48 protein-coding genes, 2 pseudogenes and 1 riboswitch are annotated in these 44,037 nt (G+C 62.7%); of the genes and pseudogenes, 11 read left to right on the forward strand and 39 right to left on the reverse strand.

The annotated features are described in order from the left end of the window. A pseudogene (locus EN943_RS06465) lies at positions 1-411 on the reverse strand (carbohydrate ABC transporter permease); the annotation flags it as partial. A gap of 81 nt (positions 412-492) precedes the next feature. Beyond that, positions 493-2,106 (reverse strand): extracellular solute-binding protein, encoded by a 1,614-nt coding sequence (locus EN943_RS06470; protein WP_127411966.1) that lies wholly within the window; start codon positions 2,104-2,106, stop codon positions 493-495. 335 nt (positions 2,107-2,441) lie between these two features. On the opposite strand from EN943_RS06470, the gene EN943_RS06475 reads away from it, so the two are divergent. Beyond that, the gene (locus tag EN943_RS06475) at positions 2,442-3,470 is read left to right on the forward strand and encodes a LacI family DNA-binding transcriptional regulator (RefSeq protein WP_127411967.1); all 1,029 of its coding nucleotides are present in this window, start codon (positions 2,442-2,444) and stop codon (positions 3,468-3,470) included. Between the two features lie 57 nt (positions 3,471-3,527). Here the strand turns inward: EN943_RS06475 and EN943_RS06480 are convergent, their stop codons facing one another. The 7 genes from EN943_RS06480 to EN943_RS06510 form a co-directional block, all read right to left on the reverse strand. Next, on the reverse strand, positions 3,528-4,547 hold the full coding sequence (locus EN943_RS06480) for an aliphatic sulfonate ABC transporter substrate-binding protein (protein ID WP_127411968.1): 1,020 nt from the start codon (positions 4,545-4,547) through the stop codon (positions 3,528-3,530). Positions 4,548-4,583: 36 nt separating this feature from the next. Then, positions 4,584-5,483, reverse strand: a complete 900-nt coding sequence (locus EN943_RS06485) for an ABC transporter permease (RefSeq protein WP_127411969.1) — start codon at positions 5,481-5,483, stop codon at positions 4,584-4,586. A gap of 12 nt (positions 5,484-5,495) precedes the next feature. Further along, the gene (locus EN943_RS06490; protein ID WP_127411970.1) at positions 5,496-6,332 is read right to left on the reverse strand and encodes an ABC transporter ATP-binding protein; all 837 of its coding nucleotides are present in this window, start codon (positions 6,330-6,332) and stop codon (positions 5,496-5,498) included. Between the two features lie 17 nt (positions 6,333-6,349). Beyond that, positions 6,350-6,676: a ferredoxin family protein gene (locus tag EN943_RS06495; protein WP_127255510.1), complete on the reverse strand. Its 327-nt coding sequence runs from the start codon at positions 6,674-6,676 to the stop codon at positions 6,350-6,352. Next, positions 6,673-8,298: an FAD-binding protein gene (locus tag EN943_RS06500; RefSeq protein ID WP_127411971.1), complete on the reverse strand. Its 1,626-nt coding sequence runs from the start codon at positions 8,296-8,298 to the stop codon at positions 6,673-6,675. Before EN943_RS06500 ends, EN943_RS06495 begins: the two co-directional genes overlap by 4 nt. Before the next feature lie 31 nt (positions 8,299-8,329). Then, positions 8,330-8,926 (reverse strand): thioredoxin family protein, encoded by a 597-nt coding sequence (locus tag EN943_RS06505; protein ID WP_127411972.1) that lies wholly within the window; start codon positions 8,924-8,926, stop codon positions 8,330-8,332. 282 nt (positions 8,927-9,208) lie between these two features. Beyond that, the gene (locus tag EN943_RS06510) at positions 9,209-10,150 is read right to left on the reverse strand and encodes an ABC transporter substrate-binding protein (RefSeq protein ID WP_127411973.1); all 942 of its coding nucleotides are present in this window, start codon (positions 10,148-10,150) and stop codon (positions 9,209-9,211) included. Positions 10,151-10,330: 180 nt separating this feature from the next. On the opposite strand from EN943_RS06510, the gene EN943_RS06515 reads away from it, so the two are divergent. Continuing rightward, positions 10,331-12,457: a TonB-dependent hemoglobin/transferrin/lactoferrin family receptor gene (locus EN943_RS06515; RefSeq protein WP_127411974.1), complete on the forward strand. Its 2,127-nt coding sequence runs from the start codon at positions 10,331-10,333 to the stop codon at positions 12,455-12,457. A gap of 2 nt (positions 12,458-12,459) precedes the next feature. Then, a complete protein-coding gene (locus EN943_RS06520) occupies positions 12,460-13,545 on the forward strand; it encodes a siderophore-interacting protein (protein WP_127411975.1) in 1,086 nt (361 codons plus the stop codon). Here EN943_RS06520 and EN943_RS06525 read toward each other — a convergent pair. From EN943_RS06525 to EN943_RS06570, 10 genes are all read right to left on the reverse strand, one after another. Continuing rightward, complete coding sequence (locus EN943_RS06525; RefSeq protein WP_127411976.1) at positions 13,506-13,964, reverse strand: DUF126 domain-containing protein; 459 nt, start codon at positions 13,962-13,964, stop codon at positions 13,506-13,508. The genes EN943_RS06520 and EN943_RS06525 overlap by 40 nt on opposite strands. After that, positions 13,961-15,211 carry an aconitase X gene (locus tag EN943_RS06530; protein ID WP_127411977.1) on the reverse strand — a complete coding sequence of 417 codons (1,251 nt, stop codon included), beginning with the start codon at positions 15,209-15,211 and terminating at the stop codon, positions 13,961-13,963. The genes EN943_RS06525 and EN943_RS06530 overlap by 4 nt, the downstream gene beginning before the upstream one ends. Positions 15,212-15,281: 70 nt before the next feature. Beyond that, complete coding sequence (locus EN943_RS06535) at positions 15,282-16,346, reverse strand: ABC transporter ATP-binding protein (RefSeq protein WP_127411978.1); 1,065 nt, start codon at positions 16,344-16,346, stop codon at positions 15,282-15,284. Continuing rightward, positions 16,346-17,134 carry an ABC transporter permease gene (locus tag EN943_RS06540; protein WP_127412003.1) on the reverse strand — a complete coding sequence of 263 codons (789 nt, stop codon included), beginning with the start codon at positions 17,132-17,134 and terminating at the stop codon, positions 16,346-16,348. Before EN943_RS06540 ends, EN943_RS06535 begins: the two co-directional genes overlap by 1 nt. Continuing rightward, entirely contained in the window at positions 17,134-17,997 is an 864-nt protein-coding gene (locus EN943_RS06545) for an ABC transporter permease (RefSeq protein ID WP_127411979.1), read from the reverse strand. The genes EN943_RS06540 and EN943_RS06545 overlap by 1 nt, the downstream gene beginning before the upstream one ends. Before the next feature lie 66 nt (positions 17,998-18,063). Continuing rightward, positions 18,064-19,125, reverse strand: a complete 1,062-nt coding sequence (locus tag EN943_RS06550; protein WP_127411980.1) for an ABC transporter substrate-binding protein — start codon at positions 19,123-19,125, stop codon at positions 18,064-18,066. Between the two features lie 41 nt (positions 19,126-19,166). Further along, entirely contained in the window at positions 19,167-20,153 is a 987-nt protein-coding gene (locus EN943_RS06555; RefSeq protein WP_127411981.1) for a PfkB family carbohydrate kinase, read from the reverse strand. After that, a complete protein-coding gene (locus EN943_RS06560; protein WP_127411982.1) occupies positions 20,150-21,190 on the reverse strand; it encodes an ADP-ribosylglycohydrolase family protein in 1,041 nt (346 codons plus the stop codon). Before EN943_RS06560 ends, EN943_RS06555 begins: the two co-directional genes overlap by 4 nt. 3 nt (positions 21,191-21,193) lie before the next feature. Continuing rightward, positions 21,194-21,919: a GntR family transcriptional regulator gene (locus EN943_RS06565; RefSeq protein WP_127412004.1), complete on the reverse strand. Its 726-nt coding sequence runs from the start codon at positions 21,917-21,919 to the stop codon at positions 21,194-21,196. Positions 21,920-22,129: 210 nt separating this feature from the next. Next, positions 22,130-22,399 (reverse strand): DUF982 domain-containing protein, encoded by a 270-nt coding sequence (locus EN943_RS06570; RefSeq protein WP_013530801.1) that lies wholly within the window; start codon positions 22,397-22,399, stop codon positions 22,130-22,132. Between the two features lie 84 nt (positions 22,400-22,483). On the opposite strand from EN943_RS06570, the gene EN943_RS06575 reads away from it, so the two are divergent. Together EN943_RS06575 and EN943_RS06580 are read left to right on the forward strand one after the other, a co-directional pair. Continuing rightward, entirely contained in the window at positions 22,484-22,741 is a 258-nt protein-coding gene (locus EN943_RS06575; RefSeq protein WP_023814060.1) for a hypothetical protein, read from the forward strand. 253 nt (positions 22,742-22,994) lie between these two features. Continuing rightward, positions 22,995-24,065 (forward strand): PAS domain-containing sensor histidine kinase, encoded by a 1,071-nt coding sequence (locus EN943_RS06580; RefSeq protein ID WP_127411983.1) that lies wholly within the window; start codon positions 22,995-22,997, stop codon positions 24,063-24,065. A 14-nt stretch (positions 24,066-24,079) separates the two neighbouring features. Here EN943_RS06580 and EN943_RS06585 read toward each other — a convergent pair whose 3' ends face one another. The 7 genes from EN943_RS06585 to EN943_RS06620 form a co-directional block, all read right to left on the reverse strand. Continuing rightward, positions 24,080-24,565 carry a pyridoxamine 5'-phosphate oxidase family protein gene (locus EN943_RS06585; protein ID WP_127411984.1) on the reverse strand — a complete coding sequence of 162 codons (486 nt, stop codon included), beginning with the start codon at positions 24,563-24,565 and terminating at the stop codon, positions 24,080-24,082. Positions 24,566-24,973: 408 nt separating this feature from the next. Next, the gene (locus EN943_RS06590) at positions 24,974-25,171 is read right to left on the reverse strand and encodes a DUF3309 family protein (protein WP_127411985.1); all 198 of its coding nucleotides are present in this window, start codon (positions 25,169-25,171) and stop codon (positions 24,974-24,976) included. A 669-nt stretch (positions 25,172-25,840) separates the two neighbouring features. Further along, on the reverse strand, positions 25,841-26,536 hold the full coding sequence (locus tag EN943_RS06600) for an isoprenylcysteine carboxylmethyltransferase family protein (RefSeq protein ID WP_127411986.1): 696 nt from the start codon (positions 26,534-26,536) through the stop codon (positions 25,841-25,843). A 171-nt stretch (positions 26,537-26,707) separates the two neighbouring features. Next, positions 26,708-27,730 carry an ABC transporter substrate-binding protein gene (locus EN943_RS06605; protein WP_127411987.1) on the reverse strand — a complete coding sequence of 341 codons (1,023 nt, stop codon included), beginning with the start codon at positions 27,728-27,730 and terminating at the stop codon, positions 26,708-26,710. Beyond that, entirely contained in the window at positions 27,723-28,490 is a 768-nt protein-coding gene (locus tag EN943_RS06610; RefSeq protein ID WP_127411988.1) for an ABC transporter ATP-binding protein, read from the reverse strand. The genes EN943_RS06605 and EN943_RS06610 overlap by 8 nt, the downstream gene beginning before the upstream one ends. Then, entirely contained in the window at positions 28,487-29,248 is a 762-nt protein-coding gene (locus tag EN943_RS06615) for an ABC transporter permease (RefSeq protein ID WP_245475619.1), read from the reverse strand. The genes EN943_RS06610 and EN943_RS06615 overlap by 4 nt, the downstream gene beginning before the upstream one ends. Before the next feature lie 95 nt (positions 29,249-29,343). Next, positions 29,344-29,952: a YkoF family thiamine/hydroxymethylpyrimidine-binding protein gene (locus EN943_RS06620; RefSeq protein ID WP_127411989.1), complete on the reverse strand. Its 609-nt coding sequence runs from the start codon at positions 29,950-29,952 to the stop codon at positions 29,344-29,346. After that, positions 29,943-30,056, reverse strand: a riboswitch (TPP riboswitch). It overlaps the preceding gene by 10 nt. On the opposite strand from EN943_RS06620, the gene EN943_RS06625 reads away from it, so the two are divergent. Beyond that, the gene (locus EN943_RS06625) at positions 30,051-30,284 is read left to right on the forward strand and encodes a hypothetical protein (protein WP_127411990.1); all 234 of its coding nucleotides are present in this window, start codon (positions 30,051-30,053) and stop codon (positions 30,282-30,284) included. It overlaps the preceding riboswitch by 6 nt. Before the next feature lie 46 nt (positions 30,285-30,330). Here the strand turns inward: EN943_RS06625 and EN943_RS06630 are convergent, their stop codons facing one another. From EN943_RS06630 to EN943_RS06645, 4 genes are all read right to left on the reverse strand, one after another. Then, a complete protein-coding gene (locus EN943_RS06630; RefSeq protein WP_127411991.1) occupies positions 30,331-31,362 on the reverse strand; it encodes a formyltransferase family protein in 1,032 nt (343 codons plus the stop codon). 108 nt (positions 31,363-31,470) lie between these two features. Next, on the reverse strand, positions 31,471-31,563 hold the full coding sequence (locus EN943_RS06635) for a putative RiPP precursor (RefSeq protein WP_127411992.1): 93 nt from the start codon (positions 31,561-31,563) through the stop codon (positions 31,471-31,473). Positions 31,564-31,754: 191 nt separating this feature from the next. Further along, entirely contained in the window at positions 31,755-32,273 is a 519-nt protein-coding gene (gene msrA, locus EN943_RS06640; RefSeq protein WP_127411993.1) for a peptide-methionine (S)-S-oxide reductase MsrA, read from the reverse strand. A 132-nt stretch (positions 32,274-32,405) separates the two neighbouring features. Continuing rightward, positions 32,406-33,947 (reverse strand): glycosyltransferase family 39 protein, encoded by a 1,542-nt coding sequence (locus tag EN943_RS06645; RefSeq protein ID WP_127411994.1) that lies wholly within the window; start codon positions 33,945-33,947, stop codon positions 32,406-32,408. A 298-nt stretch (positions 33,948-34,245) separates the two neighbouring features. On the opposite strand from EN943_RS06645, the pseudogene EN943_RS06650 reads away from it, so the two are divergent. Continuing rightward, positions 34,246-34,954, forward strand: a pseudogene (locus EN943_RS06650) (hypothetical protein). A gap of 86 nt (positions 34,955-35,040) precedes the next feature. Here EN943_RS06650 and EN943_RS06655 read toward each other — a convergent pair. The 6 genes from EN943_RS06655 to EN943_RS06680 form a co-directional block, all read right to left on the reverse strand. Further along, entirely contained in the window at positions 35,041-35,355 is a 315-nt protein-coding gene (locus EN943_RS06655) for a hypothetical protein (protein WP_127411995.1), read from the reverse strand. 361 nt (positions 35,356-35,716) lie between these two features. Further along, positions 35,717-36,040, reverse strand: a complete 324-nt coding sequence (locus EN943_RS06660; protein ID WP_013530789.1) for a hypothetical protein — start codon at positions 36,038-36,040, stop codon at positions 35,717-35,719. Then, on the reverse strand, positions 36,040-36,225 hold the full coding sequence (locus EN943_RS06665) for a hypothetical protein (RefSeq protein ID WP_013530788.1): 186 nt from the start codon (positions 36,223-36,225) through the stop codon (positions 36,040-36,042). The genes EN943_RS06660 and EN943_RS06665 overlap by 1 nt, the downstream gene beginning before the upstream one ends. Continuing rightward, entirely contained in the window at positions 36,210-36,443 is a 234-nt protein-coding gene (locus EN943_RS06670; protein WP_127411996.1) for a hypothetical protein, read from the reverse strand. The genes EN943_RS06665 and EN943_RS06670 overlap by 16 nt, the downstream gene beginning before the upstream one ends. A gap of 1 nt (position 36,444) precedes the next feature. Beyond that, a complete protein-coding gene (locus EN943_RS06675; protein ID WP_027035106.1) occupies positions 36,445-36,663 on the reverse strand; it encodes a hypothetical protein in 219 nt (72 codons plus the stop codon). After that, positions 36,660-37,370 carry a glycosyl hydrolase 108 family protein gene (locus tag EN943_RS06680; protein WP_127411997.1) on the reverse strand — a complete coding sequence of 237 codons (711 nt, stop codon included), beginning with the start codon at positions 37,368-37,370 and terminating at the stop codon, positions 36,660-36,662. The genes EN943_RS06675 and EN943_RS06680 overlap by 4 nt, the downstream gene beginning before the upstream one ends. Before the next feature lie 131 nt (positions 37,371-37,501). On the opposite strand from EN943_RS06680, the gene EN943_RS06685 reads away from it, so the two are divergent. Further along, positions 37,502-38,332 (forward strand): class I SAM-dependent methyltransferase, encoded by an 831-nt coding sequence (locus EN943_RS06685; protein WP_127411998.1) that lies wholly within the window; start codon positions 37,502-37,504, stop codon positions 38,330-38,332. 209 nt (positions 38,333-38,541) lie between these two features. Here the strand turns inward: EN943_RS06685 and EN943_RS06690 are convergent, their stop codons facing one another. Together EN943_RS06690 and EN943_RS37575 are read right to left on the reverse strand one after the other, a co-directional pair. After that, entirely contained in the window at positions 38,542-39,588 is a 1,047-nt protein-coding gene (locus tag EN943_RS06690; protein WP_127411999.1) for an EpsG family protein, read from the reverse strand. A 489-nt stretch (positions 39,589-40,077) separates the two neighbouring features. Continuing rightward, positions 40,078-42,063 carry a hypothetical protein gene (locus tag EN943_RS37575; RefSeq protein ID WP_164778101.1) on the reverse strand — a complete coding sequence of 662 codons (1,986 nt, stop codon included), beginning with the start codon at positions 42,061-42,063 and terminating at the stop codon, positions 40,078-40,080. 235 nt (positions 42,064-42,298) lie between these two features. Here EN943_RS37575 and EN943_RS06700 point away from each other — a divergent pair, with 235 nt between their 5' ends. After that, positions 42,299-42,568 carry a hypothetical protein gene (locus tag EN943_RS06700; RefSeq protein ID WP_127412000.1) on the forward strand — a complete coding sequence of 90 codons (270 nt, stop codon included), beginning with the start codon at positions 42,299-42,301 and terminating at the stop codon, positions 42,566-42,568. A gap of 73 nt (positions 42,569-42,641) precedes the next feature. Then, complete coding sequence (locus EN943_RS06705) at positions 42,642-42,947, forward strand: hypothetical protein (RefSeq protein ID WP_127398150.1); 306 nt, start codon at positions 42,642-42,644, stop codon at positions 42,945-42,947. Positions 42,948-42,994: 47 nt separating this feature from the next. On the opposite strand, the gene EN943_RS06710 is transcribed toward EN943_RS06705, so the two are convergent. Further along, on the reverse strand, positions 42,995-43,423 hold the full coding sequence (locus EN943_RS06710; protein WP_127412001.1) for a DoxX family protein: 429 nt from the start codon (positions 43,421-43,423) through the stop codon (positions 42,995-42,997). A 202-nt stretch (positions 43,424-43,625) separates the two neighbouring features. Here EN943_RS06710 and EN943_RS06715 point away from each other — a divergent pair, with 202 nt between their 5' ends. After that, the gene (locus tag EN943_RS06715; RefSeq protein WP_127412002.1) at positions 43,626-43,817 is read left to right on the forward strand and encodes a hypothetical protein; all 192 of its coding nucleotides are present in this window, start codon (positions 43,626-43,628) and stop codon (positions 43,815-43,817) included. The last annotated feature ends 220 nt before the right edge of the window (positions 43,818-44,037 follow it).

Consider the following 44,037-nt stretch of genomic DNA (forward strand, 5'->3'; position numbering starts at 1 on the left):
GATCATCACCGGGATCATGACCGCCATCGGCGGAAAGATCCTGAGCTGGATCAGCGCCAGCGGCAGGTTCTGGCCGGAGCCGAAACGCGACAGCCCATAAGCCGCGGCTGTGCCCGCCGACATGGCGATCACCGTGCCGAAAACCGCCGACAGCAGCGATGCGAGGATCGGCTTCAGAGCGTTACGGTCGAGCGCGACGATCAAATTGTTGGTCGACTCGCCGAAGACGAAACGGAAATTGCTGAGCGTCGGGTTCTTCGGCCACCAGGTCAGGTCGGCGCCGGTCGCCGACCATTCGGCGATCGGCTTGAAGGCCATCGACACCATCCACAGGATCGGCACCAGCGTCACCGCCATGGCCGCGAAGATCGCGGCATAGCGGAATATCAGGAAAGGAACGGAACGCTTCATCTGGCGGCTTTGCTGGTGGCGTTGTGGGCGGAGGGGAGAAGCAAGCTCCTCCCCTCCTTCGATATGATCCAGGGAGAAGGATCAGACGATTGGATCAAGAACTGTCGGCCAGGCCTCCTTGTTGGTCTTGATGGCTTCGAGCAGTTTGTCCTCGCCGGTACGCCGGGCGATTTTCTTCCACTCTGCCTCGGTGTCGGCCATCGCCTGCTCTGATGTCTTGGCTTTGGTCAGTGCCGCCATGAGGTTCTCGTCGAGCGCATTGTGGAAGGCTGTCGCGCCGGGATAGTTGATGGTCGGCACGGTGCGCGCGACCGTCTCGCGCACCACGTCCATGTGGTAGGCATGATAGGTCTGGCGCACCAGCGGATCGGAAAAATCCGAAAGCCGGAACGGATCGAGATAGCCGCCGGGGTTGGCACTCATCCAGGCGTAGATGCGGGCCGAGCCCAGCCATTGCAGCAGGAGATAGGCGACCTCCTGGTTCTTCGACTGCGACGAGACCATGCCGGTCAGCGAGAACCACAGCACGGAACGGCTGATCAGCTTGCCGTCGATCTCGCGGCCGGGCGGCAGCATCGAGCCGAGCTTGCCGGTAACGGCTGAATCCTTGTTGCCGGCATTGTCGAGGAATTTCGGCAGGTTGGAGAAGGCGCAGGTCATCGCCGCACCACCCTTGGCGAAGTTGCCGTATTGCTCCGGCCAACCCCAGGAGATCGCATCCGGCGAATGATGCGCGAGCGAAGCGACATATTCGTTGGTGGCGGCGATGCCTTGCTCGGAATTGATCATCGGCTTGCCGTCATCGCCAAACAGGAACTGGTTGGGCGAAGCCATCGAGACATAGCGCTGATACCAGTTAGTATAGCCCCAGCCCTGATTGCGCAGGTCGGTCGAGCCGAACAGGCCCTTGTCCGGGCGCTGGAAGAAGGCGGCGATGTCGCCATGCTGCTTCCAGGTCTTCGGCGGCGCCAGATCGTATCCGTATTTGTCCTTGAAGGCCTTCTTCTCGGCTTCGTCGCCGAACAGATCGGTGCGGTAGACCCAGGTCTGGAAGTCGCCATCCAGCGACACGCCATAGTTCGAGCCGCGGTATTTGTTGAGCAGCGACACGCCCTTGGCGCCGTTGACATAGCCGCTGACGGGATCGTCCCATTCGGGCTTATGCTGCGCGACAAAATCGTCGAGCTTGGCGATGCCGCCGGTTTCGGCGAGGTCGCCGAGGCGGTTCCATTCGGTCGAGTAGATGTCGTAGGCCCCACCCTTGGTGGAGATGTCCTGCATCGTCTTGGTGAATTCCTGGCCGTTCGGCAAACCGACGATTTCGATCGCGATGCCGGTTTCCTTTTCCCACAGATCCTTGATCGACGGCGCACCGGCCGGGAATGGCTGCGTGAGCTGGCCGATCGAGCCGTCGGACAGGCCGAGCACGATCTTGGCTGGCGCCTTGCCGGCGCCCTTCAGCGCCTTGGCTGCCTCGATGGCACGGCCTTCCGGCGTGTCGGCGCCATACTGGTAGCGCTCGGCTCCATCGAAGCCCGTCGGGCCGCCGATCATGCCGGGCGCCAGCGCGTCGGCCGCATAGGCGCGGCCGGGACGGATGAATTGGGGTGCGATACCAGCGGCGGCCATGATCACAGCCGCCTTTCCTCCGGATGCCAGCAGCCGGCGCCGCGAGATGCGGATCAAGTCAGACATTGAAACTCCTCCCTCAGGGCCACGTTTCCTCCACGACCCTTATGAGGGATATTGACGGCAGCAGGGCAAGGCTGTCAACATCATAAATAATCAGAACACATCATAACATTGCAATGGGCAAGGAAATGCACAAAAACGGGATCCCTCCGTCAAGCCGGATGCCTCAATTTGAGGGCACCCGACCCTTCCCGGCCCCGCGCAGCCCTGCCGGGACATTTGATTTAGCGCGGCGGCTTGCGCATCGGCCAAGGGCGGATACATCATTTCCCATCAGAATCGCCGATGACGCGGAAGTCGTCACCAGCCGATCCGACGCATGCAGGAGATGAAAGACGGTGCGTTCCACCCTGACTGACATAGCCCGGGAGGCCGGCGTCTCGGCCGCCACCGTCGACCGCGTGCTCAACAACCGGCCCGGCGTGCGGGCGCGCACGCGGGAAATCGTGCTCGAAATGGCGCAGCGCCTCGGCTACATCGCCGAAGGCCCGAACGGCGCGCCGCCACGGCCCTCGCCCGGCGAGGTCATCCGGCTCGACTTCGCCCTGCCGGCCGGCACCAATTCCTTCATCAAGATGCTGCACCGCCACATCGAGGCACAGGCTCTGGCGCGGCCCGACCTCGATGTCCATATCGCCACCATAGAGGGCTTCAATCCTGACCGGCTCGCTCGCCTGCTGCAGGATCTGCGCGGACAGACGCAAGGCGTCGGCGTCATCGCCCTCGACCATCCGACGGTGCGCGAAGCGATCCGCTCCCTGTCGGCCAACGACATCAAGGTGGTGACCATCGCTTCCGACATCCTGCATGTGCCCAGGGTCGCCTATATCGGCATCGACAACCGCGCCGCCGGGCGGCTGGCCGGCTATCTGCTCAACCGCTTCATGGGATCGGGGCATCCGGGCAAGGTGGCGCTGTTCGCCGGCTCGCTGTCCTATCGCGGCCACGAAGAACGCGAGATGGGGTTCCGCCACGTACTGACCGAGGAATCACCCAATCTGCAGATCGTCGAGATGCGCGAAATGCTCGACGACCGCGAGAAGGCCTATTCGGAGGCATCGGCCCTGCTGGAGCGGCACCCCGACCTTGCCGCGATCTACAATGTCGGCGCCGGCAACACCGGCATCGCCCGCGCGCTCAAGGAGCGCGGCCGCGCCCAGTCCATGGTCTTCCTCGGCCATGAGGTGACGGACGGCACCAAGGATCTTCTGCTCGACGGCACGCTCGACGCGGTCATCGACCAGAATCCGCGCGTCGAGGCCCGCGAAGCGCTCAACACCTTGACCCATGCGGTCCGGGGATTGCCCTACGAATTGCACCAGCCAAGGCTGCAGGTGATCTTCAAGGAGAACATCCCGGAGATTTGACGGACCAGACGAACGGGGCGGCGCGGTAAAGCGCCCGCCCCGCTCGATGCTTCTGGTCTATTGGACGGCAGCGACTTCAGCCGCGGCGCCATCGACAAAGCTCTTGTCGATCCATTTGCCATAGTCGATCGAGCCCTTCAGCAGTCCGGCGCTGGCCATGAATTTCTCCTCGCCCCGCAAGGCGGCGATCGCGTCGTCCGTGAGCTTCGGATCCTGATGGAACACCCCGTCGGCATAGGTCTTGCGGACGGATTTTTCCGACGACTTGGTCGCCTCGACAAAGGTCTTGATCGTCTCGTCTGGATGGGCGTCGGCCCAGCGCGAAATCTCGATATCGACCTTCAGCAGCCGCTTGACCAGATCGGGATATTTCGCCGCGAAGGCGCCGTTGACCGAGATGACGTTGGGCACATTCCATTCGGGATGCGTGCTGGTGTCGAACAGGACGCGCGCCTCGCCGGTGTCGACCAGCTTGGCCGCCGTCGAATCCGTCTCGACGATGGCGTCGATGTCGCCGCGCAGCAACGCCGGGCCGGATGCCTCGAACGGCAGGTTCAGACCTTCGACGTCATTGATGGTCAGGCCGACGCTGTTCAGTGCCTTGCTGAAGTTCGAATGCCGCACCGTGCCGGTGAGATAGGCGACCTTCTTGCCCCTGAGATCCTGCAGCGTCTTCAACGGCGAGTCGGTCTTGACGACGATATAGGAACCGCCGGCCTTCACATAACTCGACAGGCCGATCAGCTTGACATCGGCGCCGGACGCAGCGACGCGCAGCGCCGGGTTGTTGCCAGTATAGGCGAACTCGATCGCGCCGGTCGCCAGCGCCGTCGTCGCTTCCGAGCCGCCGTTGAAAGTCACCAGTTCAACCTTGATGCCGTCCTTGGCGAACTCCTTCTCCCACCAGCCATCCTTCTGGGCGAGGATGAATTTGAGATGCCCCGGCGCCGTGCTGCCGATGCGAATGATGTCAGGCTTGTCCTGCGCGAAGGCAGGCATGCCGCCAAGGCCGATGACGACGGCAATCGCGCCCTTCAGCAGCAGCCGGCGAAGTGCATCGAATGGAATGCTGGGCATGGGAAAAATCCTTCCTGGTTGGAATGAATGGGCGGCTCAGATGAGCGAGGTCTCGGACTGGCCTTTCCAGGCTGTCGCCCGGCGCTCGAACCAGACGAGCAGGTAGTTGACGGTCAGGCCGATGACGGTGAGCGTCAGGATGCCGGCATACATGTCGGCCGTTTCCATCATCAGCTGCGAGTTCTGGATGAGGAAACCGAGGCCAGATTTGGCCGCCAGCATCTCGGCGCCGATGACCGCGAACAGCGAGGATTTCACCGCCAGCCGGGCGCCGGCGACGATCGAGGGAATGCTGGCCGGCAGGATGACTTTCCGGAACAGGTCGAAATCGGACGTCCCCATCGAGCGCGCCGCCTTGATCAGCAGTGGATCGACTGACTTGACGCCGCTGATCGTGTTGACGAGGAGAAAGAAAACCGAGGAGTAGAAGGTGATCGCCACCTTCGATTCCTCACCGATGCCGAGCAGCAGGATGAACACCGGCAGCAGTGCGAATTGCGAGGTGTTGCGCAGCGTCTGCACCAGAAGGTCGGAAACCTTCTCGAACAGCGAATAGCGCCCCATCAACAGACCGAGCGGGATGGCCACCACCACGCCGAGTGCGAAGCCGATCGCAGCACGCTGCAGGCTGATACCAATATGCTCGATCAGCACGCCCGAAGCGAGCAGCGCCCACCAGGCGATCAGCACTTCGCTCAGCGGCGGAAAGAAGATCCGGTTCAGCCAGCCGAGCCGGGGAGCGATCTCCCACAGCAGGAAGAACAGGCCGAGCAGCGGCAGGCCGTAGACAAAGGTGCCGTGGCTCGCTTTCTTGCGGCGGGCTTTGGCACTGTGGGCCCTGATAGCGGGGACTCTCGCGGCGGCTACCGTTTCGCCAGCGCCGGCAAACAGGTGAAGCGCTCCAGCGGTGCCAAACTTCTCGGTCAGATAGACCATGGGTCCAGTTCCTCAGTGGCTGAAGGCTGGCGACAGGGTCCAGTCCTTCTGCGCCTTGTTGACCTCGTCGCGCAGCACGTCCCAGACGCGAGCGCGATATAGATTGAATTCGGCGCTGGCGCGGATGTCGCCGTCGCGCGGCCGTGGCAGGTCGATGTCGATGATCTCCTTCACCGCGCCCGGGCGCGCCGTCATCACCACCACCCGGTCGGCGAGGAAGATCGCCTCGTCGATCGAGTGGGTGACGAAAATGACAGTCGTGTTGATCTTGCCCCAGATTCGCAGCAGCTCGCCTTGCAGAAGCTCGCGCGTCTGTTGGTCGAGCGCTGCAAACGGCTCGTCCATCAGCAGCACTTCCGGGTTGCTGGCCAGCGCACGCGCGATCGCCACACGCTGCTGCATGCCGCCGGAAAGCTGGTTGGGAAAACGGTCCTCAAAACCGGCAAGGCCGAACAGCGCCAACAGATGGCGGGCCGTCGTCGTGCGCTCTGCCTTGGCCACGCCGCGCACCTCCAGCGCATATTCGATGTTGGCGAGCGCCGTGCGCCAGGGAAACAGCGCATATTGCTGGAAGACATAGCCGGTCTTTGGATCGGGCCGGGTGATGCGCCGGCCGTCGAGCTGGACATCGCCGCCGGTCGCCTGCGTCAGCCCGCCAATGATGTCGAGCAGCACCGACTTGCCCGAGCCGCTGGGTCCGACCAGCGTGATGAACTCGCCCTTGCGGATGGAAAGATCGACGCCGTCGAGCACGGTGACACGGTCGGTCGCCTCGCCGTCGACGGTGACGAACTGCCCCGGCTTGAGCTGGAAGGTCTTGCTGATGTCACTGACGACGATACGGTCCATATCTGTCTCCGATCGATTCACTGCGCCACGCGGATGCGGTGCGTCGGGTCGAATTCCGAGCCGCCGGCCTTGCCGCGCTTCCAGCCAAGCGCGCGGGCATAGGAGCCGAACAGCTGCCGGGCGTCGGCCTGAGCTTCCGTGATGCCGGTCGGCCCTTCGGCGAACTCGGCCACATAAAGCGCGTCGGTCGGGCAATAGATTTCGCAGAGGAAGCAGGTCTGGCAGTCCTCCTGGCGAGCGATCACCGGCACGCCATTGTCGGTCGCGTCGAAGACGTTGGCCGGACACACCTTGACGCAGATGTCGCATTCGACGCAGCGCGTGGCCGAGACGATCTCGATCATGACGCCAGCTCCGCCAGCCGCTCTGGCGCGCCTGCGATGCGGAACGCATCCACACCGGTGATGACCAGCCGGTGCGCGAAGGCCGGGCTCTTGCCCGGCAAATCGGTGCGGCGATGCATGCCGCGGCTCTCGGTGCGGTGCAGCGCTGCGGCCACGGACCAGCGCCCGGCCGCGGCGATCGAAGCTGCCTCTCGGGCGCGGACCCGGTCCAGCCCCTCGCCTTGCAGATGGTCGCGCACGTCGCGCCAGACACTCTCCAGCCGCTCGCTGCTCTTCTCCAGGCCCTCGCCTGTGCGGAAGAAATTCTTGTCGAGCGGCGTCACCTCGTTGCGCACCGCCTCGATGACTTCGCCTGCCGAGATGTCGGCACGCGGCGGTGATGCGGGACGCAACCCGGCTTGGCCAAGCGACTGCGCTGCACTGCGGAATGCCTTGCCGGTCCGGCGCTTGGCATGGGTCGAGGCGCCCTTGCCGGCCCACCAGCCGCTGGCCAGTGCCCAGGATGAATTAACGGCGCCGCCGCCAGACATGGCGCCGGTCATGATCTCGCGGCTGGCGGCGTCGCCGGAGACATAGAGGCCGGGCACGCCGGTGGCGCAATCGTCGGAGACGATGTCTATGCCGCCGGTGCCGCGCACCGTGCCTTCGGCACGCAGGGTGATGCGGAACAACTCGCTGAACGGGTCGATGCCGACGCGGTCATAAGGCACGAAGCAGTTCGGCTGGCCCTGGCGCAGCCAGCCTTGCAGCGCCGGTTCGGCCTGATCGAGCCGCGCATAGACCGGGCCGTCGATCAGCGCACGCGCCACCTCTTCCTCGCGGTCGCCGATGCCGTTACGCAACGGCTCGCCGGTCGGCCCGACGATCGGAGAGCCATCTTCGCGATGGAACGACGCCCAGCGGAACGGCAGCCCCTTGTTCAACGAGGAGCCGTAGGGCGCCAGCGTGTACTTGCCGGTGAACTCCATGCCAGACAGGCTGGCGCCGGCTTCCGCCGCCATCAGATAGCCGTCGCCGGTCAGCCCGGTGGCGCCGAGGATGCGTTCGCGGAAAGCGCAGCCACCGGTCGCCAGCACCACCGCGTTGGCGTCGACGCGCCAATCCTGGCCGATCTGCCTGGCGACACCGGCGGCGCCGACGATGGCATCGCCGTCCGACAAAAGTTCGAGCGCGGGATGATGGTCGAGGACGGTGACGCCGGCCAAAAGCACGCGGCGGCGCATGAAGCGCATGTAGTCCGGGCCGCGCAGATTGGCGATGTAGAGCCGGCCGTCATCCTCGCTCGGGAAGGGATAGCCCCATTCGGAGAGCCTGAGCAGGTTGCGGTAGGCGGTGTCAACGCAGCGCAGCATCCAGCGCGGGTCGGCGAGTTCGCCGGTGCGCTGCCAGCGTCGCTCGACCACGGCATGCCTGTTGTCGCCCGGCGGCACGCACCAGGTGCCGGTGTTGGAGGGCGCGGTGGCGCCACTGGTGCCGAGATAGCCTTTGTCGGCCAGCACCACCTTGGCGCCGCTCTCGGCCGCAGCGACAGCCGCCCAGGCGGCCGACGGACCGCCGCCCAGCACCAGAACGTCGGCCTGGAGGTGCAAACTGTCGGAAGCGGATCTTTGCGGCTTGGGCATGGATACCTAGCGAATGAAGTCGAGGCCGGCGCTAGGCCGCGCGCGCCGCGCTGGAAGACCAGACCGGCTCGTTGCCGGTGCTCCACTTGATGTTGCAGCCGATCGACGGCACCTGGCTTGCGACGGGCCGGCCGCCCTCCAGCACCGTGTCGACCGCAGCGCGCAGATCGGCACCTGTCACCGGCTTGCCGTTGCCTGGCCGCGCATCGTCGAACTGGCCGTGATAGGCGAGCCGCCGATCAGTGCCGAACAGGAAGAAGTCGGGCGTGCAAGCCGCGCCATAGGCTTTCGCCGTCTGCTGCGACGCATCCTTGAGATAGGGGAAGGAATAGCCGAATTTTTCGGCTTCCTCGCCGATGCGGGCGAGCGTCTCTTCCGGATGCGCCTCATGGTCATTGGCGTTGATCGCCACCACTTGCAGCCCCTTGCCCGCATAATCCCTGGCGAAAGCGGCAAGCTGCTCGCGGATCAGCACGACGAACGGACAGCGGTTGGAGATAAAGGCGACGAGCAAGGCCGGCTTGGCGTCGAAATCGGCGAGGCCGTGCAGCACGCCTTGCGCGTCGGGCAACAGGAAGTCGGCGGCCCTTGTGCCGAGGTCGATCGGATTGGACTCTGTCTTCGGCATCGATGCGCTCCCTTGTGCAACCATTTTCACAGGCCAAGGTGCGAGCGCTCGAACGTCCGCAGTTAGTCTATGAATTTAGTATAATTATAGGCTGGAGAGCGCATTCGCGGTCAATCGCGCGGCTTAGAATATCGTCCCAATGTTTCAGGCCGAATCGGCACGTTTGTTCGAGCAGGAGCCGATCCGGAGAAATCCGGACGGATGAGGTTTTATGGCAGGCAGCAGGGTCGCCCGCGAGACGATGTCATCGCGGGCGACCCTGCTGCCACCATCACGGCATGATTATCCCTTGGGATAGAGCGCCTTCGCCAGGTCGCGGATCGCATCTGATGTGCGCGGGCCGAAGCCGATCATGTAGGCGCCATCGAGCACCACCAGCACCTTGTTGGCCGCCGCCGGCGTTGCCGCCAGCGCGCGGTTGCCGAACACCTGCTCGGCCGTCGGCCCGCCCTTGCCGTCGCCCATCATCAGGATGACATCAGGTGCCATCTCGATCAGCTTTTCCTCTGACGCCGCCTTGTAGCCCTGCACGATGTCCATCGGGTTGAGGCCGCCGGCATAGCGGATGATGGCGTCGGCCGAGGTACCCGCGCCGGCAGCGCTCAGCTTCACAAGGCCATGGAAGAACACCACCTTCTTGCGCCGCTCCGGCGGGATTTTTGCCGCCAGATCGGCTGCCGTCTGAAAGGCGGTGAGCACCTCGGCGGAAACCACCTTGCCCTTGTCCTCGAGCCCAAGGCTGGCGGCGATCAGTGTGATCTTGCGCTCGATGCCTTGCGGGGTGTTGTCCTGTGGGACGAAGACGATCGGGATCGCCAGCGACTTCAGCACCTCGACCGCTTCAGGAGGCCCGCTGTCTTCGGCGGCCAGAATCAGGTCGGGGCGCAGGCTGGCCAACCCCTCGACCGAAAGCTGGCGGCGATAGCCGACATTGGGTTTTTGCGCGACTTCAGGCGGATATTTGCTGCCGCGATCGATAGCGACGATTTGCCCGCCGGCGCCCAGCGCGTGGACGATCTCGGTGACGTCAGAGCCGAGCGTCACGATCCGGGTCGCTGCGCCCGGCGCGACGGTTCGCCCCTGCGCATCGACAACGGTCTCGGCGGCCAGCACCTTGAAGCCGCAGGAAGGCGCCAGCACCGACAGTGCCAGAAGCAGCACCGCCGCGATCCTGCCCAGTTGCGACCAGTGGGTCATCTTGCCTTCGCCTAAACTGCCGACCATGCCGCTGTTCCCGTGCCAGATGCTTCTCGATGATGGTCAGCTATAAATTTAAAGTTGACTTACGTCATCATGTTTTAATATGTGACCCATGCCCTGACCTGCCTGGTCGAGGGATTTTCCATCATGCCAGCCAAGGCCGTTCAGCCACCGCCAGCAGTTTTGCTTTTGCTTGGGGGCTGCATGACAACGACAACAAACACGACATTGATGGCGAGCACCGCGCTCGCCTTCGTGCTCGGCCTCTGCGCCGTGCCTTTTGCCAGCGCGCAGGAACAGGACCCGGAGAAAAAGGCCGCCGCCAAGACCGGCCGCTTGGCGCCGGCCAGTGTCGCGCAGAACCAGCCGGCGACGATGCTCGACGTGATCACCATCTCGGCAACGATGATCAAGACGGCGGTGATCGAATCGATGGCCGCCATCAGCGCCGTCGATCAGGACGAACTCGACCGCATTCAGCCCGACACAGCCGCCGACATCTTCCGCACCACGCCGGGCGTCGCCGCATCGATGAATGGCGACGATCCCGCAACCGCCATCAACATCCGCGGCCTGGAGCAATATGGCCGCGTCGTCGTCACCCTCGATGGCGCCCGCCAGGACTACTGGCGCGTCGGTCATGGCTCTGGCTCGTTCTATGTCGAACCCGACCTGATCAAGGAAGCCACCGTCATTCGCGGTCCGGTGTCGAATGCTTATGGTTCGGGCGGCATCGGTGGCGTCGTCTCCTTCGAGACCAAGGATGCCGGCGACTTCCTCAAGAAGGATGAGCGCTGGGCGCTGAGCGAAAAGCTCGGCTATGAGGATAATGGCGACGGCTTCACCACCAGCACCACCGGCGCCTACCGCTTCAGCGACGACGCCGACATCATCGGCAACCTCATCTACCGCGACCGCGACAGCTACACCGACGGCAATGGCGACACCGTGCCATGGACCGGCGAGCGGGTGACCAGCGGCTATCTGAAGACGACGCTGCGGCCGGCCGATGGCCATGAACTGAAGCTCGGCGCCATCCTGCAGCGCTACAACGACCAGATCACCGGATCGAGCGGCTCGACCTCGCCGACGCTGAGCCGCTACGACACCAACACCACCAACCAGACCTACACCGCCACCTATACCTGGAAGCCCGACGACAACGCGCTGATCGACTTCAGCGCCAATGCCTATCACAACCGCACCCGCGCCGAGCAGACGCAGGTCTGGCCTACCTCGGCGATCGGCAATTTCCGCTTCTACGACGTGGCCACGGCAGGTTTCAATGTGAAGAACTCCTCGCGCTTCGACGCCTGGGGGCTTGCCCACACGTTGACCTACGGGCTCGACTATTACTACCTCGAAGCATCGTCGGAAGCGGCACATTTCGGCGCCGGCGAACAGCTGGGCTATGGCGGCTTCCTGCAGTGGCAGGGCGATTACGGGGACTGGCTGCAGGTCATCGCGGCGATGCGCTATGACGGCTACCAGCTCGATGGCGAGACGCGCATCCCGTCACCGCAGGAAGCCTCGATCTCCGGCGATCGTTGGTCGCCGCGCCTCACCGTCGGCGTCACGCCATTCGATGGCTTCCAGCTCTATGGCACCTATTCCGAAGGCTACCGGGCGCCGGGTCTGCAGGATGTCTTCCGTGGCGGCGGCGCGCATGGCGGCGGTGATACATATCGGCCCAATCTTCTGCTGCAGCCCGAGACGGCGAAGAACTGGGAGGCCGGCGTCAACGTGAAATATGACGATGTGCTGACGGCGGGTGATCGGCTGCGCGCCAAGGTCAACGTTTTCCACACTGACGTCGAGGACTATATCGACGTCGACCTGACCGTCCTGCCGCGCACGGCGATCAACATCGGCGACGCGCGCCTGAAGGGCATCGAGGCCGAGATGGTCTATGACTATAACTGGGGTTTCGTGAACCTCGCCGGCGCGCTGATCGACGCCAAGGTCGTCAGCGGCGTCTATTCCGGCCAGGCGCTGAACAACACGCCGCTCGACCGCTTCTCGGCCACGATCGGCTTCCGCATGCTGGAGGACCAGCTCACCGTCGGCGCGCAATATCTCAGCGTCGGCAAGATCACCCGCACCAGCCGCACCAATCCCAACGCCGTGCCGGTCGTCGATGACGGTTTCGACCTGGTCAATGTCTTCGCCAACTGGCGCGTCAACGACAACCTCAAGCTCGATTTCGGCGTCGATAACATCTTCAACACCGCCTACACCGACCCGCAAAGCGCATGGTCGACCTCGGCGGCAACAGAACAAGGCAAGGGCCGCACCTTCAAAGTGGCCCTCACCGGCAGGATCGGAGGCTGACAATGAACGAAGCATCGGTGCGTGGACTGGCCTGTGAGGCGCGGCTCAACCTGCGGCGTCTGCCGGACTACATGGACAGCATCTCAGACAGGCTGCGGAGCTTCGAGGCCGATGCTTCGCATCAGGGACAGCGCATCGATTTCCGCTTTGCCTTCGGCGGCGCCACTTTCGACATGGAACGGCTGGTGATGCGGGCCAATGCTGCCGACCGCGACGGGCTCGCCCGTATCAAGGACCTGCTCGCCACAGCCGTACAGGTCTACGCCAGGGAGGAAAACCCCGAGATCGTCTGGACCGGCGATCTCTCAGGCGAAACCAGCCTCGCCCAGTTCCGCGAGATGGTGGTGACGGATGTTCGCGACCTCACTCCGCATATGCGCCGCATTCGCCTGACCGGCGAGAATCTCTCGCGTTTCGCCAAGTTCGGCGGCATGCACATCCGCATGCTGTTTCCGACCAGGGATGTCCCCGATCCGCTGTGGCCGGTGCTCGGTGGCAATGGCCTGCCGGCCTGGCCCGCCGACGACCGGCGCCCGGTGGCGCGCGTCTACACCATCCGCGCGCTCGACGCGGAAAGGGGCTTCATCGACGTCGACTTCCTCGTCCATCCCGGTGACAGCGTCGGCTCGAGCTGGGCGATGCAGGCGGCGCCCGGCATGAAGGTCGGCATCATGGGGCCGGTCGGCCGTCCGGTGCGGCAGGCGGAATGGTATGTCTTGGGCGCCGACGAAACCGGCTTGCCGGCGCTGGCGCGGCTGCTGGAAACGCTGCCGGCCGAGACAAAAGGCGTTGCCTTCGTCGAGATCGCCAACAGCGGTGAACGGCAGGAGATCGCCAATGCTACCGGCATCGAATTGCATTGGCTTACCAGAGATGGCGTGGCGGCGGGTGAGGACAGACTGCTGGCCGAGGCTGTCCGCTCGGTAGCGTGGCCGCAGGACGGTTCGGCCTTCGGCTGGTTCGCGGCGGAAGCTGCTGCCGCCAAGATTGTGCGCGAATATTGGCGCGACACTATGGGACTTGGTCGCGATCAAACGCTGGCGGCTGCCTATTGGCGGCGTGGTGCTGCCGGATTGATGGCGGGATGAATCCTGATGATCGGCCCGCCGTCTTTGCCGATGCCGATATCAATTTGATCACCGGAGACAAGGTTCGAAATATCGCACACCACCAGCGGCATGCGGATGTCATAAAGAAATTCGGCAACGATGGCGCCCACCGCCAGGATCGGGTCCGGCCGCTCCAGAAGAATACCGGCCGGCGCCGTGCCTCTGCGGATCGCCTCGGCCAGGACCGAGGATGAAGACGACGAGCCGCGCCCGCTCGGCATGACCAGGATCCTGCCGGCGACATTCTGGCCGAGACCGGGATGCGAATGGTCTGTTATCTCGCCGGTCTCGGCATCGATGCCGCCCCAGAAGCTGAGCGGTTGCGAAAACACCAGCGCCTGCCCCTCAGCCTCACCGGCCAGTTGGAAGGTGCCGGTTCGTTCCACCGGTCGCGTCATGAGGCGCTCCGCACGACATGCCCGGCCGCAGCAGAGCGGATGCAATCCCTCATCTCGGCGAAGGCGACGGACACGCCGATATTGCCCGGCGCGTAATGTGCCCATTTGCCGGAATTGGTCATCACAACGCCGTCGAGGCGTTCCAGGATTGATGTGACATAGGTGCAGGTGTCGGCGACCGGAATCAGGCCGAACGCCTCCATGCCATCAAGCGCGCCCTCCTCCTGCAGCCGCGTCAACGTCGCGCGGCCGGTGTTGACGTAAATCGGGATGCGCCTTCCAGGTGCTGCCTCGCGCAGCAATGGCAACAGCCGCATCCATTCCTCATGCGAAAAATGCGGCGTGCCGAGCGACACGGCCGCCAGCGGCGCGCCATCCGGCACACTCGATAGCCTGGCCAGCGCATGGTCGATATCGGCGCGGGTGATGCGGATCGTCTGTTCCGGGGCGTGGCCGTGGAAAGCCTCATCCAGGGTCCTGGCTTCCGGCGTGATACCGACCGCATGGAACAGCGCCACTGCACCTGTCGTTGCCGCCGCCGCCCCCAGCGCCTTCAACTGGTCCTCGTCGCGCGGCCGCGGCAGGCCGGCAATCACCGGAACGCGGTCGCCACTCGCTTGCCCAATCAATAGCCCGACGCCGACGAAAAGGCTGTCGCTCGGCTCGCCGTCCGCAGCATCCAGCTCAAACAGGATCCGGCCGCGCCGGTTCTCGCTCAGATGCAGGCCCCAGGCCGGCGCGCGTCCGGTCATGGCGCAGCACAGATCGATGAAATCGCCATAGCGGTTGGTGCGCGCGCCGATCACCGAATTGGCAAAGACGATGGCGTTGGATTCGCCCCAGGCAATCTGCTCGCCGAAACTCGGGCGAAATCGCGTCTGGTAAGGCGCGCAAGTGAAGGTCGCCTGGCAGCCGAGCTCCAGATGCGCTTTCATCAGCCGCCGCGCCGGCACCTCTTCCGCAACGGGCATTTTCACCATGCCGGGATGGATGAGGTCGAACGAACCGACATTCAGCGTCGTCGGCACCTGGACGCGGCCACCGCCTTCGACCAGCCGCTCGACGAAATCGAGCCCCGCCTTTCCGTGGTAGAGACAGCCATCGATATGGGCGCCGGCAATGTCGAGCAGCCTGCCTGCGCCGACAGCATTGGAAAAAGCGACGAGGATCTTCATGGCGGCAGCTACGGATGGGCCTTGCTCGCCGTCGAGCACGGATCGGTCGCGCGCAGTCAATTCCAAGGCCATCGGTATGCTCCGGGTCGTGCCCGTCTATGCTGTCCCTGATTGCGGACGGTCTGGCAAGACCCGGTAAGGATCAGTTCGCGGCGATCAACACCGTGCTCTCCGGCGACCAGCGCAGCACAACATTCTGACCTTCCGCCAGCCGTTCCATACCCGTATTCTGCACGATCACCTTCAGCGTCTGACCAGCGCGTTCGACGAAATAGGTGCTGTTGTTGCCGGCGAAGATGCGCTTGGAAACCTGCCCCTTGAGCATGTTGGCGGTGCCATCCGGTGCTCCGGCATCCGTGACGATGCGGATGCGTTCGGGGCGCACGGCGCAGCTCGCCTTGGCGCCGGCGGCAAGCTTGGCACCCGCGCCGGCGGCAATCGCCGTGCCGTCCGCCAGCCGGATGCCATCGCCCGTGGTGTCGCCGCGAAAAATGTTGGCGTCGCCGAGGAAGGTGGCGGCGAACTCGCTCTTCGGCCTGTCATAGATCTCCTCCGGCGGCCCTTCCTGCACCAGCCTGCCGTCGCGCAATATGCCGATGCGGTCGCTCATCGTCAGCGCTTCTTCTTGGTCGTGGGTGACGAAGATGGTGGTGATGCCGATCTCGCGCTGGATCCGCTTGAGCTCGATCTGCATATCGACGCGCAGCGCCTTGTCGAGCGCACCGAGCGGCTCGTCGAGCAGCAGCACGCGTGGCTTGGTGACGATAGCGCGGGCGAGAGCCACACGCTGCCGCTGGCCGCCGGAGAGTTGGTGCGGCCGGCGCCCACCAAGCTTGCCAAGCTGCACCAGATCAAGCGAGCGCTGGACCTCGGCGACAATCACCGCCTTGGCCTCGCCGCGCACCGACAGGCCGAAGGCGACATTATCGGCGACGCTCATATTGGGAAACAGCGCATAGTTCTGGAACACCATGCCGATGCGACGCTTCTCGACCGGCACCCGCTCGACGCTCTCGCCGCCGATGGTGATGCGGCCCGAATCGGGAAAATCGAAACCGGCAATCTGGCGCAGCAGCGTGGTCTTGCCGCTGCCCGACGGCCCGAGCAGCGCATAGAAGCCGCCATCGGCGAAGTCGATGGAGACGTTATCCAGCGCCTTGTGAGCGCCAAAGCTGCGCGAGACATCAGATACCTGCACGCCGGCCATTATTTCTCTCCGCCGAATTTGAAGAACCGCGCCGTGAGCAGCATCAGCGCCATCGACACGACAATGATGATCGTCGAGACCGCATTGATCTCGGGCGTGAACCCTTTGCGGATCGCGGCATAGATTTCGACCGGTAGCGTCGTCTGCCCAGGCGTCGCCAGGAAATAGGACACCACGAACTGGTCGAACGACACGGCAAACGCAAACAGCCCTCCGGCAATGACGCCTGGCATGATCCAGGGCAGCGTGACGCGCCTCGTCACCTGCCACTGGTTGGCGCCGAGCGAGCGCGCCGCCTCTTCCAGCTCCGGCGCGAAGGTCTGCAGCCGGGCCGAGACGACGACGATGACATAGGGCAGCGCCAGTGCGACATGGCCGAGCAGGATCGCATGCAGCCCGCGACCGATGCCGACGCCGAAGAAGAAAATCAGCATCGCCGTGCCGGTGATCAGCCACGGAATGGCGATCGGCGGAAACAGCAGCGCCTGCAGGAATTTCTTGCCGCGAAACTCGTAGCGATAGAGCGCCAGCGATGCCGCCGAGCCGAGCACGACGCAGATGATCGTGGTGATGACCGCGATCTCGACGCTGTTCCAGGTGGCTGCGATCAGCTGGTCGTTCTGCCACAGCGAAGCGTACCATTCGGTCGTCCATTCGAACGGCAATTGGTAGAAGGGCGAGACGTTGAACGACATCAGCGCCATGATGATGATCGGCAGATAGAGAAAAGCGAGCAGCATAAAGATGTAGAGGCGGCCGAGCCATTCGAGGATGCGGGTCGTGGCCATCATGCAGCCCTCCGCAGCACCGGCGAGGCAACCGCCAGGATGACCAGCACCACGGCCAGCAGGATGAAGGAGAGTGCCGCACCGAGCGGCCAGTTGAACACGGCGACGAACTGGTCCTCGATGACCGTGCCGTAAAAAGTGCCGGTGCGGCCGCCAAGGATGCGCGGCTCCATGAACGAGCCGACGACCGGCACGAAGATCAGTGCCGCACCCGCGACCAATCCGGGCATCGACAGGGGGATGATCACCCGCTTGAGCACCTGCAACCGCGAGGCGCCGAGCGAGCGCCCTGCCTCGATCAGCGAGTCATCGATCGCCTGTAGCGTGAGATAACAGGTCAGCACCATGTAGGGCACGTAGGAGTGCACCAGCCCGATGATGACGGCTGGATAGGAATACATCAGGTCGATGTTGATCTTGAACGGCAGCACGGCGTTGAGCGCGGTGTCGAGGATGCCGCCTTCGCGCAGCACCATCGCCCAGGAGAAGATGCGCACCAGCCCGTTCGACCAGAACGGCAGGATAACGAGCAGGAAGATCGCCTCGCGGCTGCGCCCCTTCAGCACCTTGGCGAGCACGTAGGCGGCGGGATAGCCGATGACGACGCACCACAACGTCACTTCGAGGCCAAGGCGCAGCGAGGCCAGCAGCAGCGTCAGATAGAGGCTTTGCGAAAAGAAGGCGGCATAGTTGCCCAGCGTGAATGCCCACGGCTTTCCAGACAGCGGCAGCTCGGTCATGAACGAGAAAAAGACCATGGCCGACAGCGGCAGGAAGATCGCCACCGTCAGCCAGAGATAGGCTGGCGCCAGCAGCGGCAATGCCAATCTCAGCCCGCTTCGCGACGCTGTCGCAGCTGCCATGATATCCTCCTCCCAGGATTGGAAGGACCAGCCGGCGCGAACCGCCGGCTGATCCGGGTGTCGGCTTTACTTCACGTCGACCTTCAACTGCTGCCACAGCGCCAGATAGGCTTCGCGCTGGGCATCGGTGATCGGCGCCTGGAACTGGATGCGCTTGGCCACTTCGGGGTCGCCCATGACCTTGCGGTTGAAGGCATCCTCAGGCAGCGCTTCCACGGCCTTGGTGTTGGCGGAGACGGGAGCACCGACCTTGGTGACCCATTCGACGTAGAATTTAGGGTCGATCATATAGTTGATGAAGGCCTCGGCGCCGGCGACGTTCTTGGCGCCGACCGGAATGGAAAACGCGTCGAGCCAGGCGACGGCGCCCTCCTGCGGCACGACCAGCGAGATCGGCAGCTTGAAATGCGTCTTTGCGCGATCGGCCGAGCCGCTCCAATAGGTGCCGATATCGATCTGGTTGGAGGCGACCATCTGGTTCCAGTCGTTCTCCGAGCTCCAGAAGGTCTTGATCTGCGGCATCAGCGAAGTGAGCTTCGCCTTGACCGCATCCATATCCTTGATGTCGTTGATGTTCTGGCCGGTGGCGATAGCCCCGAACTGGACCGCTTCGACGGCATCGTCGCGAATGACGACGCGGCCCTTGTGGGCTGCATCCCACATCTCGGCAATGCTCGTCGGCGGCTTGTCGAAGGATTTGTCGTTAATGGCGAGCGCCGTCAGGCCCCACACCCACGGCACGCCATAGACCTTGCCGTCATGAACGAGCATCGGCGATCCCGCCTTGTCCTTGCTGATATCGGCGTAGTTCGGCAACTTGGAGACGTCGATCGGCTGGATCAGCTTTCCGTCCATCGCCTGGTCGTTGAAGGCGGCATTGATCATGACCACGTCGTAGAGGCCGGGATTGGTCCGGATCTTGGTCAGCATTTCCTGTTCGGAATTGAAGAAGTCGTTGACGACCTTGTTGCCGGTCGCTTTTTCGAAAGCCTCCACGGCCCACGGTTCGTCGGCGCCGTATCCCTTCCAGTTGAGCACATGCACTTCGTCAGCCTTGGCAGCGAACGCGAGTGCGGAGGTAAAGACGGCGGTCGCCGTCAGCAGAGCAGTCAAGTCAGGCATGCGCATGGTTGGTTCCTCTCTGTGGATTTGCCCGGTTCCCGGGCTTGTCAGGCTTTCCAGCTGTTATGCTTGGCCTTCTGTGTCCGGCCTGCGCCCAACGGGTCGGCGGCATGGCTCAGGAATGTTTGGATTTCGTGATCGCTCGGCGCCGACGAGCCGCCATGGCGGGTGACCGAAATGGCCGCCGCCGCATTGGCATAGCGCGCTGCCTCGAAGGGCGGCGTGCCACGCGACAGCGCGCTGACGAAAGCGCCGATATGGGCGTCGCCGGCGCCATTGGTGTCGACGGCGTTGACCTTGAAGCCGGCAATGGTCCGCGCTGACCCGTTGGCCAACCTGATATGGCAACCCTTTGGCCCAGAACGGATGACCACGCCGGCACCCTGCGGGCAATGGTCGGCCAGAAGTCGCGCCGCGAGGTCCTCGACATCGCCCGGGCCGGCAATCTCGACCGCCTCCGTCGTGTTGCAGCTCAGCCATGTGGTGCGGGCAAGCACCCGCGACAGGATCGGGCGCGGAATGTCCGAGATGACCGGCGTCGGGTCGAAGACAAAGGGAATATCTGCCGGCAGTGCCTCGATCCAGTCGGTGAGCGCATCGCGGCTCTTGGGATAGCTCAGCGTGTAGCCGGAGGTGAACACCCAGTCTCCCGGCGCCACCGCGACCGGTGCCATCATGTCGAGGCTGAGGACGCTTTCCGCACCGGGCCACGAGACGAAGGTGCGTTCGGCGTCGCTCGAGATCATGGCGACGCAGTTGCCGCTGTCCATCAGTGGCGATGGCGGCGTCAGCGTCGCGATGCCCTCGGCGGCGAAAGCGGCACGCAGGAAATCGCCATTGGGTCCGCTACCGAGCTGGCCGCCGAACACCACCTGCATGCCGGTGCGGCTGGCGGCCGCCATCATGTTGAAGCCACCGCCGGCGACCTGGGCAAAGCTCGATGCCGTCTTTTCCATGCCGGGCGCCGGCAAGGCGTCGATGCGGTAGACATAGTCGACCACGGCACTGCCGACATGGACGAGACGGCCGCTCATTCCGCCGCGTCCTTGCCGGAACCGGTTTTCGCCACCCTTGCCGCCACGAGGTCGGCGGCGAGCGCGCGAACCTCTGACATGTCGAGGCCGACAAGCCGGGCGATATGCTGTTGCGGCAATCGGGAAAAACCGCTGCAGGCGCCGGCCATGCCGGCGGCGATGGCACCGATCGTATCGGTGTCGCCGCCAAGATTGGCGCTGATGACGGCTGCTTGCCATGGGTCGCCACACGCGATTTCCAGCACGGCGAAGGCCGCCGGAACGGATTCCTGGCTGGCGACGCCGGTGCCGACCAGATCGGTGATCAGCCGGATCGCATCCCTCATCGCCTTGCCGCGCACGATATCCTGTGCCCAGACGATACGCGCGGCGATGTCGCCGCCGGTGACCCAATGACCAAGCGTCGCCCCTCGCCTCGCCGCCGCGACCGCACTGGCCGAAGCATCGCGCCAGCCGCCGCCGGCGACGCCGCGGCTGACGGCAGCGGCAACGGCAGCGGCGGAAGCGATGGCGATCGAGGTGTTGTGCGTCGCCCGGCAGGTCTCGGCCACCTTGGCGACGAATGCCTCCAATGGTTCGAGCGGCATCATGATACCGACAGGCGCGATGCGCATGGCCGCGCCATTGGTGTCGCCGCTGCGTCCCGCTTCCTCGGCCGGCACGCCATTGTTGATGGCATCGATGGCGCGCTTGGTCGACGGCCCCAGCAGATCATAGCTGCCGCGCGCCTTGACCTCGCGCTCCCAGTCGAGCAGCGCATTGACCCAGCGCGCGTGGTCGAAACGGTCGCCGGATTCGACCAGGATGCGGCCGAGCAGAAGCGCCTGCTCGGTATCGTCGGTGATGGTTCCGGCAGCCAGTCCCTTCGACACCGGATGATCGGCGAAAGGCGCGAGGAAATCCTCGACATGGCCGTAGAGTTCGGCAATCCGAACCGGCGACAAAAGCTGCGTCGGCATGCCGAGCGCATCTCCCAGCGCTCCGCCGACAAGCGCCCCCATGGCGCGATCAATGGTCTTGCTGGTTGCATCCGACATCGCTCAGAACCTCATATGCAGCGCGAAATGCGCCGGGTTGAGCAGGCTGGTGACATACTCGATCGGCCGGTCGTCGGCCGCACGCGTCAGCCGGCGGCCGCGCAGGAATGGCGTGCCTTGCGGGCAACCGAGGATGGCCGCATCCTCGGCATTGAGCATCTCGATCTCGACCCATTCCTCGCCATGGTCGGGAATGAGGCCGGCGGCGCGCAGCGTCTGGTGCAGCGAGCCCTCGCGCAATCCGCGCAACGGCACGTCCTCAAGTTCGGGTGACAATGGCAGCCGGCTGCGCTCGATGGAGATCGCATGGCCGTCGCTGGCGTTGGTGCGCACCCGGTCAACGGCGATGAAGAACGGGCTTTCGATACCGAGCAGCACAGCCAGATCGGGGTCTTCGATGACCTCCAGCCGCAGCGTCCGCGTCTCGGCATTGGCGCCGGCGTCGGCCAGCGCGCGCGACCAGCCGATCGCATCGTCGACCGGCTTGCCGTCGAAGGTGACGAACGAGCCGACGCCGACCCTGGTCGTGATCAGCCCGCGGCTGGACAGTTCCTCGAGGCCCTTGCGGACCGTATTGCGGCTCACGGAAAAGCGCTGGACGAGTTCGTTCTCGCTTTGAAGGCGGTCGCCGAAACCGAGAACGCCGGAGCGGATCTCATGTTCGAGGACGGTGGCGATCTGCTCGGGCTTGCCCGTGCCGGGAGACAGTTGAACCGCGCGCCGCTTCATATAGTACCTGTTCAATGAACCTGTATAATCCTGTTCAATATAGAGACCGGGATGCTATGTCAACGGATGCTGAAGACTGCCCAAAAGGCAGCGAAATGTGCGGAATAATCGTGCAGGGCGTGCCGAGAGGCAGGTCAATAGCCCCCGAAATCGCCAAAAAGAGGCACACATCATGGAGCCAGATCCTGATTCAATTTCACCGGGGGCAGGCTACGGGATCGACACCTCACGCGGCTCAACGAGGATGTCCGCCTCGATAGCGGCGTTGATGAACGCCGCCCTTGCGGCCGAGACTTCTTTCTTTCCCTCGAGCACGGCCAGACAGGCCTTGCGGGCAACCATATGCTTTTGCCCGGTCGCAACCGGCCAGCGGTTCAGCAGGATGTCGGCAGCCTGGGCGACCCGCTCCACGTTGAAGATCGAGTTTCGCGATCGGCCGAGCGCAATCCTGACCGGCTCATCGAAACGCTGATCTTGCACGATGCCACTCCCCAAAGTCGGCATTCATCGATTCGCGGCCTTCAACCCCGAGCAATGTGATAGGTTCCGCGCCAAAGGTGCAAGATGTCCGATTCCAGTGGCCAGAAAAATCCCAGGCTGATCGTCGTGGTCGCGTTCGATCGCGGTGAGGATGGCGAGCTGTTCCCAGCCTTTGGACCCGCCGACCAGCAGAGCGAAGACCGCGCCATACGCACCGCCAGGGCTCTGGCGGCAAAGCATGCCGGCGTCATCGCCTGGAGCCGCGAGGCCGATCCGACGCTAGGCGAGTATGGCCCGCCGAACACGCTCTTCGTCAGCGGCGACGTACCTGACATGGAATGATCGGTTGGCGCCGGGTCACATGATAATTTCTGCAAGATGACCAAGCAGCTCGGCGGCGCGAACTGACGCAGCACGATTTGAGCGCATGCTCGAATAGAACAGCCGGATGAAGGCGGGCCAGACACTCGCCTTTTTTAGCGCGACGTGAGACATCACATCGTCGAGCCCGCGAATTCAATTCGCGACAACACCTGGACAAGGGTATAGTGTCGATGGCTGGAGAGGCAAAACGCCGCTCGTCCGGCTTGTGCCCATGTTTCAACCCATCGTGAATATCGAAGACGCGCAGACGCTGGCGCAGGCGATCGTTAATACGATCACCGAGCCGTTTCTGGTCCTCGACGAGCAGTTTCGCGTGCTGGCGGCCAGCCGCTCCTTCTACAACACATTCGAAGTCGACCCGCAGCAGACCCAAGGCTCGCTGCTTTACGCGCTCGGCGACGGTCAGTGGGATATTCCGGCACTTCGCCTGCTGCTGGAGACGATCATTCCCGAGAAGACCGCCATGGACGATTTCGAGGTCGAACATGATTTCCCGCGGATCGGCCGTCGCACCATGCTGCTCAATGCCCGCAAGGTGCTTTACGACCACAGTTCGGCCATCACCATCCTTCTCGCCTTCAATGACATAACGGCCCGTCGTATCATCGAGCGGGAGAAGGAAGAACTGCTCGGTCGCACCGAAGACCTGCTTCGGCAGAAAGACGTCCTGCTGCGCGAGATGGAGCATCGGGTTGCCAACAGCCTGCAGATCATTGCCTCGATCCTGTTGCTGAAGGCACGCTCGGTGACGTCGGAAGAGACGCGCCAGCATCTCAAGGACGCCCATCAGCGCGTTCTGTCCGTAGCCGAGGTGCAACGCCATCTCCACACCTCCGCCGGCGTCGACGAGATCGATGTCGGCTCTTACCTACCCAAATTGTGCAGCAGCCTCGCCTCGTCGATGGTCGGCGAAGCCCAGCCGATCACGGTCACCGTAATGGCCGAAGGCGGCAGGATGGATTCGCAAAGGGCCGTCAGTCTCGGCCTGATCGTCACCGAACTCGTGCTCAACGCCATCAAATATGCCTTCCCCAAGGAGAGAGCCGGCGCTCGCATCCAGGTGAGCTACGAGACCGCGGGCAGCGACTGGAAACTGACGGTTTCGGACAATGGCGTCGGCAAAATCGCCAACGACGTACCAGCTACCGGACTTGGAACAGCCATCGTGGAAGCGTTGGTGAAACAGCTGGAGGCCAAGGTGGAAGTTATCAGCGACACTGACGGCACCAGCGTGTCGGTAACCCGGGCGACGTTCACCTCACGCGTGCCGCGGGCGGCGTAAAACCACTACCACGATTACCACGATGCCTGCCTTCCGGATATCGCTTCGATCCTGATCCGATAGAAGAGATGGCTGCCCGAAATTGTCGCGGCATCGCCTGGTTTCCGGGCGCCCGGCTCCCACCAGTTCGCGTGCATTGCCAGAAGCGACCAAGCAAATTTGCGATCACTGTCGACGGGAGCAGTCATTCTTTCGACGCCGGCGATGCTGCCGTCCAGGTCCGGTCCTTTGGGCAATTCCTCGAAATGGCCGTCAACGACGACGCTCCTCCAGCCATTCATGCCACCAACGTCATCCACCTGAAGACAGACGTGGGGATTGGCTTGCATCCACTCGACCTTCTTGCCAGGAAGCGAAAACCCGAAGATGGAGTCGTCGCCGAAGGCGAAATGGATCGGCACCACATAGGGCCTGTGCTCGCGCACGCAGGCCAGGCGGCCAAGGCGTTGCGTCTTCAACAGGGCTACGCAGTCCAGCCGCGTCATCTCCTTGACGTTCATTCCGGTCCTTCTTTCTGTTCACCCAGCGCGGCCGATGCGGCCGATGACCTCCGCTTCCGCGACCCAATCAGCGCATCGATTCCCTGGATGGCCTCAACATGACCGTGAGCCGCCGCCGCAAGACGTGAAGATCATCGCGAATTCCACAGAGGATTGTCCGGAGCGTCAGGGGCATTGGCAGCCTTCCACAACTCAACGGTGTCGACGCAAGCCGGTTCCGCTCGCCAGCAAGCAAAAGCCCGCTACGGTGAACCGGAGCGGGCCTTGGAGGAGGACAAGGGGTGGGACCCTCTCCTCTTGTTTCCACGGGGGGGTGGACCGCAATGACCATACGAAAGTTTTGCAGAGCGTAGGATCACAAGCCGGCTTGCCCGCATCACAATCCGGTGCACGCCGACATTCAGGCGGTCACGAGATTGCGATCGTCCCTGCGATGATCGGGCAGCGCCGCTGGATACGCCCAAGCACGATGATGATGAGCAGCACGAGCCCAAGGCCGCCGCCGCCATAATAGCCGGTACCGTGGAATGGACCGACACCGAGGCCGCTGAAGCCGCCAAGCAGCGCAATGACAAGAATGATGATCAGTATGGTTCCAAGGCTCATGGCTTCCAGATTCCATAAGCGCTGAGGCAATGGGTTGAACATCGCAGCATGCGATATCCAAAGACGAGCGCTCCAAAGGCCCTGCCGTTCCGCGCAACTTCGCGCGCGAAAGAGATTTCGCCGGCAAATGAAAACGGCCTGCCAGATGGCGACGAAACGACAGAACTTGGAACCTGAGAACTCAATGCCGCAGAAAGCCCGCCAGGCCACGGCGGGCTTTCCGACCGGCCGGGGGCCAGGAGAGTGCGGTCAAGCCTCGCGGCTGGTTCGGCACTTCCGATCCCGGCACTCCTGGTGTCAGCGACGTGCAATAAGCAGGCAAAGCTGACGCAGGTCGCGGTCATAAACCCCGGAACTGCCAAGAACATCGACGCAGCGCTTCTTCATCCGCGCCACCTGGCCGTCCGACATGTCGGCGACGACACCGGGCAGGCCCGGATGTCCCGGCGTTCCGGGATTACCCGGGTTGCCCGGTGTACCGGGATTGCCTGGATTGCTCGGATTGGTTCCGCCACCGACGCCAACGCGATGCCGCTCGTCCCGCCGACATTGGCGCCGAGGCCGGCAGTAACGCCGCCAGACCCTCCGACGTTGGCGCCGATGGGCGGCAAACCACGTGAAAGGTGCCGGCGTGATTGCAGGCCGAGCGATTCTGCCCAGCGCCCTTTGTCAGACGATCCCGTAGAACAGCCTGTAATGGACGCGCTTCATGTAGTCCCGGTATTCCGGCGTGGCGGCCAGCAGCGCCTCTTCGCGCAGGATGCGATGCACCTGGAAGAAGGTGATCACGGCGTAGACGGCGAGATTGTAGAAGGAAAAGGCCGACAGCAGAAACAGGACATGGCCGGCAAGATAGCCGGCATAAATCGGATGCCGCACCAGGCGGTAGGCACCGCCGGTCATCACGCCGCGATTGCCCGGCAGAATGGCGAACGAACGTCCCAGGGATATCTTTCCCCAGATCACGAATCCCAAGGCCAGGGCCTGCAGCGGCGCCGCAATGTAGACGGGGATGATGGCCACGCCCGGTTCCAGATCGATGAAGCCGACACCGAAGCTGGCGATCACGGAGACAACCACGGTGAGCGGGTTCCAGTCGCGAACTGTCGGCCGCCGCGACAGAAGCAGCCAGGTAAAGGTCAGAATCTCGGAAATCGCCACCAGGGCCACATTGATGCGCGTCGGGTCGAGCATCAGGTGATATACGCCGCGGTAGACGAACATGCCCGCGAAGGCCAACGCGCAGATCCGAAAGAAACCTTCCCGCAAATCCACCAGGATTTCGCGCTTTCGGGCTGCGGACAGAATCCTGCCGTCACTGACGTGCGAAAGCGCCTCGCTTTTTGATATGAGCAATGCAGACACCCCAATGATCCCTCAGGGCGACCTTTGCACGCAACCATTGCCGGGCAGTTAATCAACACGATCAGATCGGCATTAAACTGGCTGTCGGGAGCCAGGGCGCCACTTCCAGACGACCTGCTTCACGCGGTCGCCCAGAAAGACTGGCGACCCATGTCATTTGGTTTTGCCAGGCTAGCTCAGATAGTCGTTGCGGAAATAGCTCCCGAAATCCGGGCGTTGAGCAACCAGCTTGCCATCGGAATCGCGCAAAATGCCGGAGGCGAAGAGATAATCGCCGATCGCTTCCATCTTGGCCGGATCCATCGTCCCGATGGCGCCGCTTTGGCTGCGTAGATAATGGACGTCGATCAATGCCTTCAGCGAGGCGTGGATCAGCGCCGGATTGGTCAAGGCATCCTTGTTTGCAGCGATCAGTAGGGCTGCCGCATCGTTGGGGTGGTCGACAGCGAACTGGTAGCCGCGTCGCGTCGCCTGGACGAAGGCGGCCGCAGGCTTGGGATTGGCCTGGAGATAGGCTTCGCTCGAAGAGATCAGTGTCGTGTGCTCGTCAGGCACGCCGTAATCGGCATAGACGAAGCTGCGTTGTTGGACGCCCTTGAGCGCGGCTTCGACACCCTCCCAGGTCGAGACTTCAAGCGTGAAATCGACCGACCCATTGGCCAGCGCCTCATAGGCCGAGGTGCCGAGCGTCACCGTCTCGAAATTGCCCTTGCCGCCGTCGTGGCGGATGATGGTCGATATCAGCGCGTTTTCCCAGGCACTGCCGAAGCCGCCATAGATCAAGCCGTCGAGGCTTCTCGGGCTTTTGATCTCGTTGCGTGCCGCATTGAAGACCACGCGGCCGGTTTCGGACTGTACCACCGCATAGACGCCCTTCAGATCCGCCCCGGCGGTTTTCTGGGTGAATAGGCTGATGGTGCCGTTGATGCCGAAATCGGCGACGCGGTTTGCAACCAGCGTGCCCGCACCGGTATCGCTGTAGGGCAGGATGTCGACCTCGAGCCCGGCCTCGCGATAAAACCCTTTGTCGCGGGCGACGAACAGTCCGATGTGGTTGGTGTTGACCGTCCAGTCGAGGGCGACGGTGACCTTTTGTGCCGCCGATTGTGCTTTGGCTCGCCTTGCTCCGGCAACGAGCGGAAGGCCGGTGGCAAGGGTCAGCAACAAGGCCTGTCGGCGCGTCAAGTCAGTCATGGTCGTGTCCTTTGGATGGATTGGGGTTGAGGATGATGTCGAGGATTTCGGCCTCGAGCGCGCTTGCCTGCCGCGCGGCATCGCCGCCAAGGCTGCGCGGGCGCGGCAACGGCACCTTGATTTCATGCACGATGCGGGCCGGGCGCGCCGACAGCACATAGATGCGGTCGGACAGGAACACGGCTTCGCGCACGTCATGGGTGATCAAGAGCGCCGTCCAGCGGTGGTGCCGCCACATCTGTTCGAGCCAGCGCTGCATGGCGGTGCGGGTCAGTGCATCGAGCGCGCCGAACGGCTCGTCGAGCAAAAGCATGTCGCGCTGCTGCACCACCGTGCGCAGCAAGGCCGCGCGCTGGCGCATGCCGCCGGACAGCTGCGCGGGAAAATGCCGCTCGAAGCCGGCAAGCCCGAATTCGGCAAATAACGGCGCAACGCGAGCCCGCGCCGCCTGTCTCCTCATGCCTTGCACTTCGAGCCCGAGCGTCGTGTTGTCGAGAATGCGCCGCCACGGCATCAGCGCGTCACGCTGCGGCATGAAGGCGAAATGCCTGTCGTGGTCGTCGAGCGGCGCGCCGTCGAACAACATCTCGCCCTCGCCATGCTCGGCGCCGGTCAGAAGCTGGAAGAGCGTCGACTTGCCGGCGCCCGAGGGCCCAAGGATCGAGACGAACTCACCGGCGCCGACACTGAGCGAAATATCGGCCAGCACGTTGAGCCCACCGAACGCCTTGCGGACATGACGCAGCTCGAGCCGGCTCATCGCCGCGGCCCTTTCCCCTCGGTTTTCTTGCCGGCCCGCTCCCAAGGCATGGCATGGCGCTGCACCAGTACAGTCAACCCAAACAGAATAAGAGTCAGCGCCGCGCTGACACCGACGGCGGCAAGAACCAGATCAGGGCGGAAATTGTTCTTGGCGTTGAGCATGTAGATGCCCAGCCCCTTCGCGGCGCCGGCATATTCGGCGAATATGGCGCCGACCACGGCATAGGTGATGGAGATCCTCAACCCAGCAAAGAAGTAAGGCAGCGCCGAAGGCAGCCGCGCCAGCAGGAAGATGCGCCAGCGCCCTGCCCCCATGGCGCGGAGCATTTGCCCGATCTCAGCCTCGGTCGACTCATAACCCTCGACCAATGCAACCAGCATCGGGAAGAAGGTAACCAGCGCCACCAGCATGATCTTGGGCGCCAGCCCGAAGCCGAACCACAGCACCACCAGCGGCGCGATCGCCACCAGCGGCAAGGTCTGGCTGACGATGAAGACGGGAAACAGCGCACGCCGCAGCGGCTGGAAAAAGTCGACCAGCATCGACAGCACGAAAGCGGCGCTGAGCGAACAGGCAAAGCCAAGCAGCGTGGCGCCGATGGTCGGAATGGCGTTGTCGGCCAGCGCCTCGCGATTGAGCATCGCTTGCTCGAAGACGCGCGAAGGTGCGGGCAATGTCGTCGGCTTGATGCCGGAATAGGTGGCATAAAGCTCCCACGCCAGCAGGAGCAGCCCGACCGAAATCATGGCCGGCATCGCCTTGACAAGAAAGCTCGCGATCGGGCGCGAAGCGACTGATGATGAGATCACAGGAGATAACCTTTGACGGCCGCGCGAAAAGCGCGGCTGGCTCAGACAGCCGACGGGCTGTTGGCCGAGACCGTGACGTCGAGGGTTACGTGGCCGGCACCCGGTCCGAAGCGGCAGAAAGCCTCGTCCAGCGCCGAAAAGATCGCACCGGCATCACCACGCAATTTCGTGCAGAAATGCTTCGAGCGCTCATAGACGCCGGACTGCTTGAGAAAGTCTATGCAGCCGTAGATCTCGTCCATGTGGTCGTCGGTGCCCATCACATAGAGCGAGAACTGCGCCGCCGCCGGCTGGCCGGTGGCCGCGGCATTGCGCACCGCCGCGATGGCCGCATCCTTGCGCGGGCCGAGTGGCCCGACAGGCCCGCCAAGTGCATCGGAGCGGCAGATCGGATCGTCCGGCTCGCCAGGGCAGCCGCGCGAGATGGTGGCCGACAACACGCAATGTTTGCCGCTGCGTGCCGCCGCCACGAAGAGGTCGCGCATGGCAGGAAACAGCACTTCGGGCGGCCCGACCAGCAAGGTCGAGATGTCGTCGGTCTCGATCCTGAGCTTGTCGCGCCAGGGATCGAGCGCACCGAGCGCGCCAAGGATGACACCGACGAACTCGTCGGTCATGGGATATAGGGAAATCTGTGCACCTGAAAACATCGCCCGCCTCGCTCCGCTGGTATTACCCAGATCAGCTTCTAGGGTCTGTGGGCTTGCCGCCCCCGTCTCAGCCCCGACCGTACGGAGCACCCCTGTGGATGGGCGGGTTAAAGCATCATTCCTGGAGAAGTGAAAGCCGTTTTTTCAGCGCACTGCGCCAAAAACGTTGCGCCAAGGCTGGACTTGAAACCGGAACAACCAACAGCACGACCAGCACGGTGGGCGACATGAACTCCAATGCGGATCAGAATTGCCCGACCAACCCGCAGCGCGCGCAGACCGATGCCAATGGCAACGCGACGGCCGCAAGCGACAACACTTGCGGCAAGTGAGTTGTTGCCGACACAGACAAAGCCGCATGGCGTCTGTTTGGCGGCTTTATCTTTGTCGGTCGTCCATCGCGCCAACTTTGCCGAAGAGCCGCATTTCGGGAGCTGTTTTTCCGGCCGGCGCGCGCGTAATGGCTCGCTTTGCATTGACCAGCCGCTTGAGAACCCGGCTGTAGGTGAGATGCAAGACCCTGCCGTCGGCCAGATCGAAATCCGCCATCCCCCATCGCCTGACCGGCGCCTGCCCCGTGGGAAGACCTAATTTTCTGACTTGGAACCCCAACCTGACTTTACGCCCTGCCATCTCGATATAGATGCCGGGAAGCAGCCCCAGCACCTGCCACAATCTCGCGACATGCTCGATCGACATCGCTTGCGAGATCATCATATGGGCAGGCTGGAGCCGCGCCCAGACGAAATCACCGGCTGGCTGCGGCACCCCCAGGAGGATACCTCTGCAATAGTCCGGCGCCGCCTCGCTCACCAGCATTCGCATTGCTGTTGCCGTACTGTCGATCAGGGTCTGCTTCGACGTCCAGTCGGCTTTGGAAAACGGCACTTGTCCAAGAATGTCGCCATGATCGAAACCAGCGGACATCCTGTGCAGCGTCACGCCGCCATGAATGGCATGCAGGCCGTCCACTGCCAGGCGGTGGATCGGATGAGGCCCACGATAGTTGGGCAGCAGCGCAGGGTGAAGATTGAGCCCACCCTTGGGAAAGCTGCCAAGCAAGTCCTGTGGGATCAGGGTGGGGAAAGCGTAGCTGATCAGCACATCGGCGGCAGCTTTGGACAATTGCCGGCCAAGCGCGTCCCAGTCGTAGGGCCGGCCAAATTCAATCAGCTCCACCCGGGCGTTGCCGAGGTAGCGCCTGAGCAGCCGCCTGCGTTTGAGCCTTCGCCGGAAGTTGCCGATGCTGAAGCCCTTGGGCTGTCGTCGGAAGCCAGGCACGACGATAACGTCTATACGGTGCCCGGCCTCCACCCAGCCGGCAAGCAGCGGCCCGGTATAGACAGAAATGTCCAACATGAAAACGGCACCGATCGGTCCCGCGTTACCAACGGGGTCAATCGACTTCATCTTTCGACCGGCGGAAACAGGGGCTCCCTCAATGCCATCTGCAATCGGCAATCCAAGCCGACCTCATGAACCCATCGGAGCAGATCAATCGGGTCTAACCTAAGCCTGTCAGCCCGGCTTGACTGAAAGCGATCCTTCGGCAGTAACAGCCGAAAGCCGCTCGCGTTTCACCAGCAATGGTTTTTCGTAGATTCTTTTCACGGCCCACCTCCTGAGATCAAATCAACCTCGGTAGTTGGCCAGCGATGCGTCAAGCTGTCAAGCACGCCCCGGCATTTGGCTACCGGCATGCGCATGCCGCGGAAAGTCGCCGAAGGCGCGCACGACCGCGGCGTATAGGAACCAGCCGGGAGAAGGTGGGGGTCGGAGCTTTGGCCCCGATCCTGCAAACTCTACGAAACCGCCTTTTCGCGGACCGGCAGCTTCCAGCCCGGCCTGACGAAATGGCAGGTGTAGCCGTTGGGATATTTCACCAGATAGTCCTGATGCTCAGGCTCGGCTTCCCAGAAGGGGCCAACGGGTGCGACTTCGGTGACGACCTTGCCCGGCCACAGGCCCGAGGCAACGACATCGGCGATGGTGTCCTCGGCGACGCGCTTCTGTTCGTCGCTGGTGTAGTAGATCGCCGAGCGATAGCTCATCCCGACATCATTGCCCTGGCGGTTGCGGGTCGTCGGATCGTGGATCTGGAAAAAGCGTTCCAGCAGCGTGCGATAGCTTATGACGGCCGGATCGAAATTGATCTCGATGGCTTCTGCATGGCTGCCATGGTTGCGGTAGGTGGCGTTGGGTACGTCGCCGCCGCTGTAGCCGACACGGGTGGAGATGACGCCGGGATAGCGCCGTATCAAATCCTGCATGCCCCAGAAACAGCCGCCGGCAAGGACTGCACGTTCGGTCGAAGTCGCCATGTCACGTCTCCTCAAAAGCAATTCCAGGAAAAGTGTGTAGCGGTTTTCCGTCCGGAATTGCGTGAAAGCAAGTTGGTCTCGCCATAAATGGGCATTATCACCTGCTTCGTCCAGCGGACCGGCGTATCTGCTTCAGTTGCTCGTTTGAGCGAGGCTGTCGATCAAACCCGGCTGCTTTACGCCGGGCGGAATGGCGGCAAAGCTGATCGCCACGGGTGGCGCCCTGAGCGACCAGTCGAAAAGAACGGTCTTGACCGGGATGTTGCCCAGCCACGCCAGCAGCCGAGGTGGCACGCCGCTCCCGGGCCAGACCAGGAGCATGCCGTGATCGCGCAGCCGCTGGCTGGTGATCCAGGGGGCGAGCCGCATGTCGAGGTCGGTGAAGATCGACGGCTTGTCATAGGCGTTGAGGCCCGCCAGCAACGCGATACGAGTATCGCCGCCGACGATGTCGAGCCGACCGGGCACCGCCGCGTGCCAGACGGCCTCGGCTTCGTCTGAAATCTGCCGCGCCGGCCAGCACACGGCGTCCATGCGCCCACGCAAATTGCAACTCGTCCAGCGGATGCCCGCATAGGCACCGGACATGCCGATGATGCAGACGAACGCGCAGATCGCCAGCCGTCGCATCTCGACGGCGCCGAGCCGATGACCCAGCAAGGCGAGCGCCACAACGCCGGCAAGATTGTACATCGGCGCGCCCCAGGCCTCGCCTGCGCCGGTGAACAGCGACGCCACCATGACGAGGACCGCCGGGCCAACCCCCATCCACAAGAGATAGACCAGCGTGCCGCGCCCGACGGGCTTTTGCGGCGGGAGCGAGCGCCGCAGCAGCCCTGATATCGCCAGCACAAGAAGAAAGCCGCAGAGTCCGGCCATCTGGACGCCGATATAATATAAGCGGGAGCGATGGGCCAGCACCCACTGATCGCGGCCGGCGACATAAGTCAGCGGCAGGAAATTGATGCGGTAGAGCTGGACGGCCAGCGGCGCGGCGACGGCGAGGAAAACCGCGAGCCCAAGCCAGGGCCAGGGCGTGGCGAGCCGATTGCGTGCCCGTGCGTCCGACAACAGCCAGACCGTCCCGAAAAGCAACAGCAGCCCGGTGGAAAACTTGGCGTAGAGCCCGACGCCCGACACCAGTCCGAGCGCCAGCCACCAGCCCGGCCCACCGCCACGGCCTGCACGCCACAACAGCCAGCAGATGGCGGCCCAGAAGGGCATCTGCGCGTAGTCATGATTGAACTGCGGTGTCGGCCAGCCGAAGAAATACAATGACGGCATCAAAAGCACGGCGGCCAGCGCGCGGGTTCTCCCGAGCATGTCGCGGCCCAGCAGGTAGACGAAGACGAAGGTCGCCGAGACGACAAGCTGGGCGAGCAGATATTGCGGCCAGCGGAACGATCCGGTCAGAAGATGGCTGATCTCGAGCAGCCAGCCGGGAAGCTGCGGATGCTTGTAGGTCAAAAGCACCCATTCGCGGCCCCACATGAAGCTCTCGACGACATCGCCGGGCGGGGCGGCATCGACAAGCGCCGGCACCACGGTCCAGCACAGGATCTGCGCCAGGCATAAAAGCGCCAAGCCGGCTTCTGGATAGCGCGTCAGCCCCGGCCAGATCGACGACTGCCAGTCGCCTGGAACAGAACTGCCGACCGGCAGCCAACCGTTCATGGGTTCGTCGATTCGCGTCATGCGGTGGATAAATCACATCGGACGGTTTTTCGAACAGCCCAGAACTCGAAGCTTACGAAAATGTATACTTGGGCGACCACGGCAAAACCAAGATTGAGGCAGAGTTTCGCGCCACCATGCCGCCTCTCCCGTCATCACATGCCAGCAAGACAACAATGGAACACGCCATCCCGCAGCACCCTGAACATGCCGGGCATGGCGCATTGGGCCGGATTGCGGCAGGCGTCGCCTAAGCCTGAGCGGTTCCCGTCCCAAAAAAGCATCCAGGATTTGAAAAATGCGCCACCACCATGCCGTCATTCACTACCGTGCGCTCGATTTCTGGATGGCCCGCGCAGCCGTTCTCGTCATCATCTGCCTGCAGCTTCTGGTCATCAACAATCTCTCATTCGGGCCGCGCTGGCTGGCGCCCGCGCTGGAGGCCGCCCTGCTGGTGCCCTTGTCCGTGGCCACCGCCTGGACACAGGCCGCCACCCGGAAGGCGGTCGAGGACCACGAGTGGCATGCGATCGGCCAGTTTCGGGTCATGATCCGCAGAACAGCCCTGACCATGACCGCCATCATCAGCATCATGAATTGCGGTTCGCTGGTCCTGCTGGTGCGTGCCTTGCTGGAGGGCCATGCCGGCAACAGCGGTACGACGCTGCTGATCGACGCACTCAACATCTGGGTCACCAACGTCATCGTCTTTGCCTTGTGGTTCTGGAGCACCGATCGCGGCGGCCCGCCGACCTGCGGTCTCGTCAAGCTCGCACAGGCCGACTTCCTGTTCGCGCAGATGACGTTGAACGACCGTGAACTCCGAGATTGGCTGCCCGGCTTCGTCGAATTACTTCTTCCTCGCCTTCACCAATGCGACCGCATTTTCGCCCACCGATACCTTGCCCCTTTCCCAGCGCGCCAAGCTGCTGATGATGGCCGAGGCCATGATCTCGCTGCTGACCATCGCGCTGGTCGCGGCACGCGCGGTCAACCTCCTCGCTTGATCGGCCCGACATGCGAAAATAGCCCGCCCGGCGAACCGGAACGGGCTATTTAGGGTTGTCTTCGACGGTTCGATGCAGCGCCGGACTTAGTGGCGCTTGCCCAGCCTGTAGCTGTTGCCGCCCAGCAGGTTGACGCCGAGCCCGCTCAGAACGCCACCGACGATGTTGGTCTTGTTACCGTTCAGAATGCCTGAGACGACATTGCCGCTCAGGATGTTGTTGCCGCTGAGCACGTCGTTCAGCGCGGTGATCTTGCCAAGGTCGATGGGCGGCGAAACATTGATCAGGCTGCCCGAATTGCCTCCCCAGCCGCCCGAACCTCCGCACCCACAACCCGCTTCGGCGGCTCCAACGGACGATGCAACTGCGACAGCGGCGAAAATAACAGTGAACTTGTTCACGAAAGCTACTCCCGTTTGATGATGGAGATGGCTTCCGTCTTCTGTGGTCTACCTCTTGCTTAACAATATATGAACAATTAATCCGCTCAAGTCTTTATGTATTATCGGCGCGTCCATCAAAAATTAACAATAATCATTATGCATAACCGACATGATTAACTTGCTTGTGACAACAGGCGATGACGAGACCGGTCAGCTCGAATGCCGTTCAGCAATGGCCGATCGGAAATACAAAAAGCCCGCCCCGGCGTGAGCCGAAGCGGGCAGCGGTCGTTCCTGTAAATGAGAGCAGCGCCGCGCCAGGTCGCCCGCCTCGGTAATTCCGTCTGGCAGTAGCCAACAGGCGACGCGGTGCCAACAGCTACTCCTCCACCCCCGGCTTGAATCTCCGCACCACAAACTCGAACAGCACGTCCGAAATCCACATGGCGCAGACGCCGATCAGGAAGGCGGCCGCCAGCGTGGTGGTGTCGTCGGCGGGATCGGGCATCGGCAGGCCGGCGATCCTGGCGTAGGAAACCGCCGGCAGCGTCAGATATGCCGCCGCAAGCGCACCGCAGATCGGCGAGGCCACCATTTCGCGCAGCTTGTAGCGATGCCGCGACAGAGCGCGCAGAACGCCGCCGGCGAGACCCGCCGCCACGACCGGTCCCTTGATGCCGAGCAGGTCGAAAAGATCGTTCATCATGGCCTCCAGCCGCAAAGTTTCTGGCCCTTTTCGTTGTGAGCCAGGATCGCCGCTACCGACGCGTCGGAAAGGGCCGCCGCCTCTGCCCTTGTCGGCCGGATGGGATGCCCGGCCGCGCAGAACGATCCGCCTGATGTGGTGCAGCCGGCCAGCAGGAGCGAGAGCGCTATGATTTTGACCATCTGGCCAGCCTCCCCCTGTTGTCGTCCGGCGCCCGGCCGGCGACGGCATCGTCGATCTTCTGGGCTTCGGTGCGCGCCGCGGCGTCGGCGGCATCCTGCCTGGCCTTCTGGCTGGCCTTGCCCTTGGCATAAGCTGTCCAGATACCGGCAAGCGCGGCGCCCATTGCCAGAAGATACGGCCAGGCCTGGCCAAGCAGCGCGAGGGTGAGTGTTCCCATCTCATGTCTCCTTGGCCGGCGGCGCGACCATGCCGCGCGGCCCGTCACGCACCGCGTTGATGATGATCTTGGCAAGGGCTATGGCGCCGCTGATCTGAAGCGCGGTGCGGTCGCTCACCCCGAGCAGCGTCCAGTCGAAGCCGGCGAGTGCGCCGCCGCAGATGATGGCGATCAGCGTGTTGAGGAGATTGTGCAGCGCATTGGTGTTGAACCATCTCATCGAAACAGGCTCCCCAAAAAATCGGCGACCTGATGCCGGAAGGCCGCGAGCGCTCCGGCCATGAGAACGAGGATGCCGGCCGCGGCAGCCGCCTTGCCGCCAGGCGCCGGCGGCACGGGCTGGATCGACGACGCCCCATTGGCCAATGTTTCGACCCTGAGCGGCGGCGCCGCGGTCACCGGTGCCGCCGGGCGCTGCGCCGACATCAGCAGGGCCTGAACCCGCACCGACCTGACCCGATCCGACCAGCCGCGCCCGAATGTCGCCCATGTCGGCAACCGCTTGAAGAACGCCAGCCGCGCATCGCAAAGCGCATCGATGGTCACACCGGCCGGCTTTGCCTTGGCCGCCGCGACGGTGACCGGTCCGATCCGCCCGTCCTGCGCAACGCCGACGGCCGCCTGCAAATATTTGACTGCCCGGCCAGGCCCGCTGTTGACGGCGAAATCGAACACCGCATGGTCGACGCCATCGGGCAATTCGGCGCCGAGCACAGCATCCCAGTAGAAGCGGCGATAGACGGTGGCGAGCTGCGCGTCGCTGATCGCGCGCAGATCCGCCTTTGTCGCGTCGGCCTTCACATAGCGGCGGAAGCTGGCAAGCGTCACGCCCTTCATGGTGGCGCCGCCGGGATCAGCCGGATTGTCCGACCACCCGCCTTCCGATTTGAGAACAAGCGCAAGCGCCCGCGCGAAGTTGCGGTCCATGGTGTTTCCTTTCCGCCCTTCCGGGCAGTTGTTCAGTTTCGGGTTTGGATTTGGTTGGCGTTGTCCGGCTTGATCGCCTTGCCGCGAATCGGTTTGCGGCTGTAGAACGGTCATGCTTCGGGGGTGCTGGGATGAGAAACTACGTCGGCGCGGTCCAACGTTTTGCCTTCGAGCGTCTAGCGGCAGCGATAGACCGACGATGGAACAACGACCCGCTTGGCTCCCGCATTCGAGCTTCCAAGGAAGAATACTTGCGGCTTTTCGAGATAGCGCGGCGAGTAGAGTATCCGGAGATTGACCGGCTGGAGGCCGACACCGGCTTCGCTATCGACCGCGAATGGCTCGACAATCTGGCCCTGCATACGCAGATCACCATCAAGAAGAGCACCTTGGCTTACCCGCACGGCCGAGTGCTCTACAGCCTTTTACGACGCGAGCTTGCGAGTAACCCGCGACCGTTCACCACCATTGTCGAGACCGGCACAGCGCGCGGTTTCTCATCACTCTGTATGGCAAAGGCTTTGGACGACGCTGGCGCTGCCGGCCACGTCATCACTCTGGACGTGCTGTCGCATAACCATCGGTTCTACTGGAACTGCATCGATGATCACGACGGGCGCAAGTCGCGCGCGGAACTCCTCCAACCGTGGCAGTCTTTGTCAGATCGGATGGTGTTTCTTCAGGGCGATTCCCTTGTCCAATTGCCGAAAGTCGGAGTGAACAGAATCCATTTCGCCTTCATCGATGCGCAGCACACAACGAAAAATGTCTTACTCGAATATCGGGCGGTTTCTGAGCTGCAACAAGCGGGAGACGTGATCGTTTTCGACGATGTCACACCAGGGCAGTTTGACGGCGTCGTGAAAGCGATAGAGCAGATCGAGAAGCAAGGGCAGTATGGTATGCGTCGGCTCGTGGCATCAGACACACGGGCCTATGCGTGGGGCACAAGACGCCGATGAGCCTCGCCTTCTTCGCTTACGGCGCAAATTAGGCCGGCAGCTCTTTGCGAATAGCGCTGCGATGGCAACGATTCACTTCTAGCACATATTAAACGACTGCGGCCGGGACTATCTGCCGTTCAAACCTCCTGAACCAGATGCCATTCGGTGATCAAGGAAAATCCAAAGCAGGTGGCGGGAGTGAACCATAAGCAAGCCGTGGAAATGAGTCACGCTCCTTGCCAGCGACTGGACGAGTGAGTTTCAGTTCGCGAATTGGTGTGCCGATAAAGACGGCGCGGAGCAATTAGGCGCGCATACAGCGTCACGAGCACCACCGGAAGCAAAAGCATCGGCATCATGGCGACCCGATTGTAGTAGGGTAGACCGCTCGCCAACATATATATGACGGTCATGAGGATACAAAATTTTCCTAAGCGCTCATCCGACTTCTTTGCGGCATTCTTGATCAGAAATACACATGCTACGCATTGAATTAGAGAGTATACAAAAAATAAGACCTTAAACCCAACCTGATAGTTCAAAAACATATCAGTTGAGTACTTGTTATATATTCCTGCACTCGACAAAATAGGAGTTATTATTATACTTGATAAGCCAGATATAGAATTTGTAATGTATCCGGCGAAAATAATTGCAACCACACCAACGATCAGCTTTTCTGAACGCGGAACGAAATCCGCTAAGGCATATACTGAAATAAACAGAACAGCGCTATAGTGGCTACCTATTGCCAAGGTGGCAAATAAAATCGCCCAATACCTCTTGCCGCCATTCAACGCGAGGAAGAATGCCAGAATGAAGATGAGCGAAAAGCCCTGCCGCAACGTGTTTTGACCCAACTGTTCAAACCATGGCAGCATGATCAGGCAGAGAGTCGACACGACACCAAGGATAAGACTATCGCTTTGCCTGACCGAGTAAAAATAGTAGGCTGAGATCATGATCATGCTGTTGGCTAGCATGCTATCAGAGATCGAAAATCCCAGATTGGCATAAATCCAATGCATGGCTATGAACACAGGCTCATGCGCTACAGCCGTCATATAGACTAAGAAAGTTGCCCTTGTCGCATATGCGAAATCTCTCGAGTAGGCGACGATATCACCTTCCAAAGCATACGAGGCATAGTTCGCGTAGTCTGTTTGAGAAGCCGCGAAGAAGAGCACCGGGGCCAGAAAGAGCAAGGTTGGGAACCAGGGTCGGCGAAAAGGCCGCATTCGGATGCCTCTTTGATTCTCAACAAGACGTGCCATATAGATTCGTTGTTGTCATGTGAAATGCAAAGTGCTGATGCTCGCCAAGTAAAACTGACGGCAAGGGCCACGCGACCTCGGTGGGTATGGCCCTTGTTCGTGGTGACAGCGAGATGCGTCACCGCCCTAATCGGCGGTCTCGATCCGACAGATTGCGTGCATCAAAGTCTTGCTTGTGCCAGCGGAATTTGAATTTACAGTCACAACATCACTGGGGTCCAGATATGCTCCAGCCGAGCTTGCAGGGGCGCCGCCATAGCCCTTCGCCCGCCGTATAGATGCCGTTCTGCGCCTTGTCGGCCTAGCTCTTGACTAGGACGCGGTCACCCACGTTCGCCACCACTCCCTCGATGGCCCTGAAGACCGGAGAGCGCAATGTTGGCGGTCGTCGCCAGACAGGCGCCCGCACGCTTGGGCCTGAGGGTCAGTCGTCAGACGGTATCAGCGGCGGTTGGGGCGGCACAGGCCGCGTCGGGCCTCTCGGCAGCATCAAACCTCCTGAAGCCGCACAACGGCGTTCCAGCCATAGGTCTTTGCCGCGACGCCGGTAACGGTCACCTCAATTCCGGAAGCCCCAGCGGCGACCGACGCGTCGAGCGATGCGGCGTCGCTTGCATATTCGCCGATCACCGTTTTGGTGATCGCACCTTCGACTGCCAGGGTACCGCCTGTGTTGCGGATCACGCCGGCGAACACATAGCCGGCGCTGGTCGACGATGAACCATCCGTGCGCCGGGCGGCGACATCGACGGTGAACTTCGCGCCTTGCCCGGGCCTGATCGGAACAAAGCTGTTTCCGGCTTCGAAGACCATAAGAACGGGCGTTGCGTCCGGCGTCGATTTATAGCCCTTGAAAAGATCGCCGCCCCGGTTTCCTTCAATCAGCGCCATGTGCGATCCGTCATCGGTTGGCTTGCCCGTCGCCGTGCCGGAGTAGATGTTGTCCCGCACCTCGACATTTGGCGAGGATCCGCTGATTTTCACATCGTTGACGACGCTGCCGGTGGTCGGCTTGAAAAGGCCACCCGTCGCTCTCTGCCGTTCGCCCGATAGTGTCGACAGGGCGACATAGGACGATCGCGCATCCGCGATGCCTGCATGGGTTTGCGACATGTCGCCGTTCAATCGAACGCCAATGGACGCCGCCGCGCCGCCCATGTCGACAAGCGTGTCGGCCGACACAATGGTTTCATCGGCGGCGCTGAAGACGCCATAGGCATTGGCCTGGGTGAACCCAAAGATGCGGCCGGCGCCAATCCTGACGCCGCGCGAGATCTGTTGCCCGGCTGGGGTTTCGATATAGATCCCCTGATGCGTCGCCTGGATGTCGAACGACAGCAGGCGAAGATCTTCGATATGATGACCGGTGCCGGCGCGAATGCCTTGCTGCACGCCTTCCGTCACCAGGCTGCGCACTTCGATATCCTTGGCCCCTCGCAGCACCAGACCATAAAGGCCATCCCTGGACCTGGCACTGATGCGAAGGCGTTTGTACTTCAACACCGATCCTGCGGGCGCAGCGCTGCGGGTGAAGGCAACGGCCGCGCCAAGCTGAACGCCGCCCAACTGCGTCCAGTCGATATCCACCTCGATATCGCTCACCGGCCAGTCGTCGTCGCTCTCCGCATCGAAGCCGTTCAAATAGGCGCTCACGCGAGCACGACGGACAAAGACGTGACTTGTGCCGGAGACATCGTCGTTGATGGTGACGATGTTGCGCGCCGTGTCGCCCCTGGCGTCGTCGATGTAGACCCAGTTGGAATCGGCAATGCGGTAGTGGTCGCCTTGCGTGCCGGTGAGCGTGCCATGCTCGATCGTGACGCCTGAAATGCCGCTGATGTTGAAGACACCGAAGCCGTTCGCAGCCGCGACATGATTCCAGGCGCCGTTGACCCTCGGCGCGATGATACGGTTGTCGCCCTTCAGGTTGAATAGGTGCGTGACGTCCTCGGTGCGCTGTAGAAGCGCCTTGTCGTCAAACTCGACCGTCAGCCCCTGCGGAATGTCGATATTGCCGGCTAGCGAAAATGTGCCAGCCGGGATGACCAGCCTGCCCTGCCCGGCGGCAGCAATGGCGTTGACGATCGCGGTCCTGTTGTTGCCGGCTGCCGTGTCGGCGCCCGCCGCGCGAATGTTGATCTCCCTCGACCTCGGCGCGTAGACGATGTCGAAGCCGGCTCTTGCTCCACCTTGCAACGTGATCGCCAGACCGCCCCCGCCAGCCAACGTGGTGCCGTTCTTCTTGTAGAGAGCCTGACCGTCACCGACTTGCGAATAGCCGGCAGTCCTGACGTAATCGGGCGCAACCGCCGGCGAAAATGCCTCCGCCGTCGCCTTGGTCGCGAATTGCGGATCGAGCACGGTTGTCATGGCGCCCGTCGCCACATCCGCCGCCGCCTGGGCCTGGTCGATGATGCCTTGCGCGGCCGCCTGGATATCGCCGACGGTGTCATCGGACTGGTAGAACGACAGCACAATGTCATCGGTTCCGATAACAGGGTTCAGCGTCTGGAAGGCATAGCTGCACTCACCCCGTCAACCCTTTTCTGAGAAAAAATTCCTAGGCCGGCCGGAACTCCCACTCTTAGCGACGCTGGCAAGCGCGTAAAACCCTGCTTTTACCGGCGGCTGGTCATAAGCCGGCAGGTGTGAAATCATTCGTCGAAGCTCATGGAATGATTCCCGTCGCACGGCCTTGTGGGAGAGGACGATGGACAGACCAGCCATGGCATCCGTGTTCAGGATGCGGCATGCACCGGCCACGGTTTCCGGCGTGCGCAGCACCGGCCAGGGTCAGGCCGATCCAGTCATCCACGTGCGTTCGCTGGGCGAAGCCATCCGTTTCGTCGCCAACGCTTACCCCCAATACGACATCAGCGCCGTCGCCATCAGCTGTGGGGATGTTTCGATCAGCAGCCTCGGCTCCCTGGAAGTCAAGGCGCTGTGGCGCGAATATGGCGAACGGCTGACGCAGGAATAGGCGTTCGCCCGCAGCCTTTCTGGAGCGGAAATGCCGCTCGCGCGTTTCAACCCCAGCCACGGGAGCAATCGCCATGAATGTCGCCAACCTGCAACTCGAAGGCCTGTTGATGGCCGTCGCCTCGATCAACCGCCTCCTGGTTCAAAAGGGGGTGCTGACGGCGGAGGAAATTGACCTGGCCTTGCGCAAGACCGAGGCCGGCGAAACCAACCAGGAGCGGTCCGAAGGCATGTCCGCGTCCAGCCGCGACGCCGTCAACTTTCCGATCCGGCTGCTGGAACTCGCCAACCAGTGCCAGCCGGAGGCGGACATGCCCTCTTTCTCGAAGCTGGCCCGCATGGTCGGCAAGATAAAGGAACCCTACAACGACCAGCTGTGAGGGGCAGGCCCGGCGCGTCCCTTCGCGCGGTGCAGGCCGGCCTCGCCTCAAGCCCTGCCCGGCCATCCCAAATTGAGCGAAAGCACCTTGCCCGGACCGTGCACCGCCGCGAACAGCAGTCCGGCCATGAACGAGAAATGGTCGATGAAGAAGCCGAACTCGGCCTGGTTGCCGGCCCAGTGGCTGGGTCCGTGGAAAGCAAGGGCGAGGAACAGCACATAGGCGGCGGCGACCAGGGCCGCCTGCGAGAAGAAAGCGCCGGTCAGGAAGCACAGCACCAGCGCGACTTCCAGGATCGCCGCGCACCAGGCCAGGAACAGCGGAAACGGAAAGCCGGCGGCGGCGATATAGCCGGCGGTGGCCGCCATGCCCATGAATTTGAAGGTCACGGCCATCAGGAAGACGCCGGCGAAGATCAGCCGGGCGATGAGAAGGGCCGCGGTCTGCCACGGCGATTGAATGATTTGCGACGACATGCTCGTTCTCCAGCTTTGCAGGTTGCTCGCTCCTAGGACGTGCGACGGGCGCCAGCTCCGACACGCCAGGCCAATTTTTCTCGACAGGGCGCTCGCGGCGGGTCGAAGCAGCTTCGAAGCCTCGCACCGCGCCAGCAAAAGGGCGATTTTCGGTTTGCCGGCTGACGGTATAGTGTTGCTTCGCTCAAAGGGGGAAACGAACATGGCCAAGGCATTGACCATCGGCGCACCGCAGCATCCGGCGATGAGCACCGCCTATGAACAGGAATGCAGGGATATGCTGGCTCCGCATCTCGACGCCCTGCTCCGCAAGGTCGAGGCCGCCGGCTGGGACCGCGGGCAGGCCGCCTCGGCGCTCATGTATCTCGCCGCGATGCGGCTGAAGCCGGCCTGACGGCACGCCGGCCCGAACGGCTTGCCGGCGCATCGCGCGATGGAAACTTGTTGGTAATCACAGAAGTGATATTGTTAGGCGGGGCTAATGCAGCGGCGTGCCGGTGCAGCGATTTTGGGCGGGCTGAAATTTGCGAACAAGCGTCAGGTTTGGGGCGATATCTCGTGGCGTCGGGTCGGCGACGCTGGAATGCAGCGGCTGCGGCGGCGCTGGCCAGGTC

The organism is Mesorhizobium sp. M7A.F.Ca.US.006.01.1.1 (genome assembly GCF_003997935.1).
In the GTDB taxonomy this organism is placed as follows: Bacteria; Pseudomonadota; Alphaproteobacteria; order Rhizobiales; family Rhizobiaceae; genus Mesorhizobium.

What these genes read in the sequence shown, in the direction of transcription:
- EN943_RS06575 (WP_023814060.1), top strand. Translation starts at nt 22,484, where the DNA reads ATGTCCGATTCCAGTGGCCAGAAAAATCCCAGGCTGATCGTCGTGGTC.
- EN943_RS06555 (WP_127411981.1), bottom strand. Translation starts at nt 20,153, where the DNA reads ATGAGCGGCCGTCTCGTCCATGTCGGCAGTGCCGTGGTCGACTATGTC.
- EN943_RS06680 (WP_127411997.1), bottom strand. Translation starts at nt 37,370, where the DNA reads ATGGACCGCAACTTCGCGCGGGCGCTTGCGCTTGTTCTCAAATCGGAA.
- msrA (WP_127411993.1), bottom strand. Translation starts at nt 32,273, where the DNA reads ATGGCGACTTCGACCGAACGTGCAGTCCTTGCCGGCGGCTGTTTCTGG.
- EN943_RS06560 (WP_127411982.1), bottom strand. Translation starts at nt 21,190, where the DNA reads ATGTCGGATGCAACCAGCAAGACCATTGATCGCGCCATGGGGGCGCTT.
- EN943_RS06580 (WP_127411983.1), top strand. Translation starts at nt 22,995, where the DNA reads ATGTTTCAACCCATCGTGAATATCGAAGACGCGCAGACGCTGGCGCAG.
- EN943_RS06540 (WP_127412003.1), bottom strand. Translation starts at nt 17,134, where the DNA reads ATGGCCACGACCCGCATCCTCGAATGGCTCGGCCGCCTCTACATCTTT.
- EN943_RS06535 (WP_127411978.1), bottom strand. Translation starts at nt 16,346, where the DNA reads ATGGCCGGCGTGCAGGTATCTGATGTCTCGCGCAGCTTTGGCGCTCAC.
- EN943_RS06620 (WP_127411989.1), bottom strand. Translation starts at nt 29,952, where the DNA reads ATGTTTTCAGGTGCACAGATTTCCCTATATCCCATGACCGACGAGTTC.
- EN943_RS06605 (WP_127411987.1), bottom strand. Translation starts at nt 27,730, where the DNA reads ATGACTGACTTGACGCGCCGACAGGCCTTGTTGCTGACCCTTGCCACC.
- EN943_RS06520 (WP_127411975.1), top strand. Translation starts at nt 12,460, where the DNA reads ATGAACGAAGCATCGGTGCGTGGACTGGCCTGTGAGGCGCGGCTCAAC.
- EN943_RS06495 (WP_127255510.1), bottom strand. Translation starts at nt 6,676, where the DNA reads ATGATCGAGATCGTCTCGGCCACGCGCTGCGTCGAATGCGACATCTGC.
- EN943_RS06625 (WP_127411990.1), top strand. Translation starts at nt 30,051, where the DNA reads ATGGGCGGGTTAAAGCATCATTCCTGGAGAAGTGAAAGCCGTTTTTTC.
- EN943_RS06615 (WP_245475619.1), bottom strand. Translation starts at nt 29,248, where the DNA reads ATGCCGGCCATGATTTCGGTCGGGCTGCTCCTGCTGGCGTGGGAGCTT.
- EN943_RS06590 (WP_127411985.1), bottom strand. Translation starts at nt 25,171, where the DNA reads ATGAGCCTTGGAACCATACTGATCATCATTCTTGTCATTGCGCTGCTT.
- EN943_RS06545 (WP_127411979.1), bottom strand. Translation starts at nt 17,997, where the DNA reads ATGGCAGCTGCGACAGCGTCGCGAAGCGGGCTGAGATTGGCATTGCCG.
- EN943_RS06710 (WP_127412001.1), bottom strand. Translation starts at nt 43,423, where the DNA reads ATGTCGTCGCAAATCATTCAATCGCCGTGGCAGACCGCGGCCCTTCTC.
- EN943_RS06715 (WP_127412002.1), top strand. Translation starts at nt 43,626, where the DNA reads ATGGCCAAGGCATTGACCATCGGCGCACCGCAGCATCCGGCGATGAGC.
- EN943_RS06665 (WP_013530788.1), bottom strand. Translation starts at nt 36,225, where the DNA reads ATGGTCAAAATCATAGCGCTCTCGCTCCTGCTGGCCGGCTGCACCACA.
- EN943_RS06490 (WP_127411970.1), bottom strand. Translation starts at nt 6,332, where the DNA reads ATGGACCGTATCGTCGTCAGTGACATCAGCAAGACCTTCCAGCTCAAG.
- EN943_RS06645 (WP_127411994.1), bottom strand. Translation starts at nt 33,947, where the DNA reads ATGAACGGTTGGCTGCCGGTCGGCAGTTCTGTTCCAGGCGACTGGCAG.
- EN943_RS06515 (WP_127411974.1), top strand. Translation starts at nt 10,331, where the DNA reads ATGACAACGACAACAAACACGACATTGATGGCGAGCACCGCGCTCGCC.
- EN943_RS06565 (WP_127412004.1), bottom strand. Translation starts at nt 21,919, where the DNA reads ATGAAGCGGCGCGCGGTTCAACTGTCTCCCGGCACGGGCAAGCCCGAG.
- EN943_RS06510 (WP_127411973.1), bottom strand. Translation starts at nt 10,150, where the DNA reads ATGGTCGGCAGTTTAGGCGAAGGCAAGATGACCCACTGGTCGCAACTG.
- EN943_RS06630 (WP_127411991.1), bottom strand. Translation starts at nt 31,362, where the DNA reads ATGAAGTCGATTGACCCCGTTGGTAACGCGGGACCGATCGGTGCCGTT.
- EN943_RS06505 (WP_127411972.1), bottom strand. Translation starts at nt 8,926, where the DNA reads ATGCCGAAGACAGAGTCCAATCCGATCGACCTCGGCACAAGGGCCGCC.
- EN943_RS06610 (WP_127411988.1), bottom strand. Translation starts at nt 28,490, where the DNA reads ATGAGCCGGCTCGAGCTGCGTCATGTCCGCAAGGCGTTCGGTGGGCTC.
- EN943_RS06485 (WP_127411969.1), bottom strand. Translation starts at nt 5,483, where the DNA reads ATGGTCTATCTGACCGAGAAGTTTGGCACCGCTGGAGCGCTTCACCTG.
- EN943_RS06525 (WP_127411976.1), bottom strand. Translation starts at nt 13,964, where the DNA reads ATGACGCGACCGGTGGAACGAACCGGCACCTTCCAACTGGCCGGTGAG.
- EN943_RS06670 (WP_127411996.1), bottom strand. Translation starts at nt 36,443, where the DNA reads ATGGGAACACTCACCCTCGCGCTGCTTGGCCAGGCCTGGCCGTATCTT.
- EN943_RS06685 (WP_127411998.1), top strand. Translation starts at nt 37,502, where the DNA reads ATGAGAAACTACGTCGGCGCGGTCCAACGTTTTGCCTTCGAGCGTCTA.
- EN943_RS06705 (WP_127398150.1), top strand. Translation starts at nt 42,642, where the DNA reads ATGAATGTCGCCAACCTGCAACTCGAAGGCCTGTTGATGGCCGTCGCC.
- EN943_RS06500 (WP_127411971.1), bottom strand. Translation starts at nt 8,298, where the DNA reads ATGCCCAAGCCGCAAAGATCCGCTTCCGACAGTTTGCACCTCCAGGCC.
- EN943_RS06585 (WP_127411984.1), bottom strand. Translation starts at nt 24,565, where the DNA reads ATGAACGTCAAGGAGATGACGCGGCTGGACTGCGTAGCCCTGTTGAAG.
- EN943_RS06700 (WP_127412000.1), top strand. Translation starts at nt 42,299, where the DNA reads ATGGACAGACCAGCCATGGCATCCGTGTTCAGGATGCGGCATGCACCG.
- EN943_RS06480 (WP_127411968.1), bottom strand. Translation starts at nt 4,547, where the DNA reads ATGCCCAGCATTCCATTCGATGCACTTCGCCGGCTGCTGCTGAAGGGC.
- EN943_RS06550 (WP_127411980.1), bottom strand. Translation starts at nt 19,125, where the DNA reads ATGCGCATGCCTGACTTGACTGCTCTGCTGACGGCGACCGCCGTCTTT.
- EN943_RS06530 (WP_127411977.1), bottom strand. Translation starts at nt 15,211, where the DNA reads ATGGCCTTGGAATTGACTGCGCGCGACCGATCCGTGCTCGACGGCGAG.
- EN943_RS06690 (WP_127411999.1), bottom strand. Translation starts at nt 39,588, where the DNA reads ATGGCACGTCTTGTTGAGAATCAAAGAGGCATCCGAATGCGGCCTTTT.
- EN943_RS06470 (WP_127411966.1), bottom strand. Translation starts at nt 2,106, where the DNA reads ATGTCTGACTTGATCCGCATCTCGCGGCGCCGGCTGCTGGCATCCGGA.
- EN943_RS06660 (WP_013530789.1), bottom strand. Translation starts at nt 36,040, where the DNA reads ATGAACGATCTTTTCGACCTGCTCGGCATCAAGGGACCGGTCGTGGCG.
- EN943_RS06675 (WP_027035106.1), bottom strand. Translation starts at nt 36,663, where the DNA reads ATGAGATGGTTCAACACCAATGCGCTGCACAATCTCCTCAACACGCTG.